At 63.4% G+C, this 57375-nt stretch carries 51 protein-coding genes, 1 tRNA gene and 2 pseudogenes (1 of these 54 only partly in view); 27 read left to right on the forward strand and 27 right to left on the reverse strand.

Translation table 11 applies throughout. From position 1 onward, the window contains the following. Window positions 1-154: 154 nt before the first annotated feature. Together NKH98_RS20940 and NKH98_RS20945 are read right to left on the reverse strand one after the other, a co-directional pair. A complete protein-coding gene (locus NKH98_RS20940) occupies window positions 155-865 on the reverse strand; it encodes an RlmE family RNA methyltransferase (protein WP_352823435.1) in 711 nt (236 codons plus the stop codon). Further along, entirely contained in the window at window positions 862-2292 is a 1431-nt protein-coding gene (locus NKH98_RS20945; protein WP_352901226.1) for a Ppx/GppA phosphatase family protein, read from the reverse strand. The genes NKH98_RS20940 and NKH98_RS20945 overlap by 4 nt, the downstream gene beginning before the upstream one ends. A gap of 328 nt (window positions 2293-2620) precedes the next feature. Here NKH98_RS20945 and NKH98_RS20950 point away from each other — a divergent pair, with 328 nt between their 5' ends. Together NKH98_RS20950 and NKH98_RS20955 are read left to right on the forward strand one after the other, a co-directional pair. After that, a complete protein-coding gene (locus NKH98_RS20950; protein WP_352901460.1) occupies window positions 2621-3553 on the forward strand; it encodes a lysylphosphatidylglycerol synthase domain-containing protein in 933 nt (310 codons plus the stop codon). A 118-nt stretch (window positions 3554-3671) separates the two neighbouring features. Further along, a tRNA-Gln gene (locus NKH98_RS20955) sits at window positions 3672-3745 on the forward strand. Window positions 3746-4206: 461 nt separating this feature from the next. Here the strand turns inward: NKH98_RS20955 and NKH98_RS20960 are convergent. Further along, window positions 4207-4638 carry a YybH family protein gene (locus tag NKH98_RS20960; protein ID WP_352901229.1) on the reverse strand — a complete coding sequence of 144 codons (432 nt, stop codon included), beginning with the start codon at window positions 4636-4638 and terminating at the stop codon, window positions 4207-4209. Window positions 4639-5062: 424 nt separating this feature from the next. On the opposite strand from NKH98_RS20960, the gene NKH98_RS20965 reads away from it, so the two are divergent. Next, window positions 5063-5230, forward strand: coding sequence for a hypothetical protein (locus NKH98_RS20965; RefSeq protein ID WP_352901232.1), 168 nt, complete (start codon window positions 5063-5065; stop codon window positions 5228-5230). Between the two features lie 73 nt (window positions 5231-5303). Here the strand turns inward: NKH98_RS20965 and NKH98_RS20970 are convergent, their stop codons facing one another. After that, window positions 5304-5768: a translation initiation factor 2 gene (locus NKH98_RS20970; protein ID WP_352901235.1), complete on the reverse strand. Its 465-nt coding sequence runs from the start codon at window positions 5766-5768 to the stop codon at window positions 5304-5306. A 239-nt stretch (window positions 5769-6007) separates the two neighbouring features. Here NKH98_RS20970 and NKH98_RS20975 point away from each other — a divergent pair. The 4 genes and pseudogenes from NKH98_RS20975 (at window position 6008) to NKH98_RS20990 (ending at window position 8738) form a co-directional block, all read left to right on the forward strand. Further along, window positions 6008-6654 (forward strand): annotated as a pseudogene (locus tag NKH98_RS20975) (cysteine hydrolase family protein). After that, a complete protein-coding gene (locus NKH98_RS20980; RefSeq protein ID WP_352901238.1) occupies window positions 6651-7121 on the forward strand; it encodes a hypothetical protein in 471 nt (156 codons plus the stop codon). Before NKH98_RS20975 ends, NKH98_RS20980 begins: the two are co-directional and overlap by 4 nt. After that, window positions 7121-7852 (forward strand): annotated as a pseudogene (locus NKH98_RS20985) (type I glutamate--ammonia ligase); the annotation flags it as partial. The gene NKH98_RS20980 and the pseudogene NKH98_RS20985, both read left to right, overlap by 1 nt. A 223-nt stretch (window positions 7853-8075) precedes the next feature. Further along, window positions 8076-8738 carry an N-formylglutamate amidohydrolase gene (locus tag NKH98_RS20990; RefSeq protein ID WP_352901463.1) on the forward strand — a complete coding sequence of 221 codons (663 nt, stop codon included), beginning with the start codon at window positions 8076-8078 and terminating at the stop codon, window positions 8736-8738. A 63-nt stretch (window positions 8739-8801) separates the two neighbouring features. On the opposite strand, the gene NKH98_RS20995 is transcribed toward NKH98_RS20990, so the two are convergent. Then, window positions 8802-9644: a hypothetical protein gene (locus NKH98_RS20995; protein ID WP_352901241.1), complete on the reverse strand. Its 843-nt coding sequence runs from the start codon at window positions 9642-9644 to the stop codon at window positions 8802-8804. 90 nt (window positions 9645-9734) lie between these two features. Between NKH98_RS20995 and NKH98_RS21000 the strand changes: the two genes are divergently transcribed. Genes NKH98_RS21000 through NKH98_RS21030 form a run of 7 tightly spaced genes read left to right on the forward strand, consistent with a single transcriptional unit; the run spans window position 9735 to window position 16053 of the window. After that, a complete protein-coding gene (locus NKH98_RS21000; protein WP_352590445.1) occupies window positions 9735-10361 on the forward strand; it encodes a DUF4129 domain-containing protein in 627 nt (208 codons plus the stop codon). Then, entirely contained in the window at window positions 10358-11557 is a 1200-nt protein-coding gene (locus tag NKH98_RS21005) for a DUF4350 domain-containing protein (protein ID WP_352901244.1), read from the forward strand. Before NKH98_RS21000 ends, NKH98_RS21005 begins: the two co-directional genes overlap by 4 nt. After that, window positions 11544-12500 (forward strand): AAA family ATPase, encoded by a 957-nt coding sequence (locus NKH98_RS21010; protein ID WP_352703191.1) that lies wholly within the window; start codon window positions 11544-11546, stop codon window positions 12498-12500. The genes NKH98_RS21005 and NKH98_RS21010 overlap by 14 nt, the downstream gene beginning before the upstream one ends. Continuing rightward, the gene (locus NKH98_RS21015) at window positions 12497-13804 is read left to right on the forward strand and encodes a DUF58 domain-containing protein (protein WP_352901247.1); all 1308 of its coding nucleotides are present in this window, start codon (window positions 12497-12499) and stop codon (window positions 13802-13804) included. The genes NKH98_RS21010 and NKH98_RS21015 overlap by 4 nt, the downstream gene beginning before the upstream one ends. Next, window positions 13801-14832: a stage II sporulation protein M gene (locus NKH98_RS21020; RefSeq protein ID WP_352650541.1), complete on the forward strand. Its 1032-nt coding sequence runs from the start codon at window positions 13801-13803 to the stop codon at window positions 14830-14832. Before NKH98_RS21015 ends, NKH98_RS21020 begins: the two co-directional genes overlap by 4 nt. Then, window positions 14819-15685 (forward strand): RDD family protein, encoded by an 867-nt coding sequence (locus NKH98_RS21025; RefSeq protein WP_352901252.1) that lies wholly within the window; start codon window positions 14819-14821, stop codon window positions 15683-15685. The genes NKH98_RS21020 and NKH98_RS21025 overlap by 14 nt, the downstream gene beginning before the upstream one ends. Before the next feature lie 17 nt (window positions 15686-15702). Further along, window positions 15703-16053, forward strand: coding sequence for a hypothetical protein (locus NKH98_RS21030; RefSeq protein WP_352901254.1), 351 nt, complete (start codon window positions 15703-15705; stop codon window positions 16051-16053). 40 nt (window positions 16054-16093) lie between these two features. Here NKH98_RS21030 and NKH98_RS21035 read toward each other — a convergent pair whose 3' ends face one another. Beyond that, on the reverse strand, window positions 16094-16780 hold the full coding sequence (locus NKH98_RS21035) for a D-lyxose/D-mannose family sugar isomerase (RefSeq protein ID WP_352703198.1): 687 nt from the start codon (window positions 16778-16780) through the stop codon (window positions 16094-16096). 141 nt (window positions 16781-16921) lie between these two features. Here NKH98_RS21035 and NKH98_RS21040 point away from each other — a divergent pair, with 141 nt between their 5' ends. Continuing rightward, window positions 16922-17980: a D-TA family PLP-dependent enzyme gene (locus NKH98_RS21040; protein WP_352901257.1), complete on the forward strand. Its 1059-nt coding sequence runs from the start codon at window positions 16922-16924 to the stop codon at window positions 17978-17980. Between the two features lie 13 nt (window positions 17981-17993). Here NKH98_RS21040 and NKH98_RS21045 read toward each other — a convergent pair whose 3' ends face one another. The 8 genes from NKH98_RS21045 to hutI form a co-directional block, all read right to left on the reverse strand. Next, window positions 17994-18749, reverse strand: coding sequence for a heme ABC transporter permease (locus tag NKH98_RS21045; protein WP_352901260.1), 756 nt, complete (start codon window positions 18747-18749; stop codon window positions 17994-17996). A gap of 261 nt (window positions 18750-19010) precedes the next feature. After that, on the reverse strand, window positions 19011-20780 hold the full coding sequence (locus NKH98_RS21050; RefSeq protein WP_352901263.1) for a glucan ABC transporter ATP-binding protein/ permease: 1770 nt from the start codon (window positions 20778-20780) through the stop codon (window positions 19011-19013). A gap of 364 nt (window positions 20781-21144) precedes the next feature. Further along, window positions 21145-29715: a glycoside hydrolase family 94 protein gene (locus NKH98_RS21055; protein ID WP_352901266.1), complete on the reverse strand. Its 8571-nt coding sequence runs from the start codon at window positions 29713-29715 to the stop codon at window positions 21145-21147. Between the two features lie 267 nt (window positions 29716-29982). Then, window positions 29983-30570: a HutD/Ves family protein gene (locus NKH98_RS21060; RefSeq protein ID WP_352901269.1), complete on the reverse strand. Its 588-nt coding sequence runs from the start codon at window positions 30568-30570 to the stop codon at window positions 29983-29985. An 8-nt stretch (window positions 30571-30578) separates the two neighbouring features. Continuing rightward, window positions 30579-32249, reverse strand: a complete 1671-nt coding sequence (hutU, locus tag NKH98_RS21065) for a urocanate hydratase (protein WP_352901272.1) — start codon at window positions 32247-32249, stop codon at window positions 30579-30581. Window positions 32250-32281: 32 nt separating this feature from the next. Further along, entirely contained in the window at window positions 32282-33100 is an 819-nt protein-coding gene (gene hutG / locus NKH98_RS21070; RefSeq protein WP_352901275.1) for an N-formylglutamate deformylase, read from the reverse strand. Between the two features lie 421 nt (window positions 33101-33521). Next, window positions 33522-35057 carry a histidine ammonia-lyase gene (hutH, locus tag NKH98_RS21075; protein ID WP_352901277.1) on the reverse strand — a complete coding sequence of 512 codons (1536 nt, stop codon included), beginning with the start codon at window positions 35055-35057 and terminating at the stop codon, window positions 33522-33524. Further along, window positions 35054-36289, reverse strand: a complete 1236-nt coding sequence (hutI, locus tag NKH98_RS21080) for an imidazolonepropionase (protein WP_352901466.1) — start codon at window positions 36287-36289, stop codon at window positions 35054-35056. Before hutI ends, hutH begins: the two co-directional genes overlap by 4 nt. Before the next feature lie 98 nt (window positions 36290-36387). Between hutI and NKH98_RS21085 the strand changes: the two genes are divergently transcribed. After that, the gene (locus NKH98_RS21085; RefSeq protein WP_352901280.1) at window positions 36388-37740 is read left to right on the forward strand and encodes a formimidoylglutamate deiminase; all 1353 of its coding nucleotides are present in this window, start codon (window positions 36388-36390) and stop codon (window positions 37738-37740) included. Next, entirely contained in the window at window positions 37737-38498 is a 762-nt protein-coding gene (gene hutC, locus NKH98_RS21090) for a histidine utilization transcriptional repressor HutC (RefSeq protein WP_352901283.1), read from the forward strand. The genes NKH98_RS21085 and hutC overlap by 4 nt, the downstream gene beginning before the upstream one ends. Window positions 38499-38674: 176 nt before the next feature. On the opposite strand, the gene NKH98_RS21095 is transcribed toward hutC, so the two are convergent. Next, a complete protein-coding gene (locus tag NKH98_RS21095; RefSeq protein ID WP_352901285.1) occupies window positions 38675-39019 on the reverse strand; it encodes a RidA family protein in 345 nt (114 codons plus the stop codon). Between the two features lie 223 nt (window positions 39020-39242). Between NKH98_RS21095 and aztA the strand changes: the two genes are divergently transcribed. The 4 genes from aztA to NKH98_RS21115 all read left to right on the forward strand — a co-directional run bounded on the left by aztA (window position 39243) and on the right by NKH98_RS21115 (window position 42418). Beyond that, complete coding sequence (aztA, locus tag NKH98_RS21100) at window positions 39243-40058, forward strand: zinc ABC transporter ATP-binding protein AztA (RefSeq protein ID WP_352901288.1); 816 nt, start codon at window positions 39243-39245, stop codon at window positions 40056-40058. Further along, window positions 40058-40933 (forward strand): zinc ABC transporter permease AztB, encoded by an 876-nt coding sequence (gene aztB, locus NKH98_RS21105; protein WP_352901469.1) that lies wholly within the window; start codon window positions 40058-40060, stop codon window positions 40931-40933. Before aztA ends, aztB begins: the two co-directional genes overlap by 1 nt. A 22-nt stretch (window positions 40934-40955) precedes the next feature. Continuing rightward, window positions 40956-41897, forward strand: coding sequence for a zinc ABC transporter substrate-binding protein AztC (gene aztC / locus NKH98_RS21110; protein WP_352901291.1), 942 nt, complete (start codon window positions 40956-40958; stop codon window positions 41895-41897). Between the two features lie 182 nt (window positions 41898-42079). Next, window positions 42080-42418: a protein tyrosine phosphatase family protein gene (locus NKH98_RS21115; protein WP_254817489.1), complete on the forward strand. Its 339-nt coding sequence runs from the start codon at window positions 42080-42082 to the stop codon at window positions 42416-42418. Between the two features lie 9 nt (window positions 42419-42427). Here NKH98_RS21115 and NKH98_RS21120 read toward each other — a convergent pair whose 3' ends face one another. Beyond that, window positions 42428-42895: an Lrp/AsnC family transcriptional regulator gene (locus NKH98_RS21120; protein WP_254817488.1), complete on the reverse strand. Its 468-nt coding sequence runs from the start codon at window positions 42893-42895 to the stop codon at window positions 42428-42430. Window positions 42896-43034: 139 nt separating this feature from the next. Here NKH98_RS21120 and hppD point away from each other — a divergent pair, with 139 nt between their 5' ends. Genes hppD through NKH98_RS21135 form a run of 3 tightly spaced genes read left to right on the forward strand, consistent with a single transcriptional unit; the run spans window position 43035 to window position 44772 of the window. Beyond that, a complete protein-coding gene (gene hppD / locus NKH98_RS21125) occupies window positions 43035-44150 on the forward strand; it encodes a 4-hydroxyphenylpyruvate dioxygenase (protein WP_352901294.1) in 1116 nt (371 codons plus the stop codon). A 26-nt stretch (window positions 44151-44176) separates the two neighbouring features. Further along, the gene (locus NKH98_RS21130) at window positions 44177-44443 is read left to right on the forward strand and encodes a type II toxin-antitoxin system Phd/YefM family antitoxin (RefSeq protein ID WP_352901297.1); all 267 of its coding nucleotides are present in this window, start codon (window positions 44177-44179) and stop codon (window positions 44441-44443) included. Beyond that, window positions 44440-44772, forward strand: a complete 333-nt coding sequence (locus NKH98_RS21135) for a type II toxin-antitoxin system VapC family toxin (RefSeq protein WP_352901300.1) — start codon at window positions 44440-44442, stop codon at window positions 44770-44772. Before NKH98_RS21130 ends, NKH98_RS21135 begins: the two co-directional genes overlap by 4 nt. Here NKH98_RS21135 and NKH98_RS21140 read toward each other — a convergent pair whose 3' ends face one another. Genes NKH98_RS21140 through hmgA form a run of 5 tightly spaced genes read right to left on the reverse strand, consistent with a single transcriptional unit; the run spans window position 44773 to window position 48916 of the window. Then, the gene (locus tag NKH98_RS21140) at window positions 44773-45327 is read right to left on the reverse strand and encodes a DinB family protein (RefSeq protein ID WP_352479959.1); all 555 of its coding nucleotides are present in this window, start codon (window positions 45325-45327) and stop codon (window positions 44773-44775) included. A gap of 4 nt (window positions 45328-45331) precedes the next feature. Next, window positions 45332-45625: a hypothetical protein gene (locus tag NKH98_RS21145; RefSeq protein ID WP_352802449.1), complete on the reverse strand. Its 294-nt coding sequence runs from the start codon at window positions 45623-45625 to the stop codon at window positions 45332-45334. Continuing rightward, window positions 45622-46644 carry a fumarylacetoacetate hydrolase family protein gene (locus tag NKH98_RS21150; protein WP_352901304.1) on the reverse strand — a complete coding sequence of 341 codons (1023 nt, stop codon included), beginning with the start codon at window positions 46642-46644 and terminating at the stop codon, window positions 45622-45624. The genes NKH98_RS21145 and NKH98_RS21150 overlap by 4 nt, the downstream gene beginning before the upstream one ends. Window positions 46645-46692: 48 nt before the next feature. Continuing rightward, window positions 46693-47592 carry an MBL fold metallo-hydrolase gene (locus tag NKH98_RS21155; RefSeq protein WP_352901307.1) on the reverse strand — a complete coding sequence of 300 codons (900 nt, stop codon included), beginning with the start codon at window positions 47590-47592 and terminating at the stop codon, window positions 46693-46695. Between the two features lie 10 nt (window positions 47593-47602). After that, window positions 47603-48916, reverse strand: a complete 1314-nt coding sequence (hmgA, locus tag NKH98_RS21160; RefSeq protein WP_352901310.1) for a homogentisate 1,2-dioxygenase — start codon at window positions 48914-48916, stop codon at window positions 47603-47605. Between the two features lie 154 nt (window positions 48917-49070). On the opposite strand from hmgA, the gene NKH98_RS21165 reads away from it, so the two are divergent. After that, window positions 49071-49508 carry a MarR family winged helix-turn-helix transcriptional regulator gene (locus tag NKH98_RS21165; RefSeq protein ID WP_352901472.1) on the forward strand — a complete coding sequence of 146 codons (438 nt, stop codon included), beginning with the start codon at window positions 49071-49073 and terminating at the stop codon, window positions 49506-49508. 66 nt (window positions 49509-49574) lie between these two features. On the opposite strand, the gene tdh is transcribed toward NKH98_RS21165, so the two are convergent. The 3 genes from tdh to NKH98_RS21180 all read right to left on the reverse strand — a co-directional run bounded on the left by tdh (window position 49575) and on the right by NKH98_RS21180 (window position 52298). After that, a complete protein-coding gene (gene tdh, locus NKH98_RS21170) occupies window positions 49575-50609 on the reverse strand; it encodes an L-threonine 3-dehydrogenase (RefSeq protein WP_352650321.1) in 1035 nt (344 codons plus the stop codon). Between the two features lie 111 nt (window positions 50610-50720). Beyond that, window positions 50721-51089 carry an SRPBCC family protein gene (locus NKH98_RS21175; RefSeq protein ID WP_352901314.1) on the reverse strand — a complete coding sequence of 123 codons (369 nt, stop codon included), beginning with the start codon at window positions 51087-51089 and terminating at the stop codon, window positions 50721-50723. Between the two features lie 21 nt (window positions 51090-51110). Continuing rightward, entirely contained in the window at window positions 51111-52298 is a 1188-nt protein-coding gene (locus tag NKH98_RS21180) for a glycine C-acetyltransferase (protein ID WP_352901317.1), read from the reverse strand. Window positions 52299-52563: 265 nt separating this feature from the next. Between NKH98_RS21180 and NKH98_RS21185 the strand changes: the two genes are divergently transcribed. After that, window positions 52564-54636: a putative bifunctional diguanylate cyclase/phosphodiesterase gene (locus NKH98_RS21185; RefSeq protein ID WP_352901320.1), complete on the forward strand. Its 2073-nt coding sequence runs from the start codon at window positions 52564-52566 to the stop codon at window positions 54634-54636. A gap of 5 nt (window positions 54637-54641) precedes the next feature. Here the strand turns inward: NKH98_RS21185 and NKH98_RS21190 are convergent, their stop codons facing one another. Next, a complete protein-coding gene (locus NKH98_RS21190) occupies window positions 54642-54875 on the reverse strand; it encodes a type II toxin-antitoxin system Phd/YefM family antitoxin (RefSeq protein ID WP_352901475.1) in 234 nt (77 codons plus the stop codon). 30 nt (window positions 54876-54905) lie between these two features. After that, entirely contained in the window at window positions 54906-55334 is a 429-nt protein-coding gene (locus tag NKH98_RS21195; protein ID WP_352650328.1) for a MarR family winged helix-turn-helix transcriptional regulator, read from the reverse strand. Between the two features lie 117 nt (window positions 55335-55451). Between NKH98_RS21195 and NKH98_RS21200 the strand changes: the two genes are divergently transcribed. Beyond that, window positions 55452-55859 (forward strand): hypothetical protein, encoded by a 408-nt coding sequence (locus NKH98_RS21200; RefSeq protein ID WP_352901324.1) that lies wholly within the window; start codon window positions 55452-55454, stop codon window positions 55857-55859. A gap of 140 nt (window positions 55860-55999) precedes the next feature. Here NKH98_RS21200 and NKH98_RS21205 read toward each other — a convergent pair whose 3' ends face one another. Beyond that, on the reverse strand, window positions 56000-57375 hold the 3' portion of the coding sequence (locus tag NKH98_RS21205; RefSeq protein ID WP_352901327.1) for an oxidoreductase. It continues 670 nt past the right edge of the window; only the last 1376 of its 2046 coding nucleotides appear in the window; its start codon lies off the right edge, out of view; the stop codon is at window positions 56000-56002.

The raw sequence follows: 57375 nt of genomic DNA on the forward strand, positions 1-57375 counted from the left end.
AAATGGCAGTCGCTCCTTCGCTCAACTGCCTCTCCAAAGAATCCTTTCTCAGCCTAAACTCAACCCCAAAATCGCCATATGCGATTCCCCTGCCCTCGTGGGGGAGATGTCCGGCAGGACAGAGGGGGCGCGGAGGACCGCTACAGAGCGATTTTCACGCCGTGCCGTTTCCGCCTTTAAAATCTTTCGCCAAGAGATACAGCTCCACCGATTCGTCGCGCGAGGCCGGCGGCTTGACGTGATGGACCGAGCGGAAATTCCGCTTGAGTCTCGCCAGCAATTCGTTCTCGGCGCCGCCCTGAAACGTCTTGGCGAGGAAATGTCCGCCCGGCTTCAATACCGACAGCGCGAAATCGGCCGCCACCTCGCACAGATGCATGGTGCGGATGTGGTCGGTCCGCTTGTGGCCGGTGGTGGGTGCGGCCATGTCGGAGAGCACGATGTCCGGCTGACCGCCCAGCGTCTCGGCCAGCTTCTCAGGCGCCTGCGGATCGAGGAAATCCATCAGCAGCACCGGCGCGCCCGGCACCGCGTCCATCTCCAGGTAATCGATGCCGACGACGTTTGGGCGTTCCGCGGTAGATTTGGTACGGGCGGCGGCGACCTGGCACCAGCCGCCGGGTGCCGCACCAAGGTCGATCACCTTCATGCCGGGCTTGAGCAGATGGTGCTTGTCGTCGATCTCGATCAGCTTGTAGGCGGCGCGCGAGCGATAGCCGTCGGCCTTCGAACGCTGAACATAGGGATCGTTGATGTGGCGCTGCAGCCAGCGGCGCGACGATTCCTTCAGCCCGCTTTTCTTCTTGATCTTCGTCTTCAGCACGCGAATGCCGGCGGAGCTCGGTCTTTCCGGTTTCTTGGTCATTGCCGGCCCCGCCCGCTGTTGCGCCAGACGCCGTCATCGGCCATCAACTCGCTCAGTATGCCCTCGCGCAGGCCGCGGTCGGCGACACGCAGCCGTTCGGACGGCCAGACGGCACGGATCGCCTCCAATATGGCGCAGCCGGCCAGAACCAGGTCGGCGCGGTCGGCGCCGATGCAAGGGTTGGCGACGCGCTGCTGGAAATCCCAGCCGACCAGTTTTTCGACCATGCGATCGACGCTGTTGCGGTCCATCCACAGCCCGTCGACGCGGCGGCGGTCGTAACGTTCGAGATCGAGATGGACACCGGCAAGCGTCGTCACCGTGCCCGAGGTGCCGAGCAGATGGAATTTCGGGCTGGACAGGAGGTGACTCAGCCGGTCGCGCCCGTCGAAGGCGCGCAGCCGTATTGCGACATCCTCCACCATGGCGCCAAAGATCTCGCGCGTCACCGTGCGGCCGCCAAAACGCTCGGCCAGCGAGACGACGCCGACCGGCAGCGAGGTCCACGAGACGATATGGTTGGCGAGCCTTGGCGAGCGGTGGCCGGTAAGGTCGATCAGCGCGATTTCGGACGAGCCGCCGCCGATGTCGAACAGCACGACGCCTTGCGTGTCGCGCTCGACCAGCGAGCCGCACCCCGACACCGCCAGCCGCGCCTCGGTCTGGCGGTCGATGATCTCGAGCTTCAGGCCGGCCTCGCGCTCGACGCGTTCGAGGAACTCGACGCCGTTGGCGGCGGTGCGGCAGGCCTCGGTAGCGATCAGCCTGGCCTTCCTGACCTTGCGGTTGCGCAATTTGTCGCCGCAGATCTTCAGCGCCTCGACCGCGCGGTCCATTGCAGCCTCGCCAAGCCGGCCATTGGCGGTAAGGCCCTCGCCCAGCCTGACGATGCGCGAGAACGCATCGATGACGCGGAACTGGCCATGGCGCGTCGGCACCGCGACCAGCAGACGGCAATTGTTGGTGCCGAGGTCGAGCGCGGCAAACACCGGCAATTCCTGCAGCGGTGGCGGCGTGCGGGCACCTTGCCCCGGCCTTGGCAAGGCTGGAGGCAATTGCGCGATTGAAGCCGATTGCGCGATCGAGGACTGGGGCGCGATCGAAGCCGCTGGCTGGGGCTGGCGAGCGGCCGGGGCCCCGCCGGCGGCAGGCACCGAAGTGCCTGTTATCATCGGACGAGCCTCGTCGCGTGCGAAAACCTTGCGCCCGCGCCGCCGCTTGCGCCGCTTCTTGGGTTTGCCGTTCTGATGCGGGCCGTTCTGACCCTTGTGATCGTGCGACGTGTCGCCAGCCTGTCCATTGCCGGACCGGGGCTGCACCTGACGGCCGTAGCGTCCGGCGGCTGGGTTTGCCTGGCCGGATGGCGGCGGCGAACCCCTGGACACGCCCACTTCCGGCGCACCAGCGCCGGCTTCGTGGTCTTCCACTGTCGTTCCTTCCGGCGCCGCGCGAACCGGAGACCGGACGCAGCAGGCGCTTTTACATGTTCAAGTTGCGGCCAGACTATCAGCGCCGGGCCGGATCACCAAGAGTGCAAGGGCCGAATTCTTGCCGACGGCATGAAGGCGACGACGTTGGGGATCCCTTCTCCCCTTCTTGTGGGAGAAGGAAAGACGCCAGCGCCGCAACGCGCCTTCCCGGTTGAATAGCCGGCTTCAATGAGGCATTTCTGAAATGAACCATTCGGGACCGCGGGCGGTTTTCCTGCTGCGAACCGGATACCGGGTACGGGCTGCAACGCATGATCGTCAGGCAATGAACTGGAGCCGCTATTTCTGGCCCGTCATCGGCGTCGCCGCGGTGGTGTTCTCGCTGTGGCTGTTGCTGCACGAATTGCGCGGCATCTCGCTCGACGATGTCTGGGACGGCATCGTCGCCATCCCGGCGCGCGGCTGGGTGCTCGCGGCGCTGAGCTCGGTCGTCGCCTATGCCTCGCTCGCCGGCTACGACCACATCGCGCTTCTGCACATCGGCAAAAAAGTGTCGTGGCTGTTCGTCACCTTCTGCTCGTTCACCACCTACGCGCTGTCGCACAATATCGGCGGCTCGGTGTTTTCCGGTGCGGTGATCCGCTACCGCGCCTATGGTACCAAGGGCCTGACCGGGCAGGATGTCGGCGTTCTGGTGGCGATCTGCTGGATCACCTTCGTGCTGTCGACACTGTTCGTCTCAAGCATCGTCCTGCTGCTCGAGCCCGAGGTGATCGACCGGTTTTCCGGCACGCCGCATCACCGGCTGGCGCAGGCGGCAGGGCTCGCAATGCTGCTCGTGGTGGCGGCCTATGTCTTCGGCAGCTGGCTGCATCTGAGGCCGCTGAGGATCGGCAGCTTTCAGCTGCACTACCCGGCGCTGCCGATCGTGGCGCGGCAATTGCTGGTCGGCCCGATCGAGCTGCTGGCGGCGGCGGCGATCATCTTCTTCGCCCTGCCCGCCGTCGGCAATCCCGGCTATTTCGTCGTGCTCGGCGTCTTCCTGGTGTCGTTCTCGATCGCGCAGATCTCGCATGCGCCGGGCGGGCTCGGCGTGTTCGAGGTGGTGTTCCTCGCGGGCTTGTCACATATGGACCAGGTCGGCGTACTGGCGGCGCTGCTGGTGTTCCGCCTGTTCTACCTGATCATCCCGCTGCTGATCGCGCTCGGTGTGGTGCTGTTTTTCGAGCACTCGCAATACAGCAGGGGTGAGAGTTGAGGCGCCGGAAGCCAACAATTGAACCCAGACACAGGGTTGACTATTTTCCGGCGGCGGCTACAAGGGCCGCGCGGCGGCATCGCCGCCCTGCCCGCGCGGTTTCAATAGCCGCGCCTGCTGGGGAATAGGTTAACGGTAGACCCACGGACTCTGACTCCGTTAGTCCTGGTTCGAATCCAGGTTCCCCAGCCAGTTGATTTCACTCACATTTCCGGCTGCTCAGACCCGACCCGCTAGTGTCAGTTGGGTACTTGGTTGGTTATTCCCCTCGAGCTTTGGGCTGGCGCTTTTCGCCAGCGTCGGATCTCGCACGAGATGGTGCACATCAAGAGTTGAGCGTACGGAATTACGGTGACAGTGCACTTTTTACCATGTCGCCCCCGCCTCATGGTGCACCTTGCCTGCGTTCCCGGTCTGTCGCATCCCCCGGCACCGGACGGGCGAGCCAAAGTGTTTTCACGTCCGAGGTGTTCCACAAGAACTGCTCATCGAGCATTGCCGCGTCGCCGATGTTACGGTTTTTCGGTGCACCCTTGGGCCGAGAGTATCGCCGAGCAAATCGGCAAAGCCGTGAGAACCCGGAAAACGAGGCAGGCGGGGAAAAGAAATGGTGCACCGTCACCGTAATTCCTAAAACCCCTCCGGCAACCCTTCTACTTCCCGACAACGGACGTCGGCGGGCGTGCCGAGGTTATCGGATCGGCATGACGAAGGACGATCCTCCACGCGCCTTCCTCGCGCCGGAATATGGTAGTGACTCGAAGCGCAATCGGCACCAGCTTGTTGCCACCACCGACTTTGGATTGGAACCGCTCGACCTCGATGATGTATCCCAAGTCGGCTGTCGCATACTCCGAGATGCGCTCAAAGCCGATGGCCTTGCCTTGCCGGTAATTGGTGGCGGCCCGTTCCATGGTCTCAGCGGCCTTTCTCCATCCCTTCGCCGGCGGGCCAAAGGGATTGGCAATAATGACGTCGTCCTGTCGCGAGTAGAGGCTTTTCAGGGGCTCAGGATCGCCCTTTACGAAGGCATCCAGAGCCAGATGATCCTGCTCGATAAAATTCGTCAGGTCGGAGGCTAACATCTTAACATCGCCACATGACTAAAAAGAGAACTCTATCACGCGCTTCATCCGCCCTTCGCCTTGCCGTAGGCGTTCGGGCTGGTGTCCGGAGTATAGATCAGAATTACGGTGAGTGCACTTTTTACCATGTCGCCCCGCCGCATGGTGCAACTTGCCGGCGTTCCCGGTCTGCCGCATCCCAGCAGCGTACGGGCGAGCCAAAGTGTTTTCACGTCCGAAGACTATGTGTTCCACAAGAACTGCTCATCGAGTATTGCCGCGTCGCCGATGTCGCGGTTTTCGACGCACGCGTGGGCCGAGCATCGCCGGGCAAATCGGCAAAGCCGTGAAACCCGGAAAACGAGGCAACGGCGAAAAGAAAATAGTGCACTGTCACCGTATCCATGGTGGTGGCTGACCGACCCCTGCGCGCTACATAGGATATATGGATACGATCTATGTTTTGCTGCTCTTCGCCGCGGTCATTGCAATCATCTATCTGGCCGGCAGCTGGAACACGTCGGATGCCGACCACTACATGGGCTTCGACAATCTGCGTCCGCCCCGCAAGCGGAAAGCCCCGAACGGCGGCGACGATGCGAAAAAGAAATGAAGGCAAGTCCTGATTCCAGGTTCCCAGCCAACGATTTCCTAGATGAAATCAGAGCGTTGCTTGCAGGAGCCGACTAAACCCCGGCGTGCGAGGTGTTGTTCTTTGCCGGAAGTGGAGGCGGAGGAACGACCGCCTTGGTACTTTCGCCGGGCGCGTCGACCGGGACCAAGGTTATGAGTGCGGGATTCGGAGAATGGTCGAGGGTCGCACCCGTAACCGCATCCACGCCTACTCCTATTACGCCGCCGAGCAGGATATTGCCGGCGAGACCTGCGGCGCCCTTTCCGCTCATGGCTGTGCCGATATAAATACTGCCCGGCTTATAGCCTTCCTTCTCGGCAAAAGCGGTGAACTTCTCTTTCCGACTTACTTCGACGGTGCAAGGTGAAGCTGGGCATGAATGACCGAGTGAGGTTCTTATGGCAGCGTCCGGCGGGTCAGAATTGATAGAGACTTTGTCGGTTGTGCCACGCACCACCGACGCGCAGCCGGATATGGCGACTGTTGCCGCCAAGGCAGCACAAAGATAGATTTTCATTTGAAAGTCCCCCCGCTGCACTATTGGCGCAACGTTGAGGCGCGCGCAAGCGAGTTTACGGAAAGGCGACAGTAAGCCTGGAGGGGCGCGGCGTTAATTGTAAACGAGCATTCTGTCAAAGGACGATTCCTGCGCTCCCGATCCTGTGCAATGTGGGTGCCGTGATCTCGCGGTGCGGAGGACAACGACGCAATTAGATGAGTGCACGATTTCGATTACCTACTGACAGGACCCCGAGCATGACGCCACCACTGCCGAAACGAAACGAGCCGTTCCGGGCTGGCGAGACCGCGCTGCTCTTGGTCGACATGCAACGGGTCTGGCTCGAGCCCGGCGCCGATCCGGCGCATCCGGAGCGCGGTGCCGATCACATTTCTACCGGCAGACGGCGTCGCAAACGATCCCCAACCAGGAGCGCCTGCTGGCGGCGGCGCGGGCCAACGGCGTCGAGGTCTTCCACACCATCATCCAGAGCCTGACCGAAGACGGCCGCGACTGCTCGCTCGACCACAAGCTGACGCCGATCCATATCGCGCCGAGCCGGCCGGAAGGCCTGCCGGTGCCGTCGCTGGCGCCGGTCGGCGACGAGATCATGCTGCCGAAGACGTCGTCGGGCGTCTTCAACTCGACCAACATCGACTATGTCTTGAAGAATCTCGGAGCGCGTTATCTGATCGTCGCCGGCATCATGACCGACCAGTGCGTCGACGTGGCGGTGCGCGATGCCGCCGATCGCGGCTACCTCGTCACCTGCGTATCCGACGTCTGCGCCGCCGTCTCGCAGGAGCGTCATGACGGCGCGCTAAAAGCCTTCGGCGGCTATTGCTGGGTCGCTGATACCGCCACCGTTACGGGCCGTTTCGAAGCCTTGGGAAAAGCTGCATGACCGTCGAACCGCTGGTTGCCGTCGTCACCACCGACCTTTCGGCGATCACGCGCGGCCGCTCGGTCGTCGAAAGCAAGCTGCAGAAGATCGCTGCGACCGGCGTCGGCTGGCTGCAGGCCAATCTGTCGCTGACACCGTTCAACTCCATCGTCGACCCCAATCCGTGGGGTTCGTCCGGCGATGTGCGGCTCGTTCCCGATCTCAACGCGCGGTTTCGCACGGCGCTGAGCGGATCGGCGACGCCTTTCGACATGGTCGCCGCCAACATTATCGAACTCGACGGCAGCCCGTGGGTCGGCTGCACGCGGACCATGCTGAGCGATGCGCTGGCCGAGTTGAAGGCGCCGGCCGGACTTTCCGTCATCGCGGCGTTCGAGCATGAATTCCATATCGAGGACGACTTTGGCCCGGCTCATTCGATGTCGTTGGCAGCACTGCGCCGCGCGACCCATTCGCCGTTAATCTGATGGCGGCGCTGGCGGAAGCCGGCGTCGCGCCGGAAGTGGTGATCGCCGAATTCGGCACCGACCAGTTCGAGGTGACGTGCGGGCCAACCGATGCGCTTGCCGCGGCCGATCGGGCCGTCGCCATCCGCGAGATCACGCGCGAAGTGGCGCGGTGTGCCGGGTGGCGGGCGAGCTTCGCGCCCAAGATCGCGCCGGATGCCGTCGGCAACGGCGTCCATATCCATTTCAGTTTCGTCGACGAGGCCGGCAAGCCGGCGACCTACGATCCGGCCCAGCCGGGCGGCCTCTCCAGCCAGGCCGCTTCGTTCTGCGCCGGCGTGCTGCGCCATCTGCCCGCAATCACCGCCATGACGGCGGCAAGTGTGTCGTCCTACTACCGGCTGAAGCCGCACAGCTGGAGTTCGTCCTACACCTGGCTTGCCGATCGCGACCGCGAGGCGAGCCTGCGTATCTGCCCGACGGTGACGATCGGCGGGCGCGATCCGGCGCGGCAGTACAACATCGAATACCGGGCGGCCGACGCCACCGGCAATCCCTATCTGTCGCTGGCTGCGATCGTGCGCGCCGGGCTGGAAGGGCTAAAGGCCAAGCTGCCGGCGCCGCCGCTAGTCGCCGGCGACCCGACGCAGATGAGCGCGGCCGAGCGCAAGAAGCTTGGCCTCGTGCGGCTGCCGGAAACCCTTCCGGCGGCACTCGACGCGCTCGTCGCCGACAAGACCGTGACAGGATGGTTCGCGCCGGTGTTCGTCGAGACTTTTGTCGGCCTCAAGCGGCATGAGACCGAGCGCCTCGCCGGTCTCGATCCAGTGGCTGTCTGCGATCTCTACCGGACGCTGTATGGCTGTACAGCTTGCCAGCGCCATCCTGCCTCAGGGTTGACCTCCAGCGGTCGAAGCGATCAACGAAACGGGGCGTTCCGATATTGTTCTGATATGCGAGCACGCGTCCAATCACATCCCGGCCGAGTACGCGCGGCTCGGTCTCGACAGCAGCCATTTGCAGCGCCACATCGCCTGGGATATCGGCGCCGCCGCAGTGACCCGCCTTCTGTCGAAGCTGCTCGATGCTCCGGCTTTCCTCAGCTCCTATTCGCGGCTTTTGATCGATCTCAACCGGCCGCTTGGTTCCAGCGGCAGCATTCCGGTGCAATCGGAGGACACGGACATCCCCGGCAATGTCGGCCTCGACCCGGCGGAACGGAACCGGCGCGCCGAAATCATGTTCGCGCCGTTTCATGACCGCGTGGCCGCCCATCTCGACGAGCGGGCGAAGCAGGGCAGAGCGACGCGGATCGCGACGATCCACTCCTTCACGCCGGTCTTCCTCGGTGTTGGCAGGCCCTGGCACGCCGGCGTGCTGTACGACCAGGCAATCGAGTTCGGCCAGGCAGTGCTTGCCGGCCTAAACATCGACGGTGCGCTCAATGTCGCGGCAAACGAGCCCTACGTGATCAGCCGCAACGGCGACTACGCCATACCGGTCCATGGCGACGATCGCGGCATTCCGGCCGTCCTCATCGAGATCAGGCAGGACCTGCTGGCGAGCCGCTCCGGCATCGAGGAATGGGCGAAGCGCCTGGCCGCAGCGTTGCCGGCGCAGCAGACAAAGGCGTTGTGACCAAGCTCGGCTGCTCGAGCGCAACGCGAGAGCCGAGCCGTCGGTGAAAAGCCTCCACCGTCCTCAGGAGAAGATTTGCGATAGTTCTTCGACGCTGGTGCCTTCCTTGACCTGACGCAGCTCGACATAGCTGACCGCCGTGGCAACCGACAGCACCATCGACAGTACGGTCGACACCAAGGCTGCCAACACATCTGCAATGATCCCGCCAAACATGACGATGACTGCCAGCATTACCCACTGGATGACCATCGCGATGACCATCAGGATCAAGAACAGGCCAAATAACGGCCAGCGGTTGCCCTTGGTCAGGACACGGCTGCGCGACATCGAACCGAACACGCCAAGCCGCTCCTGGATCAGAACCGGCACCGCCACGCACCATCCGAGCCACAAGATGATGCCGGGAACCAGCAAGGCTATCGACGCCAGGCCCGCACCCAGGCCGACGAGCAGGCCAATACCAAGGGTCGGCAGCAAATTGCGGATGGCTATCTGAATGCAGTCGCCAAACGTCGGCCGCTTGCCATTCAAGTCCTCGATAGACGCCCGCACCAGCGCCGATTGTAGCAGCAGCGCGAAAACGAACGATAGCAATCCCGTAATAACCGTAATCCATGAATTCTGAAACATCATAGAGGGATCGGCCGCGGCGCCGGGGTCGCCCTGCAGAACCGCATCTATTTGCGGTTGGCTCCACAGCCGAAGAATAATCGCCGGCAAGCCTGAAAACAGGAGCGCGAGCCCAAGGCACAAGCCGATGTTGCGGCCGATTACGGCGAAGCTGTTGTTGAACACCCTGCCGATCTCGAATTTCTCAGGCCGTTCCAGTGTCGTTGAAGCCATGATTTCCCCCCGGTGTTTCGCCGTAACAGTATCACGGCGCTCTGGTAGTAATTCTGCCAAGATTAACCGTCGCCGTCCAGCCCACTTGCAATTGTTCCGCTGTATTGTCAGTGTCGGCTGGGAACCACAGTTGCAGGGGAGCGGGTGGCGGTGGCACAGCCAGGCACAGCGGAAGCCGAACGGCTGACCAATCTGCACAAGCAGCTGATCGCCGATGAGTCGATCCAGTTCGACCTGCCGGCCTATGTGCCGCCGAAGCCGCCCGAGTGGCTGAAACCGCTGCAGGATTTTTTGTCGTGGCTCGGCCCCTACATGATCTATCTGTTCTGGGGGGCGGTGATATCGGGCGTCGCAATCATCCTGCTTTTGGTCTTCCTCGAGGTGAAGGGCATCGCCTGGCGGCTGCCGTGGCAGCGCGCGCGGCCTGAAGTCGAAGACGAAGAAACCTGGCGCCCAGACGCCGGCGCCGCGCAGATCCTGTTGTCGCAAGCGGATGCGTTGGCCGCACGCGGCGACTATGACGAGGCGGTTCACCTTTTGCTTCGGCGCAGCGTCGCCGACATTGCCGGCCGGCTGCCGGACTTCCTGCGCCCGTCGCTCACCGCGCGCGACATCGCCAATGCCCCTTCCCTGCCAGGAAGGGCACGCCATGCGTTTACCGAGATCGCCCGCATCGTCGAGGCGGCGCTGTTCGCGCGCCGGCCGGTCGGCGCAGAAGGTTGGCGGCAAGCGCGCGGCGCCTATGAACGTTTCGCCTTCCGGGATGCCTGGACGTGAGCGCACCGGCGGTCGAGGCGCAGGAGCCGTTCAATCGAAAGACACTGTTTTGGGGGATTTTCGCCAGCCTGCTTGCGGCGGCCGGTTTCTTCCTGCTGTCCACCTATGCTCCCGATTTCCGGCAACCCGGCAATGGCGGCGCCACGCCGCTGTCGAAGAGCGGCGTCGGCTACGCCGGTCTGGTGGAATGGCTGCGGCTCACCGGCGAGGCGCCGGCCATGGCGCGGACGGAGGACGATCTCGGCACCGACACACTGCTGATCGTCACCATTTCGCCCGACAGCGACCAGGAGGCGCTCGACCACATCCTCAATCTTCGCCAGGACCAGAACACGCTCTTCGTGCTGCCCAAATGGCAGATCCTGCCGCTGCAGGGGCATGAAGGCTGGAACATGAAATTCGGGCGATTGCCCGGTTCGGTGGTGAACGAATGGCTTGGCCGCATCGCCGATGCGAAGATCGGTGCCGGCCAGAGCACGGCAAAGCAACTCGACATCGAAGGCAACATGGTTGCCGCACCCGAAGAATTGCAGTGGGTGGCCGACAAGTACCCTCTCATCGCAGCCGGCAATGACAAGGCTGTGCTTACCGAACTGGACGACAAGCCGTTCTATATCCTGACTGACCCCGACCTGATCAACAACGCCGCCCTCAAGGATCCCGAAAAGGCAGCAGCCGCGCTCGGGCTGATTGCCTTGCTCCAGCCCGACGACGGCCCGGTGATGTTCGATCTGACGCTGCACGGCGTGGGGCGAAAGTATGGTCTGGCCAAGCTTCTGGTCGAGCCGCCGTTCCTGGCGCTGACACTGACGATCCTGATTGCGGCGGCCCTGGCGTTCCTGCATGGCCTTGGCCGGTTCGGCCCGCCGCGTATCGACCAGCGCGCGATCGCCTTCGGCAAGCGTGCGCTGGTCGATACGACGGCGATGCTCATGCGGCGTGCCGGCCGGCTGGATGAGCTGGGAGGCCGCTATGCGGCCTTGATGCGGGTGCGCGCCGGCGCGCTGCTCGGGGCACCGCACGGACTGCAAGGCAAAGCGCTCGACCGCTGGCTCGACTCTCGCGATAAGGAGCAAGCTGGCGCCTTCACGACGCGTTCGCAAGCCGCCGGCGAGGCCAAGAACCTGGCGCAGATGCAACAGGCAGCAGAACGGCTGCACGACTGGACGGCAAGGAGGCTCGGTGAACGTCGATGATGTGAAGGCCCTGGCGACACGGATCAGGGAAGAAGTTGCCAAGGCGATTACCGGGCAGCACGATACAGTCGACCTGATGCTGACGGCCTTGTTTGCGGGCGGGCATATCCTGCTCGAAGGTCCTCCCGGCACGGCCAAGACCATGACCGCACGCTGCTTCGCCCAGGCGCTTGGGATCGCCTACGGGCGGATCCAGTTCACGCCGGACCTGATGCCCGGCGATATCGTCGGGTCGAACATCTACAACTTCCAGACCGGGCAGTTCACGCTGACGCGCGGCCCGATCTTCTGCGATCTCCTGCTTGCCGACGAGATCAACCGCACGCCGCCCAAGACGCAGGCCGCACTGCTCGAGGCGATGCAGGAACATGCGGTCACCTTCGACGGCACCACGCATTCGCTCGGCCGCAATTTCATGGTCGTCGCGACCCAGAATCCGATCGAGCACCAGGGCGTCTATCCGCTGCCGGAGGCGCAGCTCGACCGCTTCCTGTTCAAGCACCGAGTCAGCTATCCCGGCCCCGAGGAAGAACGGGCCATCATCGTCCATCACGGCGGCGGATCCGCCTCGCACGACATCGCGCAATACGGCATCAAGGCGCAGACGGACCGCGAGACGCTGCAGGAGGCGCTTGAAGTCGTCGGCTCCGTCACCCTTGTCGACGATGTCGTCGGCTACATAGCGGCGCTGGTTCGGGCTACGCGCGAAAATGCCGATCTGGAAGTCGGAGCCAGCCCGCGCGCCGGCGCCATGCTGGCGCGGGCGGCGCGTGCCCGGGCGGCGCTGGACGGACGCGCCTATGTGATCCCCGACGACGTCAAGGCGCTGGCGGTGCCGGCACTGCGCCATCGCGTCATCCTTTCGCCTGCCGCCCAGATCGATGGCCGCCTGGTCGAGCAGATCGTCTCCGACTTGGTCGACCGGACGGAAGCACCACGTTGATCTATCCCAGCGGCCGAGCGGTGTGGGCAGCCGCTGCCGGCGCGGTGCCGGCCTTCCTGGTCGCGCTGGCATTGCCGTCCTTCTGGTATCTGGGATTGCTGTGGAGTTGCCTGCTGCTTGCCTTCCTGGCGGTGGATGCCGCGGCGGGGCGCGGACGGGCATCGCTGAATGCCAGCATCGATGCGCCGCAGCAGGTCGGCGTCGGTGGGGAATTCGGCGTGCAAATCACCGCTCGTCACTCGGGGCCGCGCGCAGTTGAGGCCCGCGTCGGCCACGATGCGCGTCTGGCGCCGGTGAGCGGCAGCGGCGGGGCCTTGCAGCCTACCGCCGGAGGCGGCTCGCTTAACCTCCGCTTCCAGGCGCTGCGGCGCGGCGTCGCCAGCTTCGACCGTCTTTGGGTGCGCTGGCGCGGGCCGTTTGGGCTGGTCTGGAACCAGGTCGTGCTGCCGGTGGAAAGCAAGGTTGCGGTGCTGCCCGACGTCAGCAGCGCCCGCGGCGAGGCGATCACGCTTCTGCAACACGCGGCGCTTGCCGAAGGCCATGCGCAGCGCCGCGCCGGTCAAGGCCGCGAGTTCGACGCGCTCAAGGATTACCAGCCGGGCATGGGCCGGCGGATGATCGACTGGAAGCGCAGCGCCCGCCACGGCAAGCTGTTGGCGCGCGAGTTCCGCATCGAGGAGAACAACAACATCGTGCTGGCCATCGATAGCGGACGCCTGATGTGCGAGCCGGTCGACGGTGTGCCTAAGGTGGACCGGGCCGTGACGGCCGCCTTGCTGTCGGCGTTCATCGCGCTGAAGGGCGGCGATATGGTCAGCCTGTTTGGCTTCGATGCAAGGCCGCGCGTTTCGAGCGGCGCGGTACGCGGCCCCGCCAACTTTGCGATGATCCAGAAACGAGCGGCGGAGATCGACTATTCCAGCGAGGAGACCAATTTCACGCTGGCGCTGACGACGCTGGCGGCGCGGCTCGACCACCGCTCGCTCGTCATCATCTTCACCGACTTTGTCGATCCGATCAGCGCGGAATTGATGCTGCGCACCGTGGGCCGGCTCACCGAACGGCATCTCGTGCTGTTCATGCTGATGAAGGACACCGAACTGGAGGGCCTGGCCGATATGCCGCCACGCTCCGGCGAGGACGTTGCCCGCGCGGTCGTTGCCGGAGGGCTTTTGCGCGAAAGGCAGGTCGTCATCGGCCGGCTGCGCCTGCTCGGGGCGCATGTGATTGAAGCTGAGCACAATCGGCTGGGTCCCGCCCTGGTCGAGCGCTATCTGCAGTTCAAGCAGGAGGACTTGCTGTGACGGCGCCAGTCGTCGACAATGCTGCACGTGGCGACGCGGTACGCCAGTCGCTGGCCAGCTTCCGCCGCGAGCGCGAGGCCGACTGGAAGGCATTCGAGGCGCTGCTGGCGCGTGTCGAGAAGCGTGCGCCGCGGACGCTTTCCGAAGAGGAGCTGCTGTCGCTGCCCCTGCTCTATCGATCGGCGCTGTCTTCCCTTTCGGTGGCGCGCGCAACCTCGCTCGACAATGCGCTGGTCGGCTATCTCGAAGCGCTGTCGCTGCGCGGTTATTTCTATCTCTACGGCGCGCGTCGCGGGCTGCGGCAGCGCCTCGCCGATTTCTTCCTGCACGACTGGCCCGGGGCCATTCGCGACCTGTGGCGCGAGACATTGGCGTCGGTCGCGCTGATGGTGATCGGCATTGGTGCAGGCGCCTGGCTGGTGGCATCCGACAAGAGCTGGTTCGACGCGATCATCCCGCCCGGCCTGGCAGGAGGCCGCGGCCCCGACACCTCGGCCGAACTGCTGCGCAACATGCTTTATGATGGCGACAATGGCTTTCTCTCAGGCTTTGCCGCCTATCTGTTCACGCACAACGTCCAGGTCGCAATCCTGGCCTTCGCCCTTGGCTTCGCCTTCGCGGTGCCGACAGTGCTGCTGATGCTGTTCAACGGCTGTATGATCGGGGCGTTGTTCCAAGTCTACTGGTCCAAGGGACTTAGCATGGAGCTCGGCGGTTGGCTGGCCATCCACGGCACCACCGAATTGTTCGCGATCGCTTTGGCCGGCGCGGCCGGCATGCGCATCGGCACCAGCATCGCCTTTCCCGGCGAATTGACGCGCATGGCGGCAGCGGCTCGCGCCGGACGCATCGCCGCGAACGCCATGGTCGGGGTCTCGGTCATGCTGCTGTTTGCCGGGCTGCTCGAGGGCATTGGCAGGCAGACCATCACCAGCGACGTCACGCGCTACGCCATTGGCGGTGGCATGCTGGCGCTGTGGCTCGGCTATTTCTATCTGTTCCGGGCGGTGCGGCATGGCGATCGGTAGGCGCGCCGCCTTCGCGGCCGTACGGCCGCTGATCACGCCCGAAGGCGTCGATCTCCGGATAAGGCTGGCCGACGCCGGCACACGGGCCTCCGCCTTCCTCCTTGACGTCGTGTTCATCGCCGTGGCTGCAATCGTGATCACGATCGTCGCGCTGTTCGGGGTGGGAGGCCTTGGCAGCGAGGGATTTCAGCCGCTCTTCGTCGTCTGGATCATCCTGATCTTCTTTCTGCGCAACGCCTACTTCATCGTTTTCGAAGCAGGCCGGCGCGCGGCTACGCCCGGCAAGCGGATCGTCGGCATCCGGGTCGCGTCGCGCAGTAGCGACGGCCTGTCGATCGACCAGGTCATTGCCCGCAACCTGATGCGCGAGATCGAGGTGTTCCTGCCGCTGTCGATCATCGCCGGACGCAGCGGGACCGACCTTGCCGACACGCTGACGACGGTCTTCGGACTGGTATGGACGCTGCTGTTTGCCTTGTTCCCGCTGTTCAATCGAGACCGCATGCGGATTGGCGACCTGTTGGCGGGGACCTGGGTGGTCGAGGCGCCGAAGCGCGCCTTGCTTGAAGACCTGTCGGCACGACAGGATCCGGCGGCCGGCGCGTTCCGGTTCAGCCACGCCCAGCTCGATGCCTACGGGATTGCTGAACTCCACAAGCTGGAGGAGGTGCTGCGCCGCGACGACTATTTCGCCCTGCGGACGGTTGCCGAAACGATCGGACGCAAGATCGGCGCGGCACCCCAAGCCCATGACGCACGCGCATTCCTGACGGCGTATTACGGGGAGTTGCGGGCGCATCTCGAACGCAAGCTCCTGCTGGGCAACCGCAGGGCCGACAAGCATCAGCGTTAGACCGGAGGAGGGACGAGATGCAGGTCAAAATTAGCGCGATTGAGGAATCCAGGATAAATCGCGCAATTCAGGCGGCGGTCTCTGGGTCCTGGGAAGAATTCAGCAGCCTCACCGACACTCCCTTTCCAAACGACGAATCGATGCGAGAGCAATTCGACGATTCCTCCCCCAGACTTCAGCAAGTGGGAGGAAATTGGAAACGAGAAACGGGCGTTGAAATCCTGGATGACGGAGTGCGTTTAATAATAGTGAGAATAGAAGCGCCGCCCACGGTGGATATCGTTTTTTCACTGCATAGCACGAGCGAATTCAGTGACAGCACAATCGGTTTTCGGACATTTTTGCAGCAGCTGAATTGGGACTCCTAGTTATCGGTTTCGGCATTTCCAACCAGCGCCACCTCCTGCCCTAGCCCACCCACTTCTCGTAATCGGACACCAGCAGATGCAGCGGTGCTGTGTCTTCGTCGATGTCCGCGAAGCGGCCGATCGGCTCGCGGAAGACGTTGTCGGTGAGATCGTCATTGACGGTCGAGACCTCGCCGATCAGCACGTCCTTGCCCTCGGCCCAGAAGGCGTGCCAGACGCCCGGCAGCAGCGTCACGCTCTGGCCTGGGTCGAGCTTCAGCAATCCACCCGCAGGCAGTCTGTGGATGGTTCCGTCGACAGGCACCGATACTTCGGCCTTCGGATCGATGCCGCCATCGCGGTCATGCATGAACAGCTCCAGCACCAGCTTGCCGCCGCCACGGTTGATGATGTCCTCGGCCTTGATGTTGTGGCGGTGCATCGGCGACAGCTGATCCTTGCGCGAGATCATGATCTTTTCGGCATAGAGCATGCCCATGCCCTTCTTCATGTCCTCGTAGCGGCCGTTGCGAACAGTGAACAGGAACAGGCCGAGCTCGTCGAACTTGCCCTGGCCGTAATCGGTGATGTCCCAGCCAAGCCGCGACGAGAAGATGGCCGCCGAATCCTGCCGGTGCGCCTTCATCTCTTCCGGGGTCCAGTAGGCGAAGGGCGGCATGATGTAGCCGAACGAACGGATGAAGGCGTCGGCGTCGCGGATGATGTCGTTGATGGCGGAGCGTTTCATGATCATGATCCCTTCTTCAGGCGGCGCCTACAGCGCATAACCGAACACCGATCCGGTGTCGACGTAAACCGCATTCTGGCCTCATGACATCGGCGACGATCAGGGCCATAAGTCCCGACAGATTCCCAAAGGTGACATTCCATGCGCAGCATAGACGACCTCGATACGCCGGCGATCCTGATCGACGCCCGCCGCGCAGAAGCCAACATCGCCCGGGCGCAGGCCCATGCCGACCGGCACGGGCTGAAGCTCCGGCCGCACATCAAGACCCACAAGCTGCCCTACTGGGCGAAAAAGCAGGTCGCGGCCGGGGCCATCGGCATCACCTGCCAGAAGATCGGCGAGGCCGAAATCATGGCCGATGCCGGACTGACCGACATCTTTCTGCCCTACAATATCCTCGGGCGGGCCAAGCTGGAACGCCTCAAGGCGCTGCACGGCCGCGTAACGCTGTCGGTGACAACGGACAGTATGGACACGCTGATGGGACTTGCCGCCACCTTTACCGATCCCGGCCACCGCCTGCCGGTGCTGGTCGAATGCGACACCGGCATGGGTCGCTGCGGTGTGCAGTCGGCCGGCGAGGCAGTCGCGCTGGCGAGCGAGATCGACAAGGTCCGGGGGCTCGTCTTCGGCGGCCTGATGACCTACCCGGGGGCGGGTCGCGCCGCCGAAACCGAGGCGTGGCTCGCCGATGCGCAGCAAGCACTTGCCGCAGCCGGCCTTGCTTGCGAGCGCATCTCCAGCGGCGGCACACCCGATATGTGGCGTTCCGGCGAGCATAGCGTCGTTACCGAATACCGGCCCGGCACCTACATCTATCTCGACCGCTACCAGGTCGCCAAAGGCGTCGGCAGCCTCGACGATTGCGCACTGACGGTGCTGTCGACGGTGGTCAGCCACCCAACGCCGACACGCGCCATCCTCGACGCCGGCAGCAAGGCGCTCTCCAGCGATACGCTGGGGCTCGCCGATTTCGGCGAGCTGCTGGGCATTTCAGGCGCAAGGGTGACCAGCCTCAGCGAAGAGCACGGCAACGTCACGCTGTCAGGCGGCGCCGAGCTTCGCATCGGCGAGCGCGTGCGCGTCGTGCCCGACCATTGCTGCGTCGTCACCAACCTGTTCGACGAGGTGCATCTGATCGAAGGCGAGACGGTGATCGAGACGCTCCCAGTCAAGGCGCGAGGACGGATGGAATGAACCTGTCGGTTGGCTAACGCTCGGCCTGCCTCGCGGCAACGCGGCGCATCGAAATGACCCGGCGGCGCCGGATCTCGGTGCGCATCGCCGTCAGGTGCAGCGCGAAGAAAAGCACGGTGAAGCCGAGTGCCATCACCAGCAAGGGCCACAACAGGCTTGGATCTATCGTCGGCCCACCAAGCCGGAACACCGACGCCGGCTGATGCAGCGTGTTCCACCAGTCGACCGAAAATTTGATGATCGGGATGTTGATGAAGCCTACCAGGGTTATGATGGCCGCTGCCCAGGCGGCGCGCCCGGCATCGTCTAGCGCGCGGGTCAGCGCGATGATGCCGAGATACATCAGGAACAGGATGAAGACGGAGGTCAGCCGCGCGTCCCACACCCACCAGGTGCCCCACATCGGCTTGCCCCAGATCGAACCGGTGATCAGTGCAAGGGCGGTGAAGACGGCGCCGATGGGTGCCGCCGATTTCAGCGCCACGTCGGCCAGCGGATGGCGCCAGACCAGCGTGCCCAGTGCCGAGACCGCCATCAGCGTGTAGCACATCATGGCAAGCCAGGCGAAAGGCACGTGGATATACATGATGCGAACGGTGATGCCCTGCTGGAAGTCCTCAGGCGCCGTGAAGCTCATATAGAGACCGACAGCGAGGACGACGGCGGCGACGCTCGCCAGCCACGGCACGACCTTGTCGGCAACCCCGACGAACCGCGTCGGGTTGGCAATATCCATCCAGCCGGAGGGGCGTGAAGTCGTGTCGCTCATGCGGCCTTACATAGACCGCCGGCGGAGTTGCGGCAACCACAGCGGCGATACGTCCTCTCTTCTCCCCTTGCGGGAGAAGGTCGATCGGCGCGTAGCGTCGAGCCGGACGAGGGAGTGCTGGACGGAGTGAGGCGCCAATGATCGCCGTGCGCCGAAGTCTGGATTTTGGATGAAGATTTGAGCCAAGCCGGAGCACCCCTCATCCGACCTCGCTTCGCGAGGCCACCTTCTCCCGCAAGGGGAGAAGGCAAGCCGCGCTGCTCAGGCGGCTTCGTTCACCGGATGGCTGAGGCGGCGGACCTCCTCGTCGTTGAGCAGGCCGCCGGCGCGCAGCAGGCTGGCGAAGCGGCCGTTGCGCAGCGACAGTTCGGTGAACCCGCCCATCTCGACCACCCGGCCCTTGTCCATGAACACGACCAGATCGGCGTCGCGAACGGTGGTCAGGCGGTGGGCGATGATGAAGGTGGTGCGGCCGCGCCGCAACTCGTCGATGGCGTCCTTGACGCGATCTTCCGTCTCGACGTCGAGCGCGCTGGTCGCCTCGTCGAGAACCAGGATGGGCGCGTCCTTCAGCACGGCGCGGGCGATCGCGATGCGCTGGCGCTCGCCACCGGACAGCTGTCCGCCGCGTTCGCCGACGACCGTGTCGTAGCCCTCGCTCTTAGACAGGATGAAATCCTGCGCGGCGGCGGCATTGGCCGCGGCATGGACCTCGTCATAGCTCGCCTCCGCACGGCCGACGCGGATGTTGTCCTCGATCGAGCGGTTGAGCAGGCCGGCATCCTGGAATACGGTGGCGATCGAATGGCGCAGCGACTTGCGGGTTACCGTGCGGGTGTCGATGCCGTCGATCAGGATACGGCCGCTGGACGGGGTAAAGACGCGCTGCAGAAGGTTGATGAGCGTTGTCTTACCGGCGCCCGTCGGGCCGACGATGGCGACCGTCTGGCCGGCCTGGACCTCGAACGACGCGTCGTCGACGCCCTGCCCGGAGTTGCCGAACTCGAAGCAGACATTCTCGAAACGCACGTGCCCCGTGACGTTGACGAGTTCGCGCAGCCCATCGGGTTCGGCGGCGTCGGATGCAGAGTCCTCGAGATGATAGAATTCCTCGAGCTTGGCGCGCGCCTCGGAAATCTGGTTGGCGAACGCCGACATCTGGTCGAGCCGGGCAATCAGCAGCGTGGCAAAGCCGGTAAAGGCGATGACGTCGCCGATGCGCAACTGGCCGTGCGTCACCAGATAGGCGCCAATCAAGAGCACCACCATCATCGAAATCGTCGACGACAGGCGGTGCAGCGCGTTGGCCATCGCCCACCAGTCGAGCACCGGATTCTGTGCGTCGAGGAGGTTCTTGACGTAGCGCTTCAGCGCCTCGGTCTCATGGCCGATGCGGTTGTAGCTCTGCAGGACGGCGACGTTGCTGACCGAGTCGGTCACATGCGCAAACACCCTGTGGTAGTGCCGCTCCACGGCCGCCTGGCCTTCCTTGGTGCGCCGCATCACCAGCCGTCCGATGCCGACATAGAGCGCGCCAAGCGCCAGCAGCACCATCGACATGCGGATATCCATGCTGAGCGCGGTGGGCACCAGCAGAACCAGCGCAACCGCGGTGGACAGATGCTGTCGCATGAATTCGAGCCAGAGGCTGAACAGGGTCTCTACCGCGCGCAGGAGCGTGTGCAGGGAATTGGAGGTGCCGCGCTGATGATGCCAGGCAAGCGGCATGGTGATCACGCGCTCGAACGACTGGCAGAGAACCTCGCTGCGCCGCTGGTGGGCAAAGCGGTCGGCGCCGCGCGCTACCAGAACGAAGGCGATGATATTGAACGCGCCGAGGCCGGCCCACATTGCGAGTGTCGCGAATACCGAGCCGCGGTCCGAGATGGCATCGATCACCCGGCCGAACATAATCGGCTCGAGAATGGCGATAATGGCAAGCGCGACATTCGCCCCGCAGATAAACGCAACGCGTTTCCTGTCGGCAGCGAGATAACCAAGGGCTCGCCAGTAGATTTGCAGAAGTGACACTTCAGCTACTCCGCCAATTATTTATGGTGCAGTGCGTCATTTTTTGACTCGTATCGGTTGACGCGTCGCAAAACAATGCTCGTCTACCTCTTCCGTTCCCATTCCGCGAACAAAAGATGACGACGCTTCGAAATTTGCCGTGATCGTCTAACAGTTTGAGATAAAAGGTGAAATGTCAGCGTTGCGGCAAAATCATGGCAACTGGAAAGCACTGCCACAATTTTAATCAGCAAGACCCCAGGCACGACGTCTAAAGTCGTGTGCAGGCATTCAGCAAGGTCAAACGCAAATATAACCGGTAGAGGCACTTGGACCGCCCATGCATACCCTGGGCAACCCTGAGCGACGCTCCAAGTGCTTGAATCTAGGCCGGTATTCTAACGACCACCTCGGCACTATCTCCGGCTTTTGGCTCGAAGGACGAAGATTTGGTCTTCGTGCCATTCACTTCAAGTGAGATGGCCCGGGCCTTTTTGTCGCGGACGACGCGTACCTTGATCTCGGCGCCCAGCATCTTCAGGGTTGCCGAATAGCCGTCCCAATGGCTGGGAAGTCTCGGCGTGAACTGGAGGCGCTGTCCGCGGCGCTCTATGCCGAGAATGCTCTCGACCGCGGCGCGATAAAGCCAGCCGGCCGACCCGGTATACCAGGTCCAGCCGCCGCGGCCGCCCTTGTCTTGCCCGGAATAAACATCGGCCGCGACGACGTAAGGTTCCACGCGGTAGCGCTCTGCCGCGGCTTCATCGAGCGCATGGTTGACCGGATTTAGCATCGACAGGCAACGGTAGGCATCGTCGGTGCGACCCATCTCGGCAAGCGCAATAACGAACCATGTCGCGGCGTGCGTGTATTGGCCGCCGTTTTCACGGACCCCCGGCGGATAGCTCTTGATGTAGCCCGGGTCCTTTTCCGTCTTCGAGAAGGGCGGAGTGAACAGTTTGACGATCTTGAGCTCGTCGTCGACGAGCGCTTTCATCGCCTGACCCATTGCCGTGGTCGACCGCGCCGGGTCGCCCTCGCCCGAAAGCACGCTCCAGGACTGGGCGATCGAGTCGATCTTGCACTCGTCCGACTTGCGCGAGCCGAGCGGCGTGCCGTCGTCGAAGCTGCCGCGCCGATACCACTCGCCATCCCAGGCGGTGCTTTCCAGCGCCCGCTTCAGCACCTCGGCGTGCTTCGTCCAGGCTTGCACGCGCTTTGCATCGCGCTCCGCCTTGGCGACATCGGCAAATTCGCCCAGCGTCTTCAGCAGGAACCAGCCCAGCCATACGCTCTCGCCCTTGCCGTGCTCGCCGACGCGGTTCATGCCGTCGTTCCAGTCGCCGCCGAGGATCAGCGGCAGCCCGGCCGGGCTGCTGCGCTTGACGGCAAGATCGAGCGCCCGCGCGCAGTGGTCGTAGAGCGAGGCTGTCTTTTTCGAGATTTCCGGGATGAAGAACGCATCGTGCTCGCCTTCGTTCAGCGCCTGCCCTTCGATGAAGGGCAGTTGCTCCTTCAGGATCGCGGTGTCACCGGTCACCAGCAGGTAGCGCGCGGTAGCGTGGGCCAGCCAGACCACGTCGTCAGAGATCATGGTGCGGACGCCGGCCTCGGTGCGCGGCAGCCACCAATGCTGTACGTCGCCTTCGGGGAATTGCCGCCGCGCCGCGTTGAGGATCTGATCGCGCGCCAGCTTGGGGTTATGCGCCAGCAAGGCCAAGGTGTCCTGCAACTGATCGCGGAAGCCGAAGGCACCGCTCGCCTGATAGAACGCAGAGCGGGCACGGATGCGGCAGGCCAGGCTCTGATAGGGCAGCCAGTGATTGACCATGGCGTCGAGTGCCTTGTCCGGCGTCTCGACCTGGATGGTGTCGAGAAAGCCGCGCCATGTGCGCTCGTTATCGGCCAGCCGCTGATCGAAATCCCTGGAGCGATGGGTCTGCACCAGCGCGCTGGCCTCGTCGGACGAGGCCGCGTCGCCGAGCAGCCAGAGCAGCGTGACGTCGCCACCGGCAGCGATGTCGATGTCGTGTGCGATGGCCGCGCAGGGATCGTCGCCGGCCTCTACGCGGCCCGACAGGTCGGCGCCGCTCAGCACCGCATGCGGAAACTCGCTCGTGCCTTGCCTGCCGATGAACTCGCCGCGATCGGCGGTGACCGAATGCACCGCACCGTCGGCGGCCAGAAAGGCGATCCGCTCGCCGAAATCGAGTCCATAGGGATTTTGCGCCAGCAATGCGCCGGTTGCGGCATCCCTCGACGGAACGATGCTTGCAGCGGTGCGCGAGCGATGGCCGCCAAGAACCCATTCCGCATAGGCGTAGACGCGCAGCCGCATCGGCACCGAACCCGAATTCTGGATGCGCAGCCGCGATATCTTTACCGGATCGACGGGATCGACGACATGGGTGAGGTCCATCGTCAGCGGCCCGCGTTGTGAGCGGAACGTCGAAAAACCCTGCCCGTGCCAGGTTTCGTAGGTCATTGTCGGGTCACGCACCACGGCAGCCATCGGCGAGAACGCCCTGCCACTGGCATGATCGTAGATATAGATGCCCTCGCCCGGCCGGTTGGTGACCGGATCGTTCGACCATGGCGTCAACTGATAGTCGCGGCTGTTGCGGCTCCAGGTGAAGGCAGCGCCTTCAGCCGAAATGTGGAAGCCGAACGATGGGTTGGAGATCACGTTGATCCACGGCTGCGGCGTCGTGCGCCGGCCGGCAAGACGCACGACGTAGTGGCGTCCGTCGCCGTCGAAGCCGCCGAAACCGTTCCATTGGTCGAGCCCGCTGCCGTCGACGCGGCCCTCGATCAGTGCCTGTGCGGCAGATGCTTGCGACGTCGGCACCGGCAAGGACGGCTCGCGAAGCGCTGCAAGGTCTGCCGGCTGGAGGGCGGCGTCCCGCGCCTGCAGTGCCGCGGCCTCGGCGCGCTCGATCTGGTCGAAGATGGTGCCGTTGCGCGTATGCAGCACCACCCGAGCGACGGCGAGCAAGGTCCTGTAGGTCGTTTCCTCCATCAGATCGCGGCGCACCGCGAAGATGTGCTGGCGGGGTCCGAGTTCCTTGCCGCGCAACCGGCTGTTTTCGCACAGCGTCTCCACCGCGCGCTGCAGGTCCTGCACGTAGGATGACGCCTGCTCGTTGACGACGACAAAATCGATCATCATGCCGCGGGCGCGCATGTATTCCTGGAAGCGAAGCGCCTGGGCGACGATCTCCAGATCGGCGACATCGGCGATCCTGACCAGGAAAATCGGAAAATCGCCGGATATGCTGGTCGGCCACAGGCTGGACTGCCTGCCGAGCCCGGAGACGATGGATTCGCCCGGAAGGCGCAGGAACGGATCGGGATAGATCAGATAGCGCGCCAGCTTCTGCACATTGGCGGCGTCGGACAGACTGAGGCCAAGGTGCCGGGTCTGCACCTGCGAGCGCGTCCAGGCGAGCATCGCCTGGCGGGCGAAGCTTTCGGGATGGTCGAGCCGGGCGATGGCCGCATCCAATTCGGCGCGATGGGTACCGACGACGGTCCAGAAGGTCAGCGAAATCTTCTTGTTGGCCGGCACCCGCACCTGCCGGCGAAGCGATGCGATCGGATCCAGGGTGAAGCCGGAATGGCCGCCAAGCTTGGCGCCGGGATCAAAGGCAGCCGCCTCGGTGATGGTGCGGCCGCGGCCGATGAAGGCGCGCCTGTCGGTTTCCGCCTCGGCGTCGCGCGCCGATCCAGACGGGTCGGTGACGAAATGCACCATGGTGACGTCCGGTTCGTCCTTCTCGCGCTTGCGCCTGGTGGCGAAGATCGCGCCGTTGTTCGGCGCGATCTCGGTTTCCACGAACATCTTCGAAAAAGCCGGATGAGCATTATCGGAGGGCTCGGAGCCTAGCACCAGTTCGGCAAACGAGGTTACTTCGATATGCCGGTCGGCGGGGCCATCATTGTGGAGCGTCACCCGTCGGCCTTCACCATTGCCTTCCGAGATGACGATGCACTCGACTTCCGAACGCAGCGATCCAATCGATTTGACGAAGCTCGCCTTGTCGTCGGAAAACAGCGTCTGCGCCCGCTCGCCGGCGGCACGCTTCGGCTCGGCGGTGGCCGACCACCAGTCGCCGTTACTGGCGTCGCGCAGGAAAATATAGGAACCAAGGCGGTCCTCGGTCGGATCCGGCTGCCAGCGCGTGACGGCAAGGTCGCCCCAGCGGCTGTAGCCGGAGCCGGTGGCGGTGACCATGACCGAGTAGCGGCCATTGGACATGACACTGGTCGAGCGCAGCGCCCTGAGCGGATCGAGCACGATGCGGGTGTCCGGGCTTTCCAGCTCGGTCTCGTCCTTCGAGCGCTCGTCGGCCTCGGTTCTGACGGTCGCAGTCGGGATGTCGCGCGGCGCCCTTTCCTGCAGCAGCAATTCGGCCGACTCGATCACCGGATCGCTGTGGAAGCGGTCGCGCAGGCGCCCTTCGAAGATCGCATCGGCAACTGCGGCAATCGACATGCCGGAGTGGTGGGCCATGTAGTTGAGCACGACGGCGTGGTCGGTGCCCTCGGGGACGCGTTGCGGCGTGAAATCCACCGCGTCGTAAAAGCCGTGCCGGCCCAGCGCGCCCAACCGCCTCAGCCTGGCCAGGTTCTGCACGGATTCATGCGGCGTGAACTGCGCTGCCAGCACGGTCGCGTAAGGCGCGATTACCGTATTTTGGCCAAGGCCGCGCTTCAGGCCGAGCCCGGGCACGCCGAAATTGGTGTACTGATAGGTCAGTTCACGGTCGCGGGCGTTGTAGGCCGCTTCCGAAATCCCCCAGGGAACGTTCTTCGAACGGCCATACTGGATCTGGCGCTTGATGATGAGCTTGCTGGTCTGGTTGAGAATGCTGCCTTGCGGCTCCTTCATCACCAGGGGCGGCATCAGATATTCGAACATCGAGCCGGACCAGGACATCAGTGCGCCCTGGAAGCCGATCTCGACGATCGGCCGGCCGAGCCGGAACCAGTGCTCGGTCGGCAAATCGCCCTTGGCGATGGCGAACAGGCTGGTCAGCCGCGCCTCGGAGGCCAAAAGATCGTAGCAGCTTTCGTCGAGCTGATGCTCCTCGACCCGGTAACCGATCGACAGGAGCTTGCGTTCGGGCCGCATCAGGAACGAGAAATCCATCTCGAAGGCGAAACGGCGCGTGCGCTCGCGCAACGTCAGAAGCTTGGCCCGCAATGCCGCGACGGCGTTTTCGTCGCTGTGCGCGTCGTGCACATGCGCCTCGCAGGTGGCTTCGAGCCTAGCCGCCCAATCGGCGATGGTGTCGCTCTGGGTCGACGCGGCCTCGGTGTGGATGGCTGTCGCGAGCTTGCGTATCTCGCCGGCCAGGACGGCCAGGTTGATGGTACGGATCGACGCCATCTCCGGCTGCGCCTTGATCAATTCGACCGCCCGCCGCATGCCGTCGAGACGGTCGGCGAGCCGCTGGCGCAAGGGCCGCAATTGACGCCGGTCGTCGGGCAGTTCCTCAAGGCTTTCGTCGAGGATGGTGACAGTATCGAGTATGCCTTCGAAGTCGCCCTGCACATGCACCGACGGCGCTTCGGCCCATTCGGCGCAGGCTGCGGCCACGGCCACCAGATGGCCGGCGAGATTGCCGCTGTCGACCGCCGAAATGTACAGCGGGTAGAGCGGCTTCAGGGTCGTCGTGTCGTACCAGTTGAAGAGATGACCGCGATCGCGCGGCATGCTCTCGATGGTCGACATGGTCGCGTCGATGCGGTTAACGGCGTCGGAGAGGCTGATCCAGCCGAAGTCGCGTGCCGAAATCACCGACAGCAGGTAGACGCCGATGTTGGTCGGCGAGGTGCGGGGCGCCACCACGGGGGCCGGGCTTTCCTGGAAATTATCCGGCGGCAGATGATGATGCTCGGCCGTCACGAAGGTCTCGAAATAGTGCCATGTACGCCGCGCCACGGTGCGCAGCGCGTGGATGTCGGCGGCCGATATGCGCAGGCGGTCCTCGGTTTCGGCCGAACGGCTGATCCAGCAGGCGATGGCGGGCGAGCCGATCCAGAACAAGGCAAAGAAGAAGGCGACGAAGGCGCCGGTGGAATCGGCCAGCACCGGGACGGCGAGGCCGACGACGCCGATGATCACGGCGCCGTACATGATGCTGTAGTAGGAGCCGAGATCGTTGTCGCTGCCCTTGTGTGCCTGCGAGGCGGTGCGCCATTCGAGCAGGTTCTGGCGGCTGACGAACAGGCGGTAGAGCGTGCGGATGATTGCGTCGCCCATCATCCAGGCTAGGTGCGCCATCAGGACGATCTTCAGCGCCACCAGGGCGGTACCGAAGGCAACATCGCGTGCCAGCGCCGAGAAATGGCCGCGCGGCGTCTGATCGCCGCTCTTCGGCAGGATGGCGTTGACGATGTCGAAAGTGGGCGCCATGAACAGCGTGAGGATCAGCAGCGCCTGCCATTGCGCGGCCTGCGTGAAGGGCAGCAGCGTCCAGCCGGCGATCGCGGCCATCACCCAGAAGATCGGCGTCACCGAGCGGCGCAGATTGTCCACCATCTTCCAGCGCGACAGCGCCGGCACGTTTGAGCGCGGGCCGAGGATGAAGCCCAGAAGCTGCCAGTCGCCGCGTGCCCAGCGATGGTGGCGCGACGCATCGACCGAATAGCGGGTCGGATAGTCCTCGACCAGTTCGACGTCGGTGACCAAGGCCGAGCGCGCCAGGGCGCCTTCGAGCAGATCATGGCTGAGGATGGTGTTTTCCTCGATGCGGCCCTTCAGCGCCGCCTCGAAGGCGTCGACATGATAAAGACCCTTTCCGGTGAAGGAACCGTCGCCGAAGATGTCCTGGTAGAGGTCCGACACGGCAAAGACGTACGGATCGAGCCCGCGATTGGCGGAAAAGACACGCTGAAAGAACGATGCCTCGTCGCCGCTGGTCAGCGACGCGGTGATGCGCGGCTGCAGGATGGAATAACCTGCCGTAACCTCGCGCCGTGCGACGTCGAAATGCGGACGGTTGAGCGGGTGGCAAAGCTTGCCGGCCAGCGCGGCGACGGCATCGCGGGTGGTGCGGGTGTCGGCGTCCAGCGTCATCACGTGGACGACGCTCTCCGGCAATGGCACTTCCAACGGCAGGAAGGTGGTGTCACTGTCCCCGCGCAGCAGAAGGTTCAATTCGTGCAGCTTGCCGCGCTTGCGCTCCCAGCCCATCCAGACGCCTTGCGACGCGTTGTAGAGCCGGCGCCGATGCAGCAGATAAAAGCGCGGTGCGCCTTCCGAGGGATAGCGGGCGTTCAGCCTGGCGATTTCGGCACGTGCGAATTCGAGGATTTCGACATCCGCCGTATCGATCTCGGTCTTCGAGTCCGGCCAGTCGGAAAGCAGCGCGAAATAGACCTCACCCGCCGTGTTGGCGAGGTGATGCACCTCGATGTTGCGGATGTTCTCCTCCACATCGTCGCGCGAGCCGATCAGCGACGGCACCACCACCAGCGTGCGCGCCTCCGGCGGCACACCGTGCCTGAAATCATAGCCGACAAGACGCGTCGGTTTCAAAAACAGCGAGACGACGGTATTGAAGAATGCGAGCGCGCCTTCGCTGGCCGGCACCGCGAACAGGGCCAGCATCAGGACGATCGACGGCACCGACAGGCCGAGATTGGCAAGCGCATTGCCGGAAACGACCAGAAGCAGGACCGTCAGCGCAAACACCGGCACGACGATGCCCAGCCATCCGGTCTTGCGGAACGTCCGGTTCAGCGTCTTGCCGATGGTCGGCCGGTAGCCGATCGACCGCTCGAGCTCCTGCCGGCGCGGGCCGACCAGAAAGAAGCCGACGTCGGTGTGAGCGATCGGACCGCTTTCGGAGCCCGGTGCATCGGCAGCATGGCCGGCGAGCTCGATTGCCCTTTCGGCAACGCGAAATTCGGAGAGATCGGAACGGCGCGCCAGCTCCTCGATCGCAGTCCGGTATTGGTCGCGCGAAAAGAAATCGAGCGCGGCGAAATCGGTGCGTTCGCGCAGCAAGGTGTCGATGCGGCTGACGCCCTCGAACCACACCGTCCAGTCGACGTCGTTGATCAGGCGCAGGCCGCGGATGATATTGCCGGTGGTCACGTTGCCGCTGGACAGCGTGTGGTGCTCGCTGAGGATGATCTCCTCGGCGTCGGAGCCGGTCCTTTCCAGCTCGCCCTCCAGCCATTCCAGCGCCCTGCCGGCATTTTGCGAGCCGTCACGCAGCCGGTAGAGCAACTGGGTGGCGAAGGTGGTGTCCTGCGCATGGGCGCTGTAGTGGGAAAGTATCGCCTGCCGGTCGGCGCTGTCGTCCGTCGCCAGCACACGGTCGGCGACCTCGTTGGCGATCTGGCGCAGTTCCCGCGTGCGATTGACGCGGACCGCGATCCGGCGAAGGTTCTCGATCAGGACGAAGCGCAGCAGCGACGGCAGCGCCCATAATTCGCCAATCTTCAGCGGCTCGACGGACTGGAAGCCTTCGACAATCGCCTTAAACATGGCCGACGAGACGGAACTGTCGGAATGGGCGACATAGGTCCATGCAACCGCCAGTGCGCGCGGCACGCTGGACCCATCCGACAGTTTCAACGTCGGCAACTGGCGGTAGAAGCGGCGCGGCAGGTCGCGCTTGACCTGAAAAATGGTCTCCTCGACCAGATAGTTGTTGTCGAGCAGCCACTGCGCCGCGGGCGTGATCGTTTCGCCCCTCGCCTGGGCAGCGTTGGTGGAACGGTAGACATCGAGAATCTTCCTGGCGCTGTCACGAATGCGCGCCTGAAAATCGAAAGGCGTCAGACCGAACAACTCCTTGGCATCGCCATTGGCAAGGGCTGCGCCCAACGCTCGGAGCCGATCTTCCGGCAGGAAATGGGAGCGTATCGGCTCGTCGGTGACAGCCGGGAAGCTGGCGCTCGTCTTTTCGATCTGTGCGAGATTGGTCTGGATATTCATCTAAGGTTCCGTGTTGGGGACGCAGTGCGGCGTCACCGCCACGGCAATGTCCCTAAAACCGGTCCAAATGCAATTGGTTGCATCGCAACACTTGGCCGAAAGTTTGTTTCCGCACCACGACAAGGCGTCGTCTTTCGACAACTTCCAGGCGAGCACTATGAGCATCGTTTCGGCTTCTGATCGGCGGAAGATTCAGGCTTTTTCGTGATGCAGCGACCAGCTTACGCGATATTTGGCCGGCGTCACGATCATGTTTGGAAACAGACGTTAATCGTTGCCGGCAATGCGGTCGATGCGGATCACGAACAGCATCGCCGGCCGGACGGGGTCCAGGTGCAGTTCCGGCGCTTGCGCCCCGAGCAACAGCGCATCGAGCGGCCCCAATTGCATGGGCGCCGCGCCGGCCACGCTGAGTTCGCCGTCAACGCACAGAATAAGTGTTTCATCGGCTTCGGCCTGGATCTCCGTCGGAGCCGAAATCAGCAGGCGCTCGACCGTGTGTGTTGCCCGGGCGCGGCGGGTCATGACGTTGAGGTCGGTGATCGGGCCAGCGATCAGCGTGGCTTGCGTCGGCACGTCGGCTGGAAAGGCAAGCGGGCCGGAAGCCTTGGTGATTTCGACCGGCGGCCGGCCGGCGATATCGAGGACCATGCCCTCGCCTTCCAGCAAGGCCAAGGTCCGGTCGACGCCAGCGAAGCCGGAGAACGGGCCGCTGCCCTCGACGCGCGCCATCGAGACACGCCAGTCGAAATCGTCGAGCCCGGCACCTGGCGGCGACACGACAATCTCCGTCGTCACCCCGCCGCCGTTCTTCCACGGCATCGACCGGTATTCGGCTGCCCGAAGGATGCGCAAGGCGCGGCTCAGCCCAAAATGCCGGGCAGGTTGAGCTGGTTCTCCCTGGCGCACTCGATCGCGATGTCATAGCCGGCATCGGCGTGGCGCATGACGCCGGTCGCTGGGTCGTTCCACAGAACCCGCTCCAGGCGCTTGGCCGCCTCGGGCGTGCCATCGGCGACGATGACCATGCCGGCATGCTGCGAAAAGCCCATGCCGACGCCGCCGCCATGGTGCAGCGACACCCAGGTGGCGCCGGACGCCGTGTTGAGCAGGGCATTGAGCAGCGGCCAGTCGGAGACGGCATCCGAGCCGTCCTTCATCGCTTCCGTCTCGCGGTTCGGCGAGGCGACCGAGCCGGAATCGAGGTGATCGCGGCCGATGACCACCGGCGCCTTCAGTTCGCCCCTGGCGACCATCTCGTTGAAGGCGAGGCCGAGCCGATGGCGGTCGCCCAGGCCGACCCAGCAAATGCGCGCCGGCAGGCCCTGGAAGGCGATGCGCTCGCGCGCCATGTCGAGCCAATTGTGCAGATGGGTGTTGCCGGGCGTGAGTTCGCGCACTTTGGCGTCGGTCTTGTAGATATCCTCGGGATCGCCGGAAAGCGCTGCCCAGCGGAACGGGCCGATGCCGCGGCAAAACAGCGGACGGATATAGGCCGGCACGAAACCCGGGAAGGCAAAAGCATTTTCGAACCCCTCCTCCTTCGCCACCTGGCGGATGTTGTTGCCGTAGTCGAGCGTCGGCACGCCGGCATTCCAGAACGCCACCATCGCCTCGACATGCTCGCGCATCGACGCGCGGGCAGCTCTTTCGACGGCCTTCGGGTCGCTGCTGCGCTTCTCGCGCCACTCGGCAAGCGACCATCCCTTGGGCAGATAGCCGTTGAGCGGGTCATGCGCCGAGGTCTGGTCGGTGACGATGTCGGGGCGCACGCCGCGCCGCACCAGTTCCGGCAGGATGTCGGCGGTGTTGCCGACGAGGCCGACCGATTTCGCCTCACCGGCTTTGGTCCAGCGCTCGATCTTTTCCAGAGCCTCCTCAAGCGTGTCGGCGCGTTCGTCGACGTAACGGGTGCGCAGCCGGAAATCGATGCGGTCGGGATCACATTCGACGGCCAGGCAGCAGGCGCCCGCCATGACCGCGGCGAGCGGCTGGGCACCGCCCATGCCGCCAAGGCCGCCGGTCAGTATCCACTTGCCCCTGAGATTGCCGCCATAGTGCTGGCGGCCGGCCTCGACGAAGGTCTCATAGGTGCCCTGCACGATGCCTTGCGTGCCGATGTAGATCCACGAGCCGGCCGTCATCTGGCCGTACATCATCAGGCCCTTTCTATCGAGCTCGTTGAATTTCTCCCATGTCGCCCAGTGCGGCACCAGGTTGGAATTGGCGATCAGCACGCGCGGGGCGTCAGGATGAGTGCGGAACACCCCGACCGGCTTACCCGATTGCACCAAAAGCGTTTCGTCGTCGCCGAGTGTCTTCAGCGAGGCAACGATGCGGTCGAAATCGTTCCAGGTGCGCGCCGCCCGGCCGATGCCGCCATAGACGACCAACTCGTTGGGGTTTTCGGCGACCTCTGGGTCGAGATTGTTCATCAGCATGCGCAACGGCGCTTCCGTCAGCCAGGTGCGGGCGTTGAGCTCGCTGCCGCGCGGGCTGCGCAGTTCACGGATGTTGTGGCGAGGATCGGTCATGATTGTCCCTTTCGAATGAAGCGCGCCGCGCGTCAGCGCTCGGCCCAGGCGATCGCGGTTTCCAGGATCTTTCTCAGCGTGACGCGGATTGGCGTCGCGAATTCGGCATCGTAAGGCACCGGCCAATTGCCGGGCATGCCCTTGCCTTCGGGCTCGCGCAGATAGCCGCGGTTGGACAGCTCCATCTGCAGCGCGTGGACGCCGTTTTGCGGCTGGCCGAAATGGCGCGTGATCCAGCCGCCCTTGAAGCGGCCATTGACGACGAAGCTCTCGCCGGTTTCGCCCAGAATCTGCCTGACTTTCTCCTGCAGCGTCGGATCGGCGCTCTTGCCGTCGTTGGTGCCGAGATTGAAGACCGGTAATTTGCCTTCGAATAGGCGCGGCAGCACCGAACGGATCGAATGGCAGTCATAGACAACGATCTTCCCATGCAAAGCGCGCAGCCTGTCGACCTCGGCCTGCAGCGCGGCATGATAGGGCAGGAAGAATTTTTCGCGGCGTCCGTCGATCTCCGACGGGCCCGGCTCTTCACCTTTGCGGTAGAGTGGATCGCCGTCAAAGGTCTCGGTCGGACAGAGCCCAGTCGTCGTCTGGCCGGGATAGAGCGAGGCGCCGGACGGATCGCGGTTGACGTCGATGACGGTGCGCGAAATCGCCGTATGCACAACGGTCGCGCCGAGGTCTTCTGCGAAGTCATAAAGCTTGTCGATCCACCAGTCGGCGTCACGGCGGCCGAGCCAGGGCGAGATTAGCCGGCTGTCGAGGCCGGCGAGATCGATGCCGGTATGCGGGATCGAAACCAGCAAGGGTGCCGTGCCTTGGGTGACGGTAAGCCAGGAGGGCGAGGTCATCGGAAGTCTCCGCGTGACAGAACGCAACTCTGCGACCGTCTTTGAACACCAATCTCGCTTTTTGCAGGTTGCGACGTATTTTGTTCTTGCTTTGTGCCGGCAGCTATGCTACTAATTTGGCTATGGTGCTGATTCAGCCCGCCGACCCGCCCTCGAGGCGGGTCTTTTGTTTCTGGCCTTGAAAGTTTCGGTGTTGCCGGGCTGAGGTTGGCGGGACAGCGCCCCCCTCTGTCCTGCCGGACATCTCCCCCTCCAGGGGGGAGATTGGCTATCATCTCTACTTTCGCCAATCTCGTAGGATGCAGAAAGGGCGCAGTCCGCGAAGCTGCCAATCTCCCCCCTGGAGGGGGAGATGTCCGGCAGGACAGAGGGGGGCGCGACGGAACACGACCCATCGCGGCGTAACGCGGCGATAACAGTCTCATGACGCAATCCCCGGCAGTTTCACCGCGCTTGCCGCTTCCACCGCCGCGCCGCTGCGTACCATGGCGATGGCCTTCTCCATGTCCGGGTGGAAGTGCCGGTCGTTGTCGAGATGCGGCACCTCTGCCCTGACCAGCCGGCGCACCGCCTCCAGTGCCGCGCTCGAGGCCAGAGGCGCATGGAAATCGCAGCCCTGTGCGGCGGCCAGCAATTCGATGCCGATGACGGCCGTCGCATTCTCGACCATGCCGATGAGCCGGCGCGCCCCATGCGCCGCCATCGAGACATGGTCTTCCTGGTTGGCCGAGGTCGGGATCGAATCGACGCTGGCCGGATAGGCTTTTTGCTTGTTTTCAGAAACCAGTGCCGCGGCCGTGACTTGAGGGATCATGAAACCGGAATTCAAACCCGGCTTGGGCGTGAGAAAGGCCGGCATGCCCGACAGCGCCGGGTCGACCAGCATGGCGATGCGCCGCTCCGACAGCGAGCCGATTTCGCAGACGGCGAGCGCGATCATGTCGGCGGCGAAGGCCACCGGCTCGGCGTGGAAATTGCCACCCGAAAGTGCGGAGTCGTCCTCGGCAAAGATCAGCGGATTGTCGGTGACGCCGTTGGCCTCGGTGGCGAGCGTGTCCGCAGCCTTGCGGAGCACGTCGAGTGCAGCGCCCATCACCTGCGGCTGGCAGCGCAGGCAATACGGATCCTGCACGCGCTCGTCGCCGACGCGGTGCGATTCACGGATGGCGCTGCCGGCCATCAAATTGCGCAACGCCTCGGCCGTCTCGATCTGGCCGCGATGTTTCCGGAGCAGATGGATGCGTGGATCGAACGGAGCGTCGGAGCCTTTGGCGGCATCGGTCGACAGCGCGCCGGCGACCAGTGCCGACTGGTAGAGCACCTCCGCTTCGAACAAAGCGGCAAGCGCATACGCGGTCGAGAACTGGGTGCCGTTGAGCAGCGCCAGGCCTTCCTTAGCGCCCAGTATCACCGGCTCCAGGCCGTGCGAAACGAAGGCGACCTTGGCGGGAAAGCGGCCATGCGGGGTAAAGCACTCGCCGACACCGATCATCACCGCGGTCATGTGCGACAGCGGCGCAAGGTCGCCGGAAGCGCCAACTGAGCCTTGCGCCGGCACCACGGGGATCACGTCGTTGGCCAGCATCGCCTCGAGCAGTTCGATGGTCCGCGGCCGCACGCCGGAGGCGCCCTGTGCCAGGCTGGCCAGCTTCAGCGCCATCATCAGCCGGCAAATTGCGACGGGCATCGGCTCGCCGACGCCGGCGGCATGCGACAATACGATGTTTCGCTGCAGCGTTTCCAGGTCGGCGGCGGGGATGCGAACACTGGCCAGCTTGCCGAAGCCGGTGTTGATGCCATAGACCGGCTCGCCTTTGGCAACGATCCTGGCGACAGCCTCGGCGCTGGCCTTGATCTTCGGCCGGCAGGCATCGTCGAGCCTCAGTGCGGCGCCGCGATAGATGGCGCGCCAATCGGCCAGCGTGGCATTGCCTGGCCATAGCTTGAGTTCGGTCATTGTCCCCTCCAGATGCGGGCATGCAGCGGGTTGAAGCCCATGCGGTAGACGAGTTCGGCCGGGCGTTCGACGTCCCAGATAGCCAGATCGCCGGATTTTCCGGCCTCCAGCGTACCGGTCTGTCCAAGCAGCCCGAGCGCGCGGGCAGCCTCGCGCGTGACGCCGGCAAGGCATTCATCGACGGTCAGGCCGAACAACGTCGCCGCCATGTTCATGGTCAGCAGCAGCGAGGTCAGCGGCGACGTGCCGGGATTGTTGTCGGTGGCCACGGCCATCCTGACGCCATGCTGGCGAAACAGGGCGATTGGCGGCTTCTTGGTCTCGCGGATGAAGTAGTAGGCGCCGGGCAGGATGGTCGCCACGGATCCTGCCTTCGCCATCGCCGCCGCACCGGCCTCGTCGGTATATTCGAGGTGGTCGGCCGACAGCGCACCATGGCGCGCCGCAAGTTCCGCGCCGTGCAGATTGGACAGCTGGTCCGCATGGAGCTTGACCGGCAGGCCCGCCGCCTTCGCGGCATCGAACACGCGGGCGATCTGCTCCGGCCAAAATGCAATGCCTTCGCAAAAACCGTCGACGGCATCGGCCAGGCCCTCGGCAGCGATGGCCGGCAAAATCTCGTTGGCGACAAGATCGATAAAGGCATCCTTGTCGCCTTTTGCTTCGGGCGGCAGCGCATGGGCGCCGAGGAAAGTGGTCCTGACCGTCACCGGCCGCTCACCGCCCAGCCGTCGCGCGGCGCGCAGCGACTTCCTCTCGTTTGCGAGGTCGAGACCGTAGCCGGATTTGATCTCGACGGTGGTGACACCTTCGGCGATCAGCGCATCGAGGCGCGGCAGCGACTGGGCGACCAGCTCGTCCTCGCTGGCCGCGCGCAGTGCCTTGACCGAGGAAACGATGCCCCCGCCGGCCTTGGCAACCTCTTCATAGGTGGCGCCGGCCAGCCGCATCTCGAATTCATTGGCACGGTTGCCGGCATGGACCAGATGAGTGTGGCAGTCGATCAGGCCAGGCGTGATCCAGCGGCCTTCGCAGTCGGTCGCCTCGGCGTTTTCGCGGAGCGCTGTCGGCATGTCGGCTTCCGACCCGGCATAAACGATCCGGCCATCGCGCGCGGCGATTGCACCGTGCTCGACGATGCCAAGTCCGGCGCTGTTTTCGACCATGGTCGCGAGGCGCGCATTGCGCCAGAGGCGAACCTCCCCTGCCCGGCTTTTGTTCTCTGCAGCCATCATCTTTTCCGTTTCAATCGGGAGTCATTATGTATATACATATCAAAAGGCACTGCAAGCGCTATCATCGCATGGCAGGCCGGGATTTGGAGAAAAACGTGACGGCAATCTTTGCGGAACAGGCACTTCTGCCCGACGGCTGGCACAGCAATGTGCGGATCGTCATCTCCGACGGAAGGATCGCCACGGTCGAGGCGAATACCTCGCTCCTGCCTGGCGACGAGCGCCATGCCATCCTTTTGTCCGGCATGCCGAACCTGCACAGCCACGCCTTCCAGCGCGGCATGGCCGGCCTTGCCGAATTGCGCGGGCCTTCCGCCGACAGTTTCTGGAGCTGGCGCGAGGTGATGTACCGTTTCGCGCTGTCGATGACGCCGGACCAGGTCGAGGCGGTCGCGGCCCAGCTTTATGTCGAGATGCTGGAGGCCGGGTTCTCGCGTGCCGGCGAGTTTCACTATTTACACCACGACCGCGACGGCCGGCCCTATGCCAACATCGCCGAGATGGCGGAGCGCATTGTTGCCGCAGCGTCCGAGACAGGCATCGGGCTGACGCTGCTGCCGGTGTTCTACGCGCATTCCTCCTTCGGCGGCGCTGTTCCGAATGATGGCCAGCGGCGGTTCATAAACGATGTGAACCGGTTCTCGCGACTTGTTGAGAAATGCCGCGAATCCGTTCGCAGCTTGAATCAAGGTGTCGTTGGCGTCGCCCCGCACAGCCTGCGTGCCGTGACACCGGAGGAACTGGAAAACATCACGGTGTTGGCACCGGAGGGGCCCATCCACATCCACGTCGCCGAGCAGATTAAGGAGGTCGAGGACTGCCTTGCCTGGTCCGGAGCGCGGCCGGTCGAATGGCTGCTTGCCAATGCCAAGGTCGACCGGCGCTGGTGCCTGATCCACGCCACCCACATGACCGACACAGAGACGGTGCAAATGGCGAAAGGGGGCGCCGTTGCCGGCCTTTGTCCGATCACCGAGGCCAATCTCGGCGACGGCACCTTTGCCGCGTCCTTGTTCATGCAGCATGGCGGCCGCTTTGGCATCGGCTCGGATTCAAACGTCCTGATCGGCCTGCCGGACGAGTTGCGGCAGCTCGAATATTCGCAGCGCCTCGCCCACCGCGCCCGCAACGTGCTGGCCGTCGCCGGCGGCTCGACCGGCCGTGCTTTGTTCGATGCAGCGCTCGATGGTGGCAGTGCCGCGCTGGGCGCCGGCCCCTCGCAGATCGCAGCAGGTGCCCCGGCCGATTTCGTCTCGCTCGACGGCAAGCATCCATCGCTGGCCGGCAAGACGGGCGATGCAATCCTTGACGCCTGGATTTTTGCCAACGGCACCAAGATCGACTGCGTCTGGGTGCATGGCAGGAAACTGGTCAGCGGCGGCATGCATGCCAGGCGCGATGCTATCGCCGAGCGGTTCCGCCAGGTGATGACGGCGCTTTCGGCATGAGCATGATCGGGACAATAAGCGCGGATTCTGGAAGCGCGGACGGCGGCGAGGTTCTTTCGCTGCACCAGCGCATCCTGTCGGACATCAGCGAACGGATCCTGTCGGGTGCCTGGGCGCCCGGCCACCGCATTCCGTTCGAGCATGAACTGACGGCCGAATACAATTGTTCGCGCATGACAGTGAACAAGGCGCTGTCGCAACTGGCCAAGGCCGGACTGATCGAGCGCCGGCGTCGCTCGGGCAGCTTTGTCCGCCAGCCGCAATCGCAGGCGGCCGTTCTCGAAATCCACGACATCCGGATCGAGGTCGAGGCACTTGGCCTACCCTACCGCTATGAGCGCATGGCGCGAAGCAGAAGGCGCAGCAGCGCCGACGACCGCGCCCTGCTGGAACTCGACGTGGCCGGGCCGGTGCTGGCGCTGGAATGCCGGCATTTCGCCGGCAAGCGGCCGTTTGCCCATGAGCAGCGGCTGATCAACCTGGCTGCAGTGCCGGAGGCCGCCGAAGAGGCGTTTCTCGAGACCGCGCCCGGTCCGTGGCTGATCGGGCGCGTGCCGTGGAGTGCCGCCGAGCATCGCATCCGCGCGGTTGCCGCCGAAAAGCACATCGCGGCGGCGCTCGACATCGAGACCGGCGCGCCGTGCCTGGTGATCGAGCGGCGGACATGGAGCGCCGAGCACCCCGTCACCCATGTCCGGTTCACCTATGCGGCAGAGAACCACACTCTCGTGGCAAGGTTCACGCCGTCGCAGGGGTGAGCTCCTAACCCTCCCCCTTGAGGGGAGGGTCGCGGAGCAAATTGCCGCGCGGCGGCATTTTGTGACGCGGGGTGGGGTCGGAGCAACCTCGCCGACCCCACCCCGTCTCGCAGTCTCCGCTTCGCTTCGACTACTCGCCGACCCTCCCCTCGAGGGGGAGGGTTAGAGCCGCATTCTCAAATCGCCGCGGTAACAATGATCTCGACCAGATATTCCGGTCCGGCAAGTTTGGCTTCGCCGGTGGCGCGGGCCGGCGTGTTGCCCTGTGGTACCCACTTGTCCCACTCCGCGTTCATCTCGGCAAAGGTGCTCATGTCGGCCAGCCAGATGATCGCCTGCAGGATCTTGGTTTTGTCGGTGCCGGCCTTGGCCAGCAATTCGTCGATCGCCGCCAGAATGTCCCTGGTCTGGGCACCGACGTTTCCGCCCGGCTTGCCGACCTGACCGGCCAGATGGACGGTGTTGCCGTGGATGACGATCTGGCTCATGCGCGGGCCTACATCGATACGACGAATGCTCATTGGATATTCCTTCTTTTGTCCGGCTTTCTCTTGTCGGCTGCGCCTGTTTAGGATCGGGATAGGTTTCGGGCAAGGCCGCTCGAGCGGAACCGCTTGAGCCAAGCCAAAACCGACAACATGACGGCCCGGCCGCAATTCCGCCCGATTGGCTTGTTGACTAATGTAATAACATCACATATCGAATCCGCCCTGCAGCACCGATCGTCGCCCCATGGATCGTCACATGAGCCAAACCTGCCTGACCTTCCGCGACCTGACGCTGGGCTACAACAGCCATCCTGCGGTCCACCACCTCAATGGTACGATCCGCAAGGGATCGCTGACGGCGGTCGTCGGCGCCAACGGCTCCGGCAAGTCGACGCTGATGAAGGGCATCGTCGGCGTTCTGAAGCCGATGGCCGGCGCGGTGATCCGGGCGCCCGGCGTGCGCGCCGCCTACCTTCCGCAGCAATCGGAGCTCGACCGCTCCTTTCCGGCCCGTGTCGTCGACCTGGTTTCACTTGGCCTGTGGCCGCGGCGTGGCATGCTCGGCCGTTATACAAGGGAAGATCGCGACTCGGTCAGCGAGGCGCTGATGGCCGTCGGCCTCGGCGGCTTCGAGAAGCGCCCGATCGACACGTTGTCGGGCGGCCAGCTGCAGCGCACGCTGTTTGCCCGCGTGCTGTTGCAGGATGCCGAGCTCATCCTGCTCGACGAGCCGTTCAACGCCGTCGATGCCAAGACGGTCGGTGACCTGATCGCGCTGATCAAGCGCTGGCACGGCGAGGAACGCACGATCATGGTTGTGGTCCACGATCTCGATCTGGTGCGGCAGAACTTCCCCGAAACACTGCTGCTGGCGCGCCAGCCGATCGCCTGGGGAGAGACCAGGGAGACGCTGCGGCCGGAGAATTTGTTGCGTGCGCGCCGCTTCCACGAGGCCTGGGAGGATAACGCGCCATGGTGTGAGCCCGGCGAGCATGATCACAGTGTGCACGATCACGGCAGCCACGAGCATAGCCATGACCATCATCACGGCTCCGGGCCGAGGGCGGCATGATGGAGGTGCTTTACGGTCTATTCGTCGCTCCGTTCGCCGACTACGCCTTCATGCAGCGGGCGCTCGCCGGTTCAATGATGCTGTCGCTCGGCGCCTGCCCGGTCGGCGTGTTCCTGATGCTGCGGCGCATGAGCCTGTCCGGCGACGCCATGGCGCATGCCATCCTGCCGGGTGCTGCCGCCGGCTTCCTGTTCTATGGCCTGGAAATCCTGCCGATGACTATCGGCGGACTGATCGCCGGCATCATCGTGGCGCTCGGCGCCGGCGCCGTCTCGCGCTTCACCATCCAGCGCGAGGACGCCTCTATGGCGGCCTTCTATCTGATTTCGCTGGCCATCGGCGTGCTTATGGTGTCGATCCGCGGTTCCAGCGTCGATCTCATGCATGTGCTGTTCGGCACCGTATTGGCGCTCAACAACGAGGCGCTGACGCTGATCGGCGGCATCGTCGTGGTGACGCTGGCCAGCCTCGCCATCTTCTGGCGGGCGCTGGTCGCCGAATGCCTCGACCCTTTGTTCCTGCGCTCGGTCAGCCGGATGGGCAGCCCGGTGCATTTCATCTTTCTCGGCCTCGTCGTGCTCAATCTCGTCGGTGGTTTCCAGGCGCTCGGCACCTTGCTGTCGGTCGGGCTGATGATGCTGCCGGCGGCGGCGGCCCGCTTCTGGACGTCGCGCGTCGAGCCGATGTGCGTGTTGGCCACAGTGATCGGCTTTGCCTCCTGCATTGCCGGGCTGCTGTTGTCCTACCATGCGTCACTGCCCTCCGGCCCGGCCATCATCCTGTCCGCCGGCGTCGTCTATTTCGCCTCGATCCTGTTCGGCGCGCGCGGCATCCTGCGCGCCCGCATCGTCCATCACCGCCACAGAACTGCCTGATCCCAACAAGGAGAAACTGTCCATGCTGAAATCGATCCGCGCCACGTTGGCCGTGAGCGTTATAACATTAACCGCCCTTGGCGCTTCGTCGGCCTTTGCTGAGCCGTTGAAAGTGGTCGCCAGCTTCACCATCATCGCCGATTTCGCCAAGAATGTCGGCGGCGACCGCATCGATCTGACCACCATCGTCGGGCCGGACGGCGACGCCCACGTCTACGAGCCGAGCCCCGCCGATGCGGTGGCCATGGCCAAGGCCGACATCGTGCTGGTCAACGGCCTGCATTTCGAAGGTTTTCTGCAGCGTCTGGTCGACGCCAGCGCTACCAAGGCCTCGATTGCCGTGCTGACCAAGGGGGTCACGCCGATCAATTTCAAACCCGAATTCGCCGAGGCCGACGCCGCCGAAGGCGCGGAAACCGATGGCGGCAAGACGGTCACCGATCCGCACGCCTTCCAGTCGATCGCCAACGCCAAGATCTATGTGAAGAACATCGCCGACGCCTTTTGCACGGCCGACGCTGCGGGTTGCGACAGCTACAAGGCCAATGCAGCCGCCTATACGCAAAAGCTCGATACGCTCGAGGGCGAAGTGCAGGCGGCGATCCAGTCGATCCCGCAAGAGAAGCGCGTCGTCATCACCTCGCATGATGCCTTCGGCTATTTCGAGAAGGCCTATGGCTTGACCTTCCTGGCCCCGGAAGGCGTGTCGACCGAGTCGGAGCCTTCCGCCGCCGACGTGGCCAAGCTGGTCAGCCAGGTGAAGCAGGACAAGGCGGCGGCGATCTTCGTCGAGAACATCACCAATCCGCGGCTGATCGAGCAGATCGCCAGCGAGACCGGCATCAAGGTGGGCGGCACGCTCTATTCCGATGCGCTGTCGCAGCCCGAAGGCCCGGCCGCGACCTATATCGACCTGATGCACAACAACATCGCCCAGATCAAAGGCGCGATCCTCGGCAGCTGAGCGATCGACCTCGTTCATCCAGCCGGGCTGGCGTATGGCGCATCCAAGCACACGCGGCGCCGTCCGGCTGGATTTCCGGCATCGAAATCTCTATCTGCGCGGATGGATTTCTTTTCGCGCGGATTGCCGACCGGGTCAGGGAGTGGCAAGACTGCCGCTAACCAGATTGCGAGGACACCGCCATGGAATACCGACAGATCAGCGAGGACTATTCGGTCTCGGGCCAGATCCAGCCCGAGGACGTCGCGACCATCAAGGCCGCCGGCTTCAAAAGCGTGATCTGCAACCGGCCGGACGATGAGCAGCCCGGCCAGCCATCGGCCGACACCGTCAAGGCGGCGGTCGAGGGCGCCGGGCTCGCCTTCCGCTACATCCCCGTCATCAGCGGCCAGATCACGGCAGAGAATGTCGAGGACCAGGCCGAGGCGCTTGAGGAACTTGAAGGCCCGGTCTTCGCTTACTGCCGTTCCGGCGCCCGCTGCACCAATCTTTATGGGCTGATCCAGCAGTCGAAGGGGTGACATTCGCCCTCAGATCGGTAGCGCGCCGGTTTCCTTTAGCGTCTCCAGCACGATCGCCGTCTTCACGTGCTGCACGGATTCGTGCGGCAGCAGCACGCTGTTGACGAATTCCGACAGCGACTTCAGGTCGGGCGTCACCACTTTCAATATATAGTCCATCTCGCCCGTCAGCGCGTGCGCTTCCTGCACCTGCGGCAGCCGCGCCACCAATTCGCCGAAACGCCGCGCATTGTCGCGGTTGTGAGTGGCAAGCGTCACCGAGATGACGTTGACAAGGGAAAAGCCGAGCTTGTCGCGGTCGAGCACCGCCCGGTAGCCCTTGATATAGCCGTCCTCCTCCAGCCGCTGGCGACGGCGCGAGCATTGCGACGCCGACAGGTTCACCCGTTCCGAGAGGTCGTTGTTGGTCAGGCGTGCATCGCCCTGCAGCAGAGCCATTATCTTGCGGTCAAACTGGTCGATGCGCGCCTCATCCATGGGTTTCTCTCCATACATGCACAATTCACGCATTACCTGATCATTTCAAGCGTTTGAATGCAAGCACCATGCACTGCGTCCTTGCTATCATTAGGTTGAGATGGCCTTTCCAGGCCAAACAGTTTTGGAGGACACTGCCATGGGTCCCTTCCCGCACGACGCACCGCCCGCCAAGATCAGCAAGACCAATCCCGCCGGCACCGACGGCTTCGAATTCGTCGAATTCGCGCATGCCGAGCCAGAAAAGCTCGCCGAACTGTTCACCCGTATGGGCTATGTGCCGGTGGCCAAGCATCGCAGCAAGAACATCACCGTCTGGCGGCAGGGCGACATGAATTATGTCGTCAATGCCGAGCCCGGCTCGCATGCCATGAAATTCGTCGACAAGCACGGCCCTTGCGCCGCCTCGATGGCATGGCGGGTGGTCGATGCCAGGCATGCCTTCGACCACGCGGTAGCCAAGGGCGCGACGCCCTATGAAGGCAACGACAAGACGCTCGATGTGCCGGCGATCGTCGGGATCGGCGGATCGCTGCTCTATTTCATCGAAACCTACGGCGAGAAGGGCTCGGCCTATGACGCCGAGTTCGACTGGCTGGGCGAGCGCGATCCCAGGCCGGAAGGCGTCGGCTTCTATTATCTCGACCACCTGACCCACAATGTCTATCGCGGCCAGATGGACAAATGGTGGGATTTCTACCGCAACCTGTTCGGTTTCAAGCAGATCCATTTCTTCGACATCGACGGCAAGATCACCGGCCTGGTCAGCCGCGCCATCACCTCGCCCTGCGGCAAGATCCGCATCCCGCTGAACGAGTCCAAGGACGAGACAAGCCAGATCGCCGAATATCTGAAGAAGTATAATGGCGAGGGCATCCAGCACATCGCCGTCGGCACCGACGACATTTACGACGCCACCGACAGGCTGGCCGAAAACGGCCTGAAGTTCATGCCGGGTCCGCCCGAGACCTATTACGACATGTCCTTCGCCCGCGTGAACGGCCATGAAGAGCCGATCGAGCGGATGAAGAAGCACGGCATCCTGATCGACGGCGAAGGCGTGGTCGACGGCGGCACGACCAAGATCCTGCTGCAGATTTTTTCGAAAACCGTGATCGGCCCGATCTTCTTCGAGTTCATCCAGAGGAAGGGCGACGAAGGCTTTGGCGAGGGCAATTTCCGCGCTTTGTTCGAATCGATCGAGCAGGACCAGATCAAGCGCGGCGTGCTGAAGGTGGACGGCAAGGCAGCGTAGCCAGCTCGGCCGAGGTGTCTTGTGGTTTGATTAATTATGACCTAAATTATGGTCATAAAGGATCGAGTCATGAATGTTTCTATTGCCGAAGCCAAGGCCAAATTGTCGGAACTCGTCAGCCGCGCGGAAGCGGCGAGGAGATCGTGCTCACACGCCACGGCAAGGTGGCGGCGCGTATCGTAGCTCCGGCAGTGGCCGAACCCCTGCCGCGTATAGGCGCGTTGAAGGGCAAGATCTGGATTGCGGACGATTTTGATGAACTCGGTCCCGAGTGGGATGAGTACGTGAAATGACGGTCGGCCCGTTTCTCGCCGACACACACATCATCCTCTGGTCGATTTCGGACGATCGACTGTTCGCGAGCGCGGCAAGCGTCTGGGAAATTGCCATCAAACGTTCGATCAGAAAACTTAATGCGCCGGACGATCTGCCAACGCTGCTTCCAAGGATGCAATTTCAGCCGCTCGCCGTAACCTTCCAGCACGCGAACGTCGTCGGCGGCCTACCCCACCACCATGGTGATCCGTTCGACAGGCTTCTGATTGCGCAGGCGCAAGTGGAGAACCTCACCATCCTGACATCCAACCCGCATTTCGCCCGTTACGATGTGGCTTTGGCATGATTATCCAGGCAGTTGGTCTCGCAAGCCCAGCCGCTCAACCTCCGCTTTCCTGAGTTTCACATCGTAATCGAGGAAGAACTCGTCGAGTTGCGGCGGTTTCACCGAGGTGCCGGACAACATCGCGTGCACCTGGCCGCGATGATGGATGTCGTGGATGAAGAGATGGGCGAGCAAATCGCCGATCCGCTCCGGTATCATGCCGTCCTCGCGCCGGTCGGTGAGAACGCGGCGCTCGAGATCGTCCGCCGACAGGCGGTCGCAAAAGGCGATCAGCCGCCGGTCGGCCTCCGCCTGTGCAACAAAAAGCGCCTTGGCATCATTGAACGGCACAAAATCGTCATGGGCGGCGGCGCCGATGCCGCCTTCTTCGAGAAAGTCAAGATAGAGATAATCGACCGCCAGGATGTGGTTCAGCGTTGCCTTGATCGATGGGAAGAAGCTTATCCTTTCAGCTTCGAATTCGCCGGGCTCAAGCTGCAGCACGGCACGATAGAGCCGGTCGTTGGACCACAGATTGTTAGCTGCCATGCGGCGGAAATGGTTCAGCAGGTCCATGACTTCACGCCGCTGACCGGACCAAAGACAAGCCCGCCCACATGAGCGCGAATCCAGCGATGACGATCAGCAGAAGCCGGATCATGTGCCGCCGCATGGCTTGCGTTTCCTGGTCCAGCGCGACATTCGTGTTGGTGACGGTGTGAAACATCATCGCCTTGCGCGGAAAGCCGCTGCGGTTGGTCAGGTCAGGCGAGCGAGCCTCGATGCGGTAGCTCAGTCTGATTGCCTGGATGAAGATCGCCAGCATGACAAGGGCCCAGACACCGCACAGCAGGTAGAATGTCTCGCCCGTCATTCTCTTGCCCCCTCGTATTTCTCGACCTTCTGCTCGATGGCGCCGAAGATCGAATGCCCGCCCCTGTCCTTCATCTCGATGCGCACGGTATCGCCAAAGCGCAGGAAGGGCGTTTTCGGTCCGCCGGCCTCAATAGTCTCGATCATGCGCAACTCAACGATACAGGAATAGCCAGCGCCGCCTGCCGAGACAGGCTTGCCCGGCCCGCCGTCGAGCTTGTTGGAGACGGTGCCCGAACCGATGATGGTGCCGGCGGCCAACGGCCGCGTTTTTGCGGCATGAACAATCAGCGCTGGAAAATCGAACGTCATGTCGATGCCGGCGTTTGCCCGGCCGAACGGCTTGCCGTTGAGATCGACCAGCAGCGGCAGGGCGACCTTGCCGCCGTCCCAGGCGTCGCCCAGTTCGTCCGGCGTCACCGCAACCGGCGAAAAGGCCGATGACGGCTTCGACTGGTAGAAGCCGAACCCCTTGGCAAGCTCAGGTCCGGTCAGGCTGCGCAGCGTCACATCGTTGACCAGCACGACCAGGCGGATCGCTGCCCGCGCCTCTTCGAGGCTTGCGCCCATCGGCACATCGTCAACTATGACCGCGACCTCTCCTTCCATGTCGATGCCAAGGGTCTCGTCGGTCATGCGGATTGGGTCCCGCGGTGCGAGGAAAGCGTCCGAGCCCCCTTGGTAGATCAGCGGATCGGTCCAGAAGCTTGCCGGCATCTCGGCGCCGCGCGCCTTCCGCACCAGCTCGACATGGTTCACATAGGCCGAGCCATCGGCCCATTGGTAGGCGCGCGGCAGCGGCGAATGGGCGTCATGCTCGTGAAAGCGGGCAGACGGCACCGCATTATTCTCCAGCGATTCGGCCATGGCAGCGAGATGCGGCGCGATCCGAAGCCAGTCGTCAAGCGCGGCCTGCAGCGTCCGCACCAGAAACGAAGCATCGGTGAACCGTGTCAGGTCGCGCGAGACGACGACAAGCTTTCCATCGCGCGTCCCGTCCTTCAAGGTGGCAAGCTTCATGCGGTTTCCTCTCCTGGTGCAGCTTTGGTGCTGCTTTGATTTTTTGTTCTACGCATGATCTCTTCCGAAAACCGGTTTCCACTTTTCGGGATCATGCTCCAGCCCCACAACAAGGCCGTCGCGTGCGATCGTCAAGTCGCCGGCCCATGTTTTCCTGACGGCGGCAATCCAGTCGGCCTCGTCGATCTCGGGATCGTCGGCGGGAATGAGATGGTTGAGGACCAGTCTTTTGACGCCTGCATCACTGGCGATGCGGCCCGCTTCCTCGGCAAAGCTGTGGCTGGCAAGCAGGTGTTCCCTCAGCCTTGCGCCGTTGCCGGTCTTCGCGACCAGCCGCTCGATACCCTCTTCCAGCATGGCCTCGTGGACCAGGACGTCGGCGCCTTGGGCGAAATCCGCCAATGGCGGAAAGAACGCCGTATCCGACGAAAAGACGACGCCTTGCCCCGCATGATTGAAGCGCAGCGCAAAGCAGTCCGTCACCGGCGGGTGGTCGACACGCAGCGCCGATATTTTGAGACCGCGCTCTTCCGCCACCTGGCCTTCACCAAACTCGACGATCGAGACCAGGTCGCGGAGATCCGGCCGCCCTTCATCGGCGATGCGGATCTCGATGTCGAACTCCATCGCCTGGCAAAAGCGTTGCCAATAATAGGCGGTGCCGGGCGGGCCGAATACGGTGACCTTTGTTGCCAGGCCGGCCGTCCACGCGGTGTGGATCAATGGTCCGAGTTCCAGCACATGGTCGGAATGCAAATGCGTGATGAAGATCAGGTCGAGCGCCTTCAGGCTGATGCCGGCATCGGTCAGCCCGCGCGTTACGCCCAGCCCGCAATCGACGACAAGGGTGCGGCCGCCAATCTCCAGCAGTGACGAACTCGGCCACGGCCCGCCCGGCCGCAGCGCGGGACCACCCTTCGAGCCAAGAAGGACCAGACGATCCGTCACGCGACGGCGCTCAAGACCAGTCGCCCTCGGGCGTGCCGTTGAAGCGCTTCTTCAGGCCGGCCCAGCAGTCGATGTAATTGTCCTGCCGGGTTTCGAGTTCGGCGCCATAGCGGGTCACCATCTGCGGAAAGCGTGTCTCGAACATGAAGGCCATGGTGTTGTCGAGCTTGACCGGCTTCAGCTCCGCGCGCGAGGCTTTTTCGAAGCCAGACGCATCGGGTCCGTGAGCCAGCATCATGTTGTGCAGACTGATGCCGCCGGGCACGAAGCCCTCTTCCTTGGCATCGTACTGACCATGTATGAGGCCCATGAACTCGCTCATGATGTTGCGGTGATACCAGGGCGGCCGGAAAGTGTTTTCCGCCACAAGCCAGCGCGGCGGGAAGATGACGAAATCGATATTGGCGGTGCCTTCCTCACCGCTCGGCGCGGTCAGCACGGTGAAGATCGACGGATCGGGGTGGTCGAACAGGATCGCACCGACCGGCGAGAAGGTCGCAAGATCATATTTGTAGGGCGAATAATTGCCGTGCCACGCCACCACATCCAGCGGCGAATGGTCGAGCTCGGTGACATGGAACTGACCACACCATTTCGCGATCAGCCGGCACGGTGTCTCCTTGTCCTCGAACCAGGCACAGGGCGTCTTGAAATCGCGCGGATTGGCCAGGCAATTGGCGCCGATGGGGCCACGATCCGGCAGCGTCAGCTTGGCGCCGTAATTCTCGCAGACATAGCCGCGCACTTCGGCATCCACCAGTTCGACCTTGAACACCAGACCACGCGGCAGCACGGCGATCTCGCCCGGCGTGAGCTCGATGACCCCCATCTCGGTGACAAAGCGCAAGGCTCCAACCTGCGGGACGACCAGCAACTCGCCGTCGGCGTTGAAGAAATGATCGTCGACCATCGAGTGGTTGGCGACATAGACATGTGCCGCCATGCCGGTCTGGCCGAGCACGTCGCCGGCGGTGGTGATCGAGCGCATGCCGGCAATGAAATCGGTCGGCTCCTTGGGCATCGGCACCGGGCTCCAGCGATACTGGCCGAGAGCGAGCTGGTGGTCGCCGACGTTCGGCGCGCTTTTCCACAGCGGATAATTCGCCGCTTTGAAGCGGCCGGTGTGCCTGACGCTCGGCCTTATCCGATAAAGCCAGGAGCGCTCATTGGTGCCGCGCGGCGCGGTGAAAGGAGAGCCCGAAAGCTGCTCGGCATAGAGGCCGTAGGCCGGCCGTTGCGGCGAGTTTCGCCCTTGCGGCAGCGAGCCCGGCAAAGTCTCGGTTTCGAAGTCATTGCCGAAACCCGGCATGTATGAGTAGGCCATGGAACCCTCCCGAATTCATGGTCTCGGAGCATTGTTTGCGCATCCGCAAAGATGCTCCGAGTTGACCATACCGGTTTCATTTGTAACCATTGAAAATGTAACCATCAACGGTGATTTCGGCATGAGCCGCCAGCATCCCCAGTCAGGGCCAACCATGGAAATCCTCGAGCTGGAATCCTTCCTGCCTTACCGGCTCTATCGGCTTGCCGATGCCGTCAGCCGCGAATTCTCAAGGATATACAAGGACCGTCACGGACTGACCCGGCCCGAATGGCGCACGCTGGCCGGGCTTGGACAGCACGGCACGATGACGGCGACGGCGCTCGGCGAGCAATCGGCCATGCACAAGACCAAGGTTTCGCGCGCGGTCGCCGAGCTCGAACGGCGCCGCTGGCTCAGCCGGACGCCTGACGAAAAAGACCGCCGTGTCGAGCATCTGGCACTGACCAAGGCTGGCGTTGCCGCCTATCGCGAGATGGTGCCGCTGGCGAAGGAGTTCGAACGGGAATTGCTGGTAAGATTGAGCCCCGCCGAGCGTGTGGCCATTGTCGGCGGAGTGGCAGCACTGGAGGCGGCATTGGGGAAAAGCTAGGTTCCTGCCAGAATTACAGGCACCTTGGCGGGACAGCTTTCAGTTCGCACCGTGTTCCTTGGGGCCTCACCAGTCCATGACCACCTTGCCGGAATTGCCGCTCTTCATCGCTTCGAAGCCGGAGATGTAGTCGTCGATGCCGATGCGGTGGGTGATCAGGCCGCTGACATCGAGAGGACCCTGCACCAGCGCAATCATCTTGTACCAGGTCTCGAACATCTCGCGGCCGTAGATGCCCTTCAGATGCAGCATCTTGAAGATGACCTTGTTCCAGTCGATCTCGAAGCCGGTCGGCGCGATGCCGAGAATGGCGATCTTGCCGCCATTGTTCATGGTATCGATCATGTCGCGGAATGCCGGTGCGGCACCGGACATTTCAAGACCGACGTCAAAACCCTCGGTCATGCCGAGCGCCGGCATGATATCGCGCAGCTTTTCTTTCGAGGCGTCAACGACATGCTGGACGCCGAGCTTTTTTGCCAGTGCCAGGCGCACCGGGTTGATGTCGGTGATGACCACTTTTCGCGCGCCGACGCATTGCGCCACCAATGCGCCCATGATGCCGATCGGCCCGGCGCCGGTGACCAGCACGTCCTCGCCGACGAGGTCGAAAGATAGTGCGGTGTGAACCGCATTGCCCAGGGGATCGAAGATCGCGGCGATCTCGTCCGGCACGTCGTCGGGGATCGGCACGACATTGTGTTGCGGGATAGCCAGATATTCGCCGAAGGCGCCGGGGCGATTGACGCCGACGCCGAGCGTGTTGCGGCAAAGATGCCCTCTGCCCGCGCGGCAGTTGCGGCAATGGCCGCAGACGATGTGACCCTCGCCCGAAACGCGCTGGCCGACTTTGTATTCGGTCACCGCCGCGCCGAAATCGGCGACCGTACCAACGAATTCATGCCCGGTCACCATCGGCACCGGCACGGTCTTTTGCGCCCACTGGTCCCAATTGTAGATGTGGACGTCGGTGCCGCAGATCGCCGTCTTCCGGACCTTGATCAGCACGTCGTTGGGGCCGATCTCCGGCACCGGCACCTCTTCCATCCAGATGCCCGGCTCGGCCTTGGCCTTCACCAGCGCCTTCATCATGTTGGACATCAGACGCTCCTCAAAAATCTTGCCTGTCTGGACGGATCGGCTGCATCAGGCGGCCGCCTCCAGGATTTTCTTCAGCTGCAGCAAATCTCGATCGGTCGAGCGCCGGACGGCCTACGGGGCAACCAGACGGGAAAAGCCGGTTGGCGCGCCGCGGTTCGTGAGCGCCATATGGGTACGGCCTTCGCCAGCATCCCGCCACGCATAACTCGTTTCCATGGGAAACGGCCCTTCGGCGGTTCGCATTACAAGCCGTTCGCCCTGCACGAGCTCGACGATTTCGTAGGTGTAAACAAGCCGTCTTCCGAGGAACTGCGCCACAAATGCAATTCTCGATCCTGCCCGGGCCGGTCGGGGCGTTTTCCATTCCACCGATTGGATATTGACGTACCAGCGCGGAACGTTGTCCGGATCGGCGGAAAAGTCGGCGACGACCGCGCGTGGCCTGGCGATCTCGATCTTGCTCGTCACGTCGATCGTCATGGCCGGCTTCCTGCGATAGGGTCAACCGATTACACCCAGCTCTTTTCCGACGTCGCCAAATGCTGCCACGGCGCGGTCGATATCGGCGCTGGAATGGGCGGCAGACATCTGTGTGCGAATGCGCGCCTGGCCCTTCGGCACCACCGGGAAGCAGAAGCCGATGACATAGATGCCGCGCTGCAGCATGCGCGCTGCCATCTCCTGCGCCAGCGTCGCGTCGCCCAGCATCACCGGGATGATCGGATGGTCGGCGCCCGCCAGTGTAAAGCCGAGCCTGCCCATCTCGGAGCGAAACCGCGCTGCGTTCGCATATAGGCGCTGACGCGACGCATCGCCATTGCGGATCATCTCGAACACCCGGATCGAAGCGCCGGCGATCGCCGGCATCAGCGTGTTGGAAAACAGATACGGGCGCGAGCGCTGGCGCAGCCAGTCGACCACCTGCTTCCTGCCCGACGTGTAGCCGCCCGACGCGCCGCCCAACGCCTTGCCGAGCGTGCCGGTGATGATGTCCACCCCGCCCTCGACGCCACAATGTTCGGCCGAGCCACGGCCGTTCCTGCCGACGAAGCCAACAGCATGGCTGTCGTCGACCATGACCATCGCATCGTATTTGTCGGCGAGGTCGCAGACGCCCTTCAGATTGGCAATGATGCCATCCATCGAGAACACGCCGTCGGTGGCGATCAGCCGGAACCGACAGTCGCGCGCCTCTTTCAACCGCGCTTCGAGATCGGCCATGTCGTTGTTGGCGTAGCGGAAGCGCTTTGCCTTCGACAGCCGTACCCCGTCGATGATCGAGGCGTGGTTCAGCGCATCGGAGATGACCGCATCCTCTTCGCCGAGCAGCGTCTCGAACAGGCCGCCATTGGCGTCGAAGCAGGAGCCGTAGAGGATGGTGTCCTCCATGCGGAGGAAATCAGAAATGGTCGCCTCGAGCTGCTTGTGTTCTTCCTGCGTGCCGCAGATGAAGCGCACCGACGCCATACCGTAGCCGTAGCGGTCGAGCGCCTGCTTGGCCGCCTCGCGCAGTTCGGCGCTGTCGGCGAGGCCGAGATAATTATTGGCGCAGAAATTCAGCACCTTCTCGCCGCCCACCTCGATCTCGGCCGATTGGGTCGAGGTTATCACCCGCTCGGATTTATAGAGGCCTGCCGATTTCAGCCCTTCAAGCTCGCTTTCGATGTGGGAGAGGAATGCTGCGGTCATGATCAGGCCCTGTTGAGATCGATGAGGACTGTCGCGCCGCGCGGACGAAAAATCCATCGCAAAAGCGACCGCTTCCGTGGCACGACATGGCACGGTAGCGGTAACGACGTTCAAATGCGGAGGTGCCGCGAAAGACCGCGATAACCATTTTGCGGGTTTCCCGCCACGGTCGCCGCCGCCGACCTGCTGCCGTCCCAAACCTTTAACACTTTGAAGCCAAAGGTTGTCGCACAAGAATTCGTTGGCGAGAGGGCCGCATCAGAAAATGTCGCAGCAGCCGGCGCACGCCGTTTCAGGCAGGCTCATACTCCTGATCAAGTCCGGCTACTGGCTGGCTCTGCTGATCATCGCCGCCATGGTCGTGGCCTCCTTCATCCTGCTGCAACAGGTGATGGCGACCCAACGGCACAATCAGGCGCTGCTCGATATCGTCAGCACACAAAAAGCCCTGTCGCAGCGCATCGTCTTCCTTGCCGGCGCGACCGGTACCGCCTCACGCGACCAGCAGCCGGCCCTGATTAGCGCGCTCAAGCAAGCGACGGTAGAGTTCGAGAAGAACTACGATCTGCTGCTCGAGCGGACCGCCGCCGATCCGGCGTCGCCGGCAAGGTTCGATCCCAAATCGATCGAGAGCGTGCTTTTCGCCAAGCCGTTCCATCTCGACTATTTCTCGGTCGGGCTTATCGCCAACGGCGAACGCCTGATCTCGTCATTCGAATCGCGGCTCAACATGGCCGGCAATGGTGGCTACAAAGGTGGAGAGGAGCGCGTCAACCTGAACGCTTCCGTTGCCAACGCAACATTGTCGGGCTATGCCGCACTTGGCCAGCGCATCAGCGCCTTTGCAGACCAGCGATCCGAAACACTTCTCGAGCTTAACCGCACATTGTTCTACTCGACCATCGGCGTCATCGTGCTGGTGGCGCTTTTCATTTTCAGGCCGATGTCGAATGCTATCTTGCGCAGGACGCGCGAGCTGGTCGATGCGCGCAATTCCATGGCCTTTATTGCCGTGCATGACGGGCTGACCGGCCTGCACAACCGCACATTCCTGACCGAGCATTTCGATACGCTGATCAATGCCGCGCAGCGACGGCGTGAACGGGTTGCCGTGGTGCAGTTCGATCTCGACCGGTTCAAGCAGATCAACGACACGTTCGGCCACGCCGCCGGCGATTATGTGCTGGTGGCGGCTGCGCAACGCATGCGTGATTCGTGCCGGACGTCGGATCTAAACGTGCGTCTCGGTGGCGACGAATTTGTTGTGGTCCTCAACGACGCCGGCAGCACCGAGGACATCGATACCGTCGCCAGGCGCATCCTGACCAAGCTCAACAAGCCGATCGTCTTTCGAGGCACGACGATCCATCCGGGCGTAAGTGCGGGGGTTGTGGTCTATCCTGTCGACGCCGACAATGCGCAGGATCTGCTCGTCCATGCCGATCTGGCGCTGTATTCAGCCAAGAAGCAGGGCGGCGGCAGTTTGTCGTTCTTCTCCGATGAGCTGAGGCGCGAACTCGATTATCGCAAGCAGCTCGAGCTGGATATCAGGACCGCCATTTCGGAGAAGGCGTTCGAGGTCTATTTCCAGCCGCAGGTGTCGCTGTCGGACGGCGCCATCAGTGGCATCGAGGCTCTGGTTCGCTGGAGACATGCCGAGCGCGGCATGATCGCGCCGGGCGAGTTCATTCCGGTCGCGGAAAAATGTGGCCTGATGCCCGAGATCGGCCGCATCGTCATTGCCAAGGCGATCAACGAAGCAGCCGAATGGAACCGCGCAGGCATCGGCTTCGGCCGGATCGCCGTCAACGTGTCCGGTTCGGAGCTGCGCGAGACAGATTTCGAAGTCTTCCTGTTCGGGACGCTGGAAAGGACCGGCCTGCCCGCGCACAAACTATCGCTGGAGATCGTCGAATCCGTCATTCTCGACGATGAGAAGACCGGTATCGCGGCAAAGCTGCGGCACATCCGCGCCGCCGGCATCCATCTTGAGCTCGATGATTTCGGCACCGGCTACGCATCGCTCAGCCATGTCAATCCAAACGAGATCGACCGGCTGAAGATCGACCGCCGTTTCGTCCAGAACATCAACGAGAACAGCGGCAACACCAAGATCGTGCGTGCCCTCACCGAGCTCGCCCGCGGTCTCGGCATCTCGATCGTTGCCGAGGGCGCCGAAACCGAAGCCGAGCTCGACTCGCTGATGGCTATCGGCTGCGACCAGGTGCAAGGATATTCCATCGCTTTCCCGATGCCGCCGGACAGCGTGCGCGAATGGCTGCTGGCACGGGCGCCCAAGAAGGCCAGGCTGACGGTGCTGCAGGGCTGCCGGGCGTAGATCCGTCATGGCCCGGCCTTGCGAACCGACCTGATGGGCCGAGGCGGAAGGTCATCCTCATCACCGGGAAATGCTGCCAGCAATTGTCCAAAGCTGGGCACACGCGCCAGTCTTTCGTAGTCCTGGAACGACAGAATGACCGCCTGCTTGCGGCCACGCCGGGTGATGACGGCCGGTTCTCCCGCGACGACCTGATCGAGCACCGCCGAGAGTGTGGCCCTGGCATCCTTCAGCGAAATTTCGCGCGTGGCGTCTTCCTAGCCTAATTTCTAGCTCTCGACATTGGCCCGCAGCGCGGCCAGCACCTGTGCAAACTCTGCCAGCCTGTCGTCGGAGAGTCCTTTCCGCAGCCGTTTGTCGAAGGCTAACGCGGCGGTGCGCAATTTCAGGAACAACGCCTCTCCGGCCTGGGTCAGCTCCACCTGGTGAACCCGGCGATTCTCAGGATCGCGGCGCCGCATCAGCAGGCCTTGCGTCTCCATGGCGTTGAGGTGGTGGGTCAGCGTTGCGCCCCGAATGCCGATCATGCCGGCGAGCTCGCGTTGGTTGGCCAGCTCCCGCGACTTGACCGACAGCAACGTGACCCAGACCGGCAGCGTGCCGCCGGCCTCGACCAAAGCAGCGTCGAAAGCCTGCGCAACCAGCTTGGCGGTGCGCGCGAGATTCATCCCGATCGGCGGGCGGTCAAAGGGCGTCATGATCCGACACTAGAACAAGGGCAAAGCCTATGGAACCGGCTCGAGCCTATGCGTTGACATCTAATCATTTGATATCTATCAATATGCCTGGCGGTGGGCAAGAGAGGAAATGCGGTCATGCAATATGTCTACATCATCGTCCTCGGCCTTCACGTCATGGCGGGTGTGTTCTGGGCCGGCACCACCATCGCGGTTGCCCGCGAACCGGAGATCAGGGCGGAACGTTTCTTCCGGCCGCAAATGCGCGCGGCCGGCGTGGTTTTCCTCACGGGTTTGCTGCTGTGGTATTTCTTCCACAACGGCTCTTTCGGCTCGATGGAAAAAGTCCTGGCGCTCGGCATCTTGACTGCCTTGATTGCCGCCGGGGTTCAGGGCGCACTGGTGGGTTCCGCCAGCAGGCAGTTGGCCGGCGCTGATGCGGCCAAGCAAACCCAGTTGCGCGCCAAGATGACAAAAGGCGAACGCATCGCCGGCGGCCTGCTGGTCATCACCGTGTTCTGCATGGCCACCGCCAGGATGTTTTGAACGTCCTGCCGCAATCGCAAGATCGTACGGTGCCCGGCGATGGCCGGCGGCGTGCGCGGCGCGCAGCCCGGACCAAAGTACCGTGGTGGCTCTCCGTACGGAGGTTCGGCTGCGCGCCACCAATCAATCCAAAATATTCCTCAGATCCGCAAGCCGAACCTGATGCCGTCATAGATTGCGGCATGGATGTTACGCGAGGCAACTGCGTCGCCGATGCGGAAGAGCACGAAGCCACTTTGCGGATTGCGCACGGGAAAGATGTCGCCGCCATTGACCAGTTTTTCGTAATCGATCGCGCCGGCGTTCTTCGACAGCGGCTTCAGCGCCAGATAGAGATCGTCGAGCGGCAGCGTGCCATGCTCGACCACCACCTGGTCGACGCGCCGCTCGCCGCGCCAGCCATCGGCGAAGTCGGAGGCGAGCTCGGCGATCAGCTGGTTGCCTTCGCGCCGCACAGAACGTAGCCGTGTGTTTATGGTCACCGTGACACCCTTTTCCTGGAAGGCGCGCATGTAGGGCACATGATTCATGCCGCCCATTTCCGGGGCGAAGAAGCGCTCTGGTGAAACCAGCTCCAGCCTGGCGCCGCTATTGGCGATAAGTTCGGCGGCACCCATGCCCTGATGGCCGCCATTGTCGTCATAGAGCAGCACGTTCTCGGCCGGCTTGACGCTGCCGGCCATGATGTCCCAGCTCGAGGTGACGAGATCGTCGCCCGCCGTCAGAGGCGGGTTCTGCGGCAGGCCGCCGGTGGCGATCACCACCACGTCGGGCGACAGCGCCAGCACGTCGTCCTTGTCCGCCCAGGTATCGTAGCGGATCTCGACACCGAGCCGGTCGAGTTCGGCCAGACGCCAGTCGATGATGCCGATCAATTCCTTGCGGCGCGGGTTTTGGGTTGCCAGCCGCACCTGGCCGCCGGCCTGGCTCGATGCTTCCAGCACCGTCACCTGGTGCCCACGTTCGGCGGCGACCCGCGCCGCCTCCAGTCCGCCGGCGCCGGCGCCGACCACGATCACCTTCCGCTTTGGTCCCTGGGTCCTCGGAATAATATGCGGTATCGACGCCTCGCGGCCCGTCGCCGCATTGTGGATGCACAGCGCCTCGCCGCCCTCATAGATGCGGTCGAGGCAATAGGTGGCGCCGACGCAAGGCCGGATCTCGTGCTCGCGGCCCTCCATCACTTTTCTGACGATATGCGGGTCGGCAATGTGGGCACGCGTCATGCCGACCATGTCGAGCTTGCCGGTGGCGATGGCGTGACGCGCGGTGGCGACGTCGGAAATCCGCGCCGCATGGAAGGTCGGGAATCTCGTCGCCGCCCTGATCTCGCCGGCAAAGTCGAGATGCGGCGACGACCGCATGCCGGTCACCGGGATGACCTTGGTCAGCGCGGCATCGGTCTCGATCGAGCCACGGATGATGTTGAGGAAATCGACCTTGCCGGATCCGGCCAGCCGCCTGGCGATTTCGACGCCCTCCTGTTTCGACAGGCCTTTCTCGAAATCCTCGTCGG

The sequence above is a fragment of the Mesorhizobium sp. M0833 genome (genome assembly GCF_040319905.1).
Taxonomy (GTDB): domain Bacteria; phylum Pseudomonadota; class Alphaproteobacteria; order Rhizobiales; family Rhizobiaceae; genus Mesorhizobium.

Coding starts and splice junctions, on each gene's coding strand:
- NKH98_RS21120 (WP_254817488.1), bottom strand. CDS start 42,895: ATGGATGAGGCGCGCATCGACCAGTTTGACCGCAAGATAATGGCTCTG.
- NKH98_RS20970 (WP_352901235.1), bottom strand. CDS start 5,768: ATGAAAATCTATCTTTGTGCTGCCTTGGCGGCAACAGTCGCCATATCC.
- NKH98_RS21025 (WP_352901252.1), top strand. CDS start 14,819: ATGGCGATCGGTAGGCGCGCCGCCTTCGCGGCCGTACGGCCGCTGATC.
- NKH98_RS20940 (WP_352823435.1), bottom strand. CDS start 865: ATGACCAAGAAACCGGAAAGACCGAGCTCCGCCGGCATTCGCGTGCTG.
- NKH98_RS21140 (WP_352479959.1), bottom strand. CDS start 45,327: ATGGACCTGCTGAACCATTTCCGCCGCATGGCAGCTAACAATCTGTGG.
- NKH98_RS20960 (WP_352901229.1), bottom strand. CDS start 4,638: ATGTTAGCCTCCGACCTGACGAATTTTATCGAGCAGGATCATCTGGCT.
- NKH98_RS21045 (WP_352901260.1), bottom strand. CDS start 18,749: ATGAGCGACACGACTTCACGCCCCTCCGGCTGGATGGATATTGCCAAC.
- NKH98_RS21150 (WP_352901304.1), bottom strand. CDS start 46,644: ATGAAGCTTGCCACCTTGAAGGACGGGACGCGCGATGGAAAGCTTGTC.
- NKH98_RS21195 (WP_352650328.1), bottom strand. CDS start 55,334: ATGACGCCCTTTGACCGCCCGCCGATCGGGATGAATCTCGCGCGCACC.
- NKH98_RS21185 (WP_352901320.1), top strand. CDS start 52,564: ATGTCGCAGCAGCCGGCGCACGCCGTTTCAGGCAGGCTCATACTCCTG.
- NKH98_RS21165 (WP_352901472.1), top strand. CDS start 49,071: ATGGAAATCCTCGAGCTGGAATCCTTCCTGCCTTACCGGCTCTATCGG.
- aztA (WP_352901288.1), top strand. CDS start 39,243: ATGAGCCAAACCTGCCTGACCTTCCGCGACCTGACGCTGGGCTACAAC.
- NKH98_RS21135 (WP_352901300.1), top strand. CDS start 44,440: ATGACGGTCGGCCCGTTTCTCGCCGACACACACATCATCCTCTGGTCG.
- aztC (WP_352901291.1), top strand. CDS start 40,956: ATGCTGAAATCGATCCGCGCCACGTTGGCCGTGAGCGTTATAACATTA.
- NKH98_RS21030 (WP_352901254.1), top strand. CDS start 15,703: ATGCAGGTCAAAATTAGCGCGATTGAGGAATCCAGGATAAATCGCGCA.
- NKH98_RS21095 (WP_352901285.1), bottom strand. CDS start 39,019: ATGAGCATTCGTCGTATCGATGTAGGCCCGCGCATGAGCCAGATCGTC.
- NKH98_RS21115 (WP_254817489.1), top strand. CDS start 42,080: ATGGAATACCGACAGATCAGCGAGGACTATTCGGTCTCGGGCCAGATC.
- NKH98_RS20950 (WP_352901460.1), top strand. CDS start 2,621: ATGAACTGGAGCCGCTATTTCTGGCCCGTCATCGGCGTCGCCGCGGTG.
- hutI (WP_352901466.1), bottom strand. CDS start 36,289: ATGGCTGCAGAGAACAAAAGCCGGGCAGGGGAGGTTCGCCTCTGGCGC.
- tdh (WP_352650321.1), bottom strand. CDS start 50,609: ATGTCCAACATGATGAAGGCGCTGGTGAAGGCCAAGGCCGAGCCGGGC.
- hutG (WP_352901275.1), bottom strand. CDS start 33,100: ATGACCTCGCCCTCCTGGCTTACCGTCACCCAAGGCACGGCACCCTTG.
- NKH98_RS20980 (WP_352901238.1), top strand. CDS start 6,651: ATGACCGTCGAACCGCTGGTTGCCGTCGTCACCACCGACCTTTCGGCG.
- aztB (WP_352901469.1), top strand. CDS start 40,058: ATGGAGGTGCTTTACGGTCTATTCGTCGCTCCGTTCGCCGACTACGCC.
- NKH98_RS21145 (WP_352802449.1), bottom strand. CDS start 45,625: ATGACGGGCGAGACATTCTACCTGCTGTGCGGTGTCTGGGCCCTTGTC.
- NKH98_RS21180 (WP_352901317.1), bottom strand. CDS start 52,298: ATGACCGCAGCATTCCTCTCCCACATCGAAAGCGAGCTTGAAGGGCTG.
- NKH98_RS20965 (WP_352901232.1), top strand. CDS start 5,063: ATGGATACGATCTATGTTTTGCTGCTCTTCGCCGCGGTCATTGCAATC.
- hppD (WP_352901294.1), top strand. CDS start 43,035: ATGGGTCCCTTCCCGCACGACGCACCGCCCGCCAAGATCAGCAAGACC.
- NKH98_RS21200 (WP_352901324.1), top strand. CDS start 55,452: ATGCAATATGTCTACATCATCGTCCTCGGCCTTCACGTCATGGCGGGT.
- NKH98_RS21040 (WP_352901257.1), top strand. CDS start 16,922: ATGCGCAGCATAGACGACCTCGATACGCCGGCGATCCTGATCGACGCC.
- NKH98_RS21175 (WP_352901314.1), bottom strand. CDS start 51,089: ATGACGATCGACGTGACGAGCAAGATCGAGATCGCCAGGCCACGCGCG.
- hmgA (WP_352901310.1), bottom strand. CDS start 48,916: ATGGCCTACTCATACATGCCGGGTTTCGGCAATGACTTCGAAACCGAG.
- NKH98_RS21055 (WP_352901266.1), bottom strand. CDS start 29,715: ATGAATATCCAGACCAATCTCGCACAGATCGAAAAGACGAGCGCCAGC.
- hutC (WP_352901283.1), top strand. CDS start 37,737: ATGAGCATGATCGGGACAATAAGCGCGGATTCTGGAAGCGCGGACGGC.
- hutU (WP_352901272.1), bottom strand. CDS start 32,249: ATGACCGATCCTCGCCACAACATCCGTGAACTGCGCAGCCCGCGCGGC.
- NKH98_RS21035 (WP_352703198.1), bottom strand. CDS start 16,780: ATGAAACGCTCCGCCATCAACGACATCATCCGCGACGCCGACGCCTTC.
- hutH (WP_352901277.1), bottom strand. CDS start 35,057: ATGACCGAACTCAAGCTATGGCCAGGCAATGCCACGCTGGCCGATTGG.